49 protein-coding genes (1 of these 49 cut by a window edge) are annotated in these 57671 nt (G+C 40.8%); 25 read left to right on the plus strand and 24 right to left on the minus strand.

Annotation, left to right across the window (positions count from 1 at the left end; genetic code table 11):
- The first annotated feature begins 2 nt into the window (after positions 1-2).
- Genes PHAL_RS0100680 through PHAL_RS0100700 form a run of 5 tightly spaced genes read left to right on the plus strand, consistent with a single transcriptional unit; the run spans position 3 to position 5074 of the window.
- The gene (locus PHAL_RS0100680) at positions 3-1808 is read left to right on the plus strand and encodes a glycoside hydrolase family 3 protein (protein WP_029215958.1); all 1806 of its coding nucleotides are present in this window, start codon (positions 3-5) and stop codon (positions 1806-1808) included.
- A 16-nt stretch (positions 1809-1824) separates the two neighbouring features.
- Positions 1825-2622 (plus strand): putative hydro-lyase, encoded by a 798-nt coding sequence (locus tag PHAL_RS0100685; RefSeq protein WP_016706469.1) that lies wholly within the window; start codon positions 1825-1827, stop codon positions 2620-2622.
- 12 nt (positions 2623-2634) lie between these two features.
- Positions 2635-3366 (plus strand): 5-oxoprolinase subunit PxpA, encoded by a 732-nt coding sequence (locus tag PHAL_RS0100690; protein ID WP_016706470.1) that lies wholly within the window; start codon positions 2635-2637, stop codon positions 3364-3366.
- Positions 3351-4220: a glutamate cyclase domain-containing protein gene (locus PHAL_RS0100695; protein WP_016706471.1), complete on the plus strand. Its 870-nt coding sequence runs from the start codon at positions 3351-3353 to the stop codon at positions 4218-4220. The genes PHAL_RS0100690 and PHAL_RS0100695 overlap by 16 nt, the downstream gene beginning before the upstream one ends.
- On the plus strand, positions 4217-5074 hold the full coding sequence (locus PHAL_RS0100700; protein ID WP_016706472.1) for an aminotransferase class IV: 858 nt from the start codon (positions 4217-4219) through the stop codon (positions 5072-5074). Before PHAL_RS0100695 ends, PHAL_RS0100700 begins: the two co-directional genes overlap by 4 nt.
- Positions 5075-5293: 219 nt before the next feature.
- Here the strand turns inward: PHAL_RS0100700 and PHAL_RS0100705 are convergent, their stop codons facing one another.
- The 5 genes from PHAL_RS0100705 to PHAL_RS0100725 all read right to left on the minus strand — a co-directional run bounded on the left by PHAL_RS0100705 (position 5294) and on the right by PHAL_RS0100725 (position 8530).
- Entirely contained in the window at positions 5294-5866 is a 573-nt protein-coding gene (locus PHAL_RS0100705) for an NAD(P)H-dependent oxidoreductase (RefSeq protein ID WP_016706473.1), read from the minus strand.
- Positions 5867-5928: 62 nt separating this feature from the next.
- Complete coding sequence (locus PHAL_RS0100710) at positions 5929-6288, minus strand: MerR family transcriptional regulator (protein ID WP_016706474.1); 360 nt, start codon at positions 6286-6288, stop codon at positions 5929-5931.
- Between the two features lie 3 nt (positions 6289-6291).
- Positions 6292-7041 carry a polysaccharide deacetylase family protein gene (locus PHAL_RS0100715; protein ID WP_016706475.1) on the minus strand — a complete coding sequence of 250 codons (750 nt, stop codon included), beginning with the start codon at positions 7039-7041 and terminating at the stop codon, positions 6292-6294.
- Positions 7042-7067: 26 nt separating this feature from the next.
- Entirely contained in the window at positions 7068-7979 is a 912-nt protein-coding gene (locus PHAL_RS0100720) for a GGDEF domain-containing response regulator (RefSeq protein WP_016706476.1), read from the minus strand.
- 170 nt (positions 7980-8149) lie between these two features.
- Positions 8150-8530, minus strand: a complete 381-nt coding sequence (locus PHAL_RS0100725; RefSeq protein ID WP_016706477.1) for a VOC family protein — start codon at positions 8528-8530, stop codon at positions 8150-8152.
- A 180-nt stretch (positions 8531-8710) separates the two neighbouring features.
- On the opposite strand from PHAL_RS0100725, the gene PHAL_RS0100730 reads away from it, so the two are divergent.
- The 3 genes from PHAL_RS0100730 (at position 8711) to PHAL_RS0100745 (ending at position 12403) form a co-directional block, all read left to right on the plus strand.
- Positions 8711-9262, plus strand: a complete 552-nt coding sequence (locus PHAL_RS0100730) for a 4'-phosphopantetheinyl transferase family protein (RefSeq protein ID WP_016706478.1) — start codon at positions 8711-8713, stop codon at positions 9260-9262.
- A gap of 546 nt (positions 9263-9808) precedes the next feature.
- On the plus strand, positions 9809-11875 hold the full coding sequence (locus PHAL_RS0100740; protein WP_016706480.1) for a TonB-dependent receptor domain-containing protein: 2067 nt from the start codon (positions 9809-9811) through the stop codon (positions 11873-11875).
- 75 nt (positions 11876-11950) lie between these two features.
- Positions 11951-12403, plus strand: a complete 453-nt coding sequence (locus PHAL_RS0100745; protein ID WP_016706482.1) for a hypothetical protein — start codon at positions 11951-11953, stop codon at positions 12401-12403.
- A gap of 15 nt (positions 12404-12418) precedes the next feature.
- Here the strand turns inward: PHAL_RS0100745 and PHAL_RS0100750 are convergent, their stop codons facing one another.
- Positions 12419-13324 carry a heme/hemin ABC transporter substrate-binding protein gene (locus PHAL_RS0100750; protein WP_016706483.1) on the minus strand — a complete coding sequence of 302 codons (906 nt, stop codon included), beginning with the start codon at positions 13322-13324 and terminating at the stop codon, positions 12419-12421.
- Positions 13325-14074: 750 nt separating this feature from the next.
- Here PHAL_RS0100750 and PHAL_RS0100760 point away from each other — a divergent pair.
- On the plus strand, positions 14075-16099 hold the full coding sequence (locus PHAL_RS0100760; protein WP_016706484.1) for a S9 family peptidase: 2025 nt from the start codon (positions 14075-14077) through the stop codon (positions 16097-16099).
- A gap of 527 nt (positions 16100-16626) precedes the next feature.
- On the opposite strand, the gene PHAL_RS0100765 is transcribed toward PHAL_RS0100760, so the two are convergent.
- Positions 16627-18228 (minus strand): isocitrate lyase, encoded by a 1602-nt coding sequence (locus PHAL_RS0100765; RefSeq protein ID WP_016706485.1) that lies wholly within the window; start codon positions 18226-18228, stop codon positions 16627-16629.
- 254 nt (positions 18229-18482) lie between these two features.
- Here PHAL_RS0100765 and PHAL_RS0100770 point away from each other — a divergent pair, with 254 nt between their 5' ends.
- The gene (locus PHAL_RS0100770; RefSeq protein WP_016706486.1) at positions 18483-20660 is read left to right on the plus strand and encodes a malate synthase G; all 2178 of its coding nucleotides are present in this window, start codon (positions 18483-18485) and stop codon (positions 20658-20660) included.
- Between the two features lie 199 nt (positions 20661-20859).
- On the opposite strand, the gene PHAL_RS0100775 is transcribed toward PHAL_RS0100770, so the two are convergent.
- From PHAL_RS0100775 to PHAL_RS0100790, 4 genes are all read right to left on the minus strand, one after another.
- Positions 20860-21585: a YebC/PmpR family DNA-binding transcriptional regulator gene (locus tag PHAL_RS0100775; protein ID WP_016706487.1), complete on the minus strand. Its 726-nt coding sequence runs from the start codon at positions 21583-21585 to the stop codon at positions 20860-20862.
- Positions 21586-21751: 166 nt separating this feature from the next.
- The gene (locus PHAL_RS0100780) at positions 21752-22390 is read right to left on the minus strand and encodes an HAD family hydrolase (protein WP_016706488.1); all 639 of its coding nucleotides are present in this window, start codon (positions 22388-22390) and stop codon (positions 21752-21754) included.
- A 161-nt stretch (positions 22391-22551) separates the two neighbouring features.
- The gene (locus tag PHAL_RS0100785; RefSeq protein ID WP_016706489.1) at positions 22552-23061 is read right to left on the minus strand and encodes a DUF6702 family protein; all 510 of its coding nucleotides are present in this window, start codon (positions 23059-23061) and stop codon (positions 22552-22554) included.
- Positions 23061-25502 carry a M1 family metallopeptidase gene (locus tag PHAL_RS0100790; protein WP_016706490.1) on the minus strand — a complete coding sequence of 814 codons (2442 nt, stop codon included), beginning with the start codon at positions 25500-25502 and terminating at the stop codon, positions 23061-23063. Before PHAL_RS0100790 ends, PHAL_RS0100785 begins: the two co-directional genes overlap by 1 nt.
- A gap of 508 nt (positions 25503-26010) precedes the next feature.
- Between PHAL_RS0100790 and PHAL_RS0100795 the strand changes: the two genes are divergently transcribed.
- The 4 genes from PHAL_RS0100795 to PHAL_RS0100810 all read left to right on the plus strand — a co-directional run bounded on the left by PHAL_RS0100795 (position 26011) and on the right by PHAL_RS0100810 (position 31896).
- Positions 26011-26250 (plus strand): hypothetical protein, encoded by a 240-nt coding sequence (locus PHAL_RS0100795; protein WP_016706491.1) that lies wholly within the window; start codon positions 26011-26013, stop codon positions 26248-26250.
- Between the two features lie 76 nt (positions 26251-26326).
- Positions 26327-27568 (plus strand): exonuclease SbcCD subunit D, encoded by a 1242-nt coding sequence (locus PHAL_RS0100800; RefSeq protein ID WP_016706492.1) that lies wholly within the window; start codon positions 26327-26329, stop codon positions 27566-27568.
- Positions 27565-31218: an AAA family ATPase gene (locus PHAL_RS0100805; protein ID WP_016706493.1), complete on the plus strand. Its 3654-nt coding sequence runs from the start codon at positions 27565-27567 to the stop codon at positions 31216-31218. Before PHAL_RS0100800 ends, PHAL_RS0100805 begins: the two co-directional genes overlap by 4 nt.
- A 12-nt stretch (positions 31219-31230) precedes the next feature.
- Positions 31231-31896: a class I SAM-dependent methyltransferase gene (locus PHAL_RS0100810; protein WP_016706494.1), complete on the plus strand. Its 666-nt coding sequence runs from the start codon at positions 31231-31233 to the stop codon at positions 31894-31896.
- 72 nt (positions 31897-31968) lie between these two features.
- On the opposite strand, the gene PHAL_RS0100815 is transcribed toward PHAL_RS0100810, so the two are convergent.
- A complete protein-coding gene (locus PHAL_RS0100815; protein WP_016706495.1) occupies positions 31969-32655 on the minus strand; it encodes a DUF3313 family protein in 687 nt (228 codons plus the stop codon).
- A 207-nt stretch (positions 32656-32862) separates the two neighbouring features.
- Here PHAL_RS0100815 and PHAL_RS0100820 point away from each other — a divergent pair, with 207 nt between their 5' ends.
- Positions 32863-33441, plus strand: a complete 579-nt coding sequence (locus PHAL_RS0100820; RefSeq protein WP_016706496.1) for a hypothetical protein — start codon at positions 32863-32865, stop codon at positions 33439-33441.
- Positions 33442-33484: 43 nt separating this feature from the next.
- Here PHAL_RS0100820 and PHAL_RS0100825 read toward each other — a convergent pair whose 3' ends face one another.
- A complete protein-coding gene (locus PHAL_RS0100825) occupies positions 33485-34984 on the minus strand; it encodes a hypothetical protein (protein ID WP_138973910.1) in 1500 nt (499 codons plus the stop codon).
- 73 nt (positions 34985-35057) lie between these two features.
- Entirely contained in the window at positions 35058-36521 is a 1464-nt protein-coding gene (gene dgt / locus PHAL_RS0100830; RefSeq protein ID WP_016706498.1) for a dGTPase, read from the minus strand.
- A gap of 173 nt (positions 36522-36694) precedes the next feature.
- Between dgt and PHAL_RS0100835 the strand changes: the two genes are divergently transcribed.
- From PHAL_RS0100835 to PHAL_RS0100850, 4 genes are read left to right on the plus strand one after another with little or no spacing between them, the layout of a single operon-like run.
- The gene (locus tag PHAL_RS0100835; protein ID WP_016706499.1) at positions 36695-38107 is read left to right on the plus strand and encodes a glycerophosphodiester phosphodiesterase; all 1413 of its coding nucleotides are present in this window, start codon (positions 36695-36697) and stop codon (positions 38105-38107) included.
- A 12-nt stretch (positions 38108-38119) separates the two neighbouring features.
- Positions 38120-40438, plus strand: a complete 2319-nt coding sequence (locus tag PHAL_RS0100840) for a carboxypeptidase-like regulatory domain-containing protein (protein WP_016706500.1) — start codon at positions 38120-38122, stop codon at positions 40436-40438.
- 18 nt (positions 40439-40456) lie between these two features.
- Positions 40457-42196, plus strand: coding sequence for a hypothetical protein (locus PHAL_RS0100845; RefSeq protein WP_016706501.1), 1740 nt, complete (start codon positions 40457-40459; stop codon positions 42194-42196).
- A gap of 8 nt (positions 42197-42204) precedes the next feature.
- Positions 42205-43401 carry an alkaline phosphatase family protein gene (locus tag PHAL_RS0100850; RefSeq protein ID WP_016706502.1) on the plus strand — a complete coding sequence of 399 codons (1197 nt, stop codon included), beginning with the start codon at positions 42205-42207 and terminating at the stop codon, positions 43399-43401.
- Between the two features lie 5 nt (positions 43402-43406).
- Here PHAL_RS0100850 and PHAL_RS0100855 read toward each other — a convergent pair whose 3' ends face one another.
- The 4 genes from PHAL_RS0100855 to PHAL_RS0100870 all read right to left on the minus strand — a co-directional run bounded on the left by PHAL_RS0100855 (position 43407) and on the right by PHAL_RS0100870 (position 47389).
- Positions 43407-44738 (minus strand): sensor histidine kinase, encoded by a 1332-nt coding sequence (locus PHAL_RS0100855; RefSeq protein ID WP_016706503.1) that lies wholly within the window; start codon positions 44736-44738, stop codon positions 43407-43409.
- Positions 44728-45420 carry a response regulator transcription factor gene (locus PHAL_RS0100860; RefSeq protein ID WP_016706504.1) on the minus strand — a complete coding sequence of 231 codons (693 nt, stop codon included), beginning with the start codon at positions 45418-45420 and terminating at the stop codon, positions 44728-44730. The genes PHAL_RS0100855 and PHAL_RS0100860 overlap by 11 nt, the downstream gene beginning before the upstream one ends.
- 51 nt (positions 45421-45471) lie before the next feature.
- On the minus strand, positions 45472-46005 hold the full coding sequence (locus tag PHAL_RS0100865) for a PepSY domain-containing protein (RefSeq protein WP_016706505.1): 534 nt from the start codon (positions 46003-46005) through the stop codon (positions 45472-45474).
- 61 nt (positions 46006-46066) lie between these two features.
- A complete protein-coding gene (locus PHAL_RS0100870; protein ID WP_016706506.1) occupies positions 46067-47389 on the minus strand; it encodes a DUF5666 domain-containing protein in 1323 nt (440 codons plus the stop codon).
- Positions 47390-47603: 214 nt separating this feature from the next.
- Here PHAL_RS0100870 and PHAL_RS0100875 point away from each other — a divergent pair, with 214 nt between their 5' ends.
- A complete protein-coding gene (locus tag PHAL_RS0100875; protein WP_016706507.1) occupies positions 47604-48761 on the plus strand; it encodes a benzoate/H(+) symporter BenE family transporter in 1158 nt (385 codons plus the stop codon).
- A 126-nt stretch (positions 48762-48887) separates the two neighbouring features.
- Positions 48888-50378: a glycoside hydrolase family 19 protein gene (locus PHAL_RS0100880; protein WP_016706508.1), complete on the plus strand. Its 1491-nt coding sequence runs from the start codon at positions 48888-48890 to the stop codon at positions 50376-50378.
- A gap of 43 nt (positions 50379-50421) precedes the next feature.
- Here the strand turns inward: PHAL_RS0100880 and PHAL_RS0100885 are convergent, their stop codons facing one another.
- The 6 genes from PHAL_RS0100885 to PHAL_RS0100910 all read right to left on the minus strand — a co-directional run bounded on the left by PHAL_RS0100885 (position 50422) and on the right by PHAL_RS0100910 (position 55393).
- Positions 50422-51456, minus strand: coding sequence for a DUF2955 domain-containing protein (locus tag PHAL_RS0100885; RefSeq protein ID WP_016706509.1), 1035 nt, complete (start codon positions 51454-51456; stop codon positions 50422-50424).
- A gap of 10 nt (positions 51457-51466) precedes the next feature.
- Positions 51467-52528 (minus strand): HlyD family secretion protein, encoded by a 1062-nt coding sequence (locus tag PHAL_RS0100890; protein ID WP_016706510.1) that lies wholly within the window; start codon positions 52526-52528, stop codon positions 51467-51469.
- Between the two features lie 3 nt (positions 52529-52531).
- Positions 52532-53002 carry a MarR family transcriptional regulator gene (locus tag PHAL_RS0100895; protein WP_016706511.1) on the minus strand — a complete coding sequence of 157 codons (471 nt, stop codon included), beginning with the start codon at positions 53000-53002 and terminating at the stop codon, positions 52532-52534.
- Positions 53003-53165: 163 nt separating this feature from the next.
- Positions 53166-54002: a spermidine synthase gene (locus PHAL_RS0100900; protein ID WP_374954827.1), complete on the minus strand. Its 837-nt coding sequence runs from the start codon at positions 54000-54002 to the stop codon at positions 53166-53168.
- Positions 54003-54051: 49 nt separating this feature from the next.
- A complete protein-coding gene (locus tag PHAL_RS0100905; RefSeq protein WP_016706513.1) occupies positions 54052-54672 on the minus strand; it encodes a fused MFS/spermidine synthase in 621 nt (206 codons plus the stop codon).
- 220 nt (positions 54673-54892) lie between these two features.
- Positions 54893-55393 carry a lactoylglutathione lyase family protein gene (locus tag PHAL_RS0100910; RefSeq protein WP_016706514.1) on the minus strand — a complete coding sequence of 167 codons (501 nt, stop codon included), beginning with the start codon at positions 55391-55393 and terminating at the stop codon, positions 54893-54895.
- Between the two features lie 104 nt (positions 55394-55497).
- On the opposite strand from PHAL_RS0100910, the gene PHAL_RS0100915 reads away from it, so the two are divergent.
- The 4 genes from PHAL_RS0100915 to PHAL_RS0100930 form a co-directional block, all read left to right on the plus strand.
- On the plus strand, positions 55498-56373 hold the full coding sequence (locus PHAL_RS0100915; RefSeq protein WP_016706515.1) for a LysR family transcriptional regulator: 876 nt from the start codon (positions 55498-55500) through the stop codon (positions 56371-56373).
- A 72-nt stretch (positions 56374-56445) separates the two neighbouring features.
- Entirely contained in the window at positions 56446-56895 is a 450-nt protein-coding gene (locus tag PHAL_RS0100920; protein ID WP_016706516.1) for a GyrI-like domain-containing protein, read from the plus strand.
- A gap of 367 nt (positions 56896-57262) precedes the next feature.
- Positions 57263-57472: a cold-shock protein gene (locus PHAL_RS0100925; RefSeq protein WP_016706517.1), complete on the plus strand. Its 210-nt coding sequence runs from the start codon at positions 57263-57265 to the stop codon at positions 57470-57472.
- A 184-nt stretch (positions 57473-57656) separates the two neighbouring features.
- Positions 57657-57671 carry the 5' end (the start) of a cold-shock protein gene (locus PHAL_RS0100930; RefSeq protein ID WP_016706518.1) on the plus strand. Its footprint extends 195 nt past the window's final position, so only the first 15 of its 210 coding nucleotides appear in the window; its start codon is at positions 57657-57659; its stop codon lies off the right edge, out of view.

The following is a 57671-nucleotide window of genomic DNA, read 5'->3' on the forward strand; positions in this document are numbered from 1 at the left end:
CAATGAAATCGACCTTTGCAGCGACAAATTTAACTCTAGAGCAACAGCTTGGCCAAAAGCTGATGCTCGATTTTCGTTATTATTGTGAGCAAGATTCACAGCAGAAATGCCGTCAGGCTGTTACAGAGTTGCCAGCAGATTTAGCCAAAGTGATCACTAAACACAATATTGGTGGTGTTATCTTATTTGCAGAAAATATTGATAGTATTTCGCAAGTCGTAAAATTAAATAATGCTATGCAACAAGCTGCTGCAAAATCAAGCTTAGGTGCCCCACTGTTCATTTCAATTGACCAAGAAGGTGGACGTGTTGCCCGTATTCCTCGCGATGTTGCAACGTCATTCACAGGTAATATGTCTATTGGGGCAAGTTATAAAGTACACGGCACCAAGTTTGCTACTGAGTCGGCTCAAGTAATTGCTGATGAGCTAAAAGCGCTCGGCGTTAATGTAAATTACGCCCCCACAGTAGACGTTAATATGAACCCTGATAATCCAGTGATTAATGTCCGTTCATATGGCGAAGATCCAACACTCGTGAGCATTTTAGGCGGTGCTCAAGTCGCTGGGTTTGAAGGCAACGGCGTAATTACGTCACTCAAGCATTTTCCTGGACACGGCGACACAAACGTCGATAGTCATACCGGCTTGCCAAAAGTAATGCATGATAAAGAAACCATCTGGGCAAAAGATTTACCGCCATTTCAGCGCATTATTAAAGAACAAAACCCAGGTATGATCATGACTGCGCATATTCAATACCCAGCGCTTGATAGCAGCACCTTTGTGAGCAAAGATGGCAAGACCATGATAAAACCTGCCACTATGTCACATAAAATCATCACTGAGTTATTACGAGATGAAATGGGTTATCAAGGTGTCGTGATCACAGATGCACTCGACATGGCTGGTATTAGCCACTTTTTTGAGCCTATCGAAGCGGTTGTTAATACCTTTGCGGCGGGTGTCGATATTGCACTAATGCCAATTGAAATTCGCAGCCCAAAAGATTTAGTGGTACTTGATCAACTTATAGCTCGCTTAGTCAGCGAAGTCAAAAAAGGTAATTTAAACGCCGACGACGTCGCCACATCGGCGCAGCGCATCATTAATTTAAAAAGTAAGTTTAAATTAACAACTGAGCTTAACGAGTCACTTGCAATGCAAAAAGCGCAACTAATTCTCGGTGATGAAAGTCATCGAAAAATAGAAGCTGAGCTTGCCCTCGCAGCGATTACAGAGGTTAAAAATGACAAGCGGACTTTACCAATAAAGCTAAGTGCAAATAGTAAAGTGCATATCATTATGCCTGATACCCGCAAGTGTATCGCACTACAGCAAGCACTTTTAGCAAACTCGCAGCACCCAATTTCATTTAGCTGTACAAGCTTGCAAGGGTTTGAACCTATTGCAACCTTAAAAGCAATTAATGATGCTGATATTATTATCGCTGGCAATGCTTCACCAAATCAAAGTGCGGTTGAAGTAGGCGGTATGGATGATCTGTCAGACAACCCAAGCTTCGCGATTGCCAAAGCAGAGCAAGGCCCTGCACTTGAGAGGTTACTAAAGCAGGCACAACTGGCTGATAAGAAAACCATTTTCGTAAGCTTGCGGGCACCGTATGATATTGCCACATTTGGCCAATATGCAGATGCAATTTTAGCAACTTATGCGTATAACATAGATGTTGATAATAGTGTTAAAGTAGCAGGGCCAGCTTTTACAGCTCTTGCTAAAGTACTAGTTGGTGAGAAGCCAGCACAAGGTACTTTGCCTGTTACTGTTAATGGCATAAATAACAACTAAAGTTTACGAGGATACTATGCAACATAACGCATCACTTACTACGCCTTACGCTATTCGAAATATGATCCGGAACGAAGATTACACCGGTCATACATCTGGGTTTGTTCCCGGCTTTGTGCAGGCTAATTTAGTGATTCTGCCAAAGCAGTATGCTTTTGATTTTTTACAGTTTTGCCAAGCAAATAAAAAGTCATGCCCGATCGTAGCAAGCAGCCGGACGCCTGGGGCCACAAGTATTCCTAATGTTGCTCATGATTTAGACATTCGAACGGATTTACCGCGCTATCGTATTTTTAAAAATGGTCAACTAATTGAAGAAGTGACCAATATTAAAGAACAATGGCGTGATGATTTGGTCACCTTTTTAATTGGTTGTTCATTCTCATTCGAAGAACCATTAAAAGCGGCTGGCATAGAAATACGTAATATCACTGAACATAAAAATGTCCCTATGTACATGACGAACATTCCCTGTGAAAGTGCCGGTATTTTCCATTCAAACATGGTGGTCAGTATGCGCCCGATGAAACCTGCAGACGCTATTCGTGCAATTCAAATATGCAGCCGCTTTCCTGATGTACACGGTGCACCAGTCCACTTTGGTGATCCTGCCGCGATCGGCATTAAAGATATAAACCGTCCTAACTTTGGTGAATCTGTAACAATTAAAGACGGCGAAGTACCGGTTTTTTGGGCCTGCGGTGTCACCCCTCAAATAGCCATAGCAAATGCAGCCCCCGATTTTTGTATTACGCATAGTCCTGGGCACATGTTGATCACAGATATTCAAAATGCACATATATCAGCTTTTTAAACGGAAACAATAATGAAGCTTAATTGTGATTTAGGTGAAAGTTTTGGTGTATGGCAGATGGGCCTCGACACTGAAGTAATGCCCCACATTGATATGGCCAATATCGCCTGTGGCTTTCATGGTGGTGATAGCGATGTCATGGCCAGTACGTTGCGACTTGCCAAACAGCATAACGTAATGATTGGCGCTCACCCAAGCTACCCAGATAAACAAGGCTTTGGCCGCCGCTCTATGGCATTGTCAGCTCAAGAACTAACCAATTGTTTGCACTATCAAATAGCCGCACTTGAAGGTATGGCAAGAGTACAAGGGCTTAGTTTAGAATACGTAAAGCCACATGGCGCCCTGTACAACGATATGATGCTTGATGAAACACTATTAACCACTGTGATGCAAGCAATTGCCTGTTACCCAAGTACATTAAAATTGATGATACTTGCCACTGCAAACGCTAAGCAGCATCAACAGTTAGCAAAGCAATATCAACTGGATTTAATTTTAGAAGCATTTGCTGATCGCCAATACACTGATGATGGCCTGCTAGTTTCACGCAGTCTCGCGGGCAGTGTTCATGACAAGCCCGGGTTGATAGCACAGGTTAAACAATTACTTACCACAGGTTGCGTCACAACTCGTTCAGGTAAACAGTTACCATTGCATGCCGATAGTTTATGCGTACACGGCGATAATGCTGCAGGTATTGCCCTCATTCAAGAGATAAAAACACTATGCCACGCCCGCTAAGTGATGAACAATTAAGTAAAACAATTGAAACCATGATGGTTGAGCAAAATTTGCGCGGCATGCAAAATCTCTACGTACATCAGCAAACGGGTACTTATTTACGTGCGGCTAAATCCTTATTTGCAGCTAGTAATACCATACTCATAGGCACTGGATTTGCGGTAAAGCAAACCTTCGAAACTGATGGTCCGGTTGGCGCAATAGCTTTATACAATGCACTTAAAGCGCTTGGTAAACACCCCATATTAGTATGTGGCAACCCCCTTTACAGCGCGTTAAAAGCTGACTTTAACTGCTTTGAATTACCACTAAATAATATTGTCGATGCCATGAGCTTTAGCCAAAAAGCGCTGGCTGAATTAAAGCCAGACTGCGTACTTTCAATCGAACGGCCAGGGCTGTGCCACGATAATAAATATTACAACATGCGTGGTATTGATATTTCAAACGATTGCGGTTGCTTTGATTTTTTTATTACACAAGCCCAGTGCCCTACTATTGCAATTGGTGATGGCGGTAATGAAATTGGTATGGGCAACTTATCTCAGTATATGAGTGAGCTGAGCATCACTGCCAGCCTAACATGTTGTGATGAGTTATTATTGGCTGATGTATCAAACTGGGCGGCCTACGGCATTATTGCATTCTTAAGTCGCTGGCATAACCAAGATTTACTCGCTGAAGTTGATACTTTAGCGATCTTACAATATTTAAGTGAACGTGGCAGTGTCGACGGTGTCACTCATAAAAACGAATTAACCGAAGATGGTTTACATGCGATGCATGGCCAACAACTCATCGCTAGACTCCGTCAGCTTAGCGGTGTTGCCAATCAGAATGAGGATTTACAATGAGCACGGTGTATTTAAACGGCGATTATATGAGTGCTGAGCACGCAAAAATATCACCTATGGATAGAGGTTTTTTATTTGGTGATGGTATTTACGAGGTGATCCCTGCCTACAATGGCAAGATGCTCGGTTTTGCGGCGCATATAGAACGCATGAATAACGGTTTAAATGAAATTGAAATTAAGCTCGATTACAGCACTGATACCTGGCGTGAAATCTGCCAGCAACTGTGCGAAAAAAACCACGGTGATAACCTCGGTATTTATTTACATGTTAGCCGCGGTGCAGATAATAAACGTGCTCATGCTTATCCTAATGACATAACACCGACTGTATTTGCTTACGCATTTGAAATTCCTCCACAGCCTGTGAGCGACATAGACAATGCTAAAACCTATACGGTGTCTGTAGAGCAAGATAAGCGCTGGCAGCGTTGCCACATAAAATCAACCGCTTTGCTTGGCAATGTTATTCACTATCAACATGGGGCGGCAGCAGGTAACAATGAAACTATATTATATAACCGCTTAGATGAACTTACCGAAGCAAGCTCAAGCAATGTGTTTATCGTCAAAGACGGGATAATAAGCACCCCACCATTAGATAATCAGATTTTACCCGGTATTACGCGCTGGTTAATCATTAATATTCTAAACAGCCACAGTGATTTTAAAGTACAAGAGCGCATTATCAGTAAACAAGAGTTGTTTGCAGCTGATGAAGTATGGATCACCAGCGCCACAAAAGAAGTGGGTCCTGTTGTAAAACTTGATGGCCAACTCGTTGCTGATGGTAAGCCAGGGCAGATTTGGCAACAAGTGCAAAGCTTATTTACAAAACATAAATTTGATTATTAATAGCTAGCGATAAGCGATAAGCGATAAGCGATAAGCGATAAGCGATAAGCGATAAGCGATAAGCGATAAGCGATAAGCGATAACTATAAAAGCCGTGTTTGTTAAGTCAACACGGCTTTTAAAATATAATTAAATTTTCGCTTGCTTAAGCTGATACGAGCACACTTCTATTTACGGATAAACCCGTTAAACATCATTTTCTGATGAAACTCTATACTCTTATTGTCCCGCCATTTTTGCCATTTTCTTTAGCCAGTGAGCTCGCTGCTCTGGCGTCGAACTGATAATTGGGCCAATATAGGTTGTATTAAGCACTTTAATGCCAGAAAAACCTAAAATAGTGTGCTTTAACTGTTTGCTTACTGGGTTGCCTTGAAAATAGCGATAATACCAAGGAGGGGTGTCGAGAGTTAACACAACTTCAGCTGTGCGCCCTTTTAACAGCTTATCGGGAATGGTTTTATTCGGTTGATATTTGAATGCAAAACCAGGTAAAAAAGTACGGTCAATCAACCCTTTAAACTTAGCAGGCAAGCCACCCCACCACACGGGAATAACCAACACGATATGCTCAGCCCATTGTAATTGAGCTTGAAATTCGACTAAATCAGGTTCAAGCAATTGTTCACTATCGTAGCCATAGCTTAAATCGGCCTCAAACACCATCGCATTAAGAGAGAGGCTGTGCACTTCACTCTCACTCGCGCAACCTTGCTTATAAGCGTTTGCTAAAGCATCACAAAAACTCCCCTGCTTAGGGTTGGCATCAATCACTAAGATACGTTTTTTCATACTAACTACTCCTTTAAAAGCAGTAGCATACACCCTCCCCTAAAGGGTAGAGTCAAGTACCGTTAGCCTGATACTTGGTTATCCAAACACATTTTTATATCACGGTGATAAAAATCTAGTAGCTCTTTTTGTTGCTCAAGTGCAGTAATATCTATCAATATTTGCTGCTTCTTATTCTCAAGTAAAACCATTACCGCAGGCCAATCTAAGTCATGACGAGCAATTTTTAACTGTTTTAGCTGGGTTAAACTCAACCCTAAAAGCTGCGCTCGTTTTATTAGCATTACAAACTCTACATCAGCGTTATCATAAATACGGTAGCAGCCTTGGCGTTTTATATCCGTTAATAAACCGATCGCTTCATAATGACGAATTGTTTTTACAGATACTCCACAACGGGTTGCTATTTCGCCAATATACACAGTTCACTCCTTTTCCTGCTTTTTCATAATATTAATATAAGAATCAACATAATATTGATCTTTATTCGCAGCTAAGTAAGCTAGTAACTGTGCATGAGCAGTAACCGACACACTTAAATGATCACCACCGATCCCGTGAAAAAGAAGGTTAATGAGCCGTACATTTTCGGGAACGTTTTTCACATAATCAATGAGTTGTTGCCCGGTTACATTTACGGGCGCCCATAAAACAGTGTGCTCACTGTCATCTACTCCTTTTATTGCCACAAAATGCGCTCTAAGCGGCTCAATAAAGTCATTACCTGCTGCTTGAGTATCAAAGCAAGGTGGCGTGAAAGTGCGCTGCGTTTTGCCATCGATGGCCTGTAAAAACACATTAGCGGTAAGTACTTCTCGGATCACTCGTGCAGTACTGTAATGATCAAGGTTTTGCTCATCGCTCACCCACGCTCGTGATGGTTTTGATGCACTACATGGGTGGAATAAACTATGATTGCCTAATTCATGACCTTGCTGAGCGGCTTTACGCCATTCTGAGAGCCGAGAGGTAATTGTTTCAGAGTTTGGCACTAAATAAAATGAAGCTTTAAAATTATACTTATTTAATGCCGGTAGCGCATTATCAAGCTGACTTGCAAGTGCATCATCATAAGAAAGACTTACTGCAATTTTACTATTATCAGTTGCCGCATAAATAGAACATGCACTGGTTAAGCAACATAGCAATAATAGAGCCTTAGATAAACTGTTCATTCGTATCCTTGATGGTTTAAAAGCGACTAGAATGTTAGCTTATTTCGCCCTTGCTGTTTTGACACATACAACTTTTCGTCTGCCGATTTAATAATACTTTCATTTGCCGATAACCCCTTGAATGTCGCAAGCCCAGCACTCACAGTCAAGTACTGATAGATTGAATAATTGTGAGAAATCTTTAACTTAGCTATATTATTTAAAATATTCTCAGCAACCAATGCGCCACCTCGCAAATCTGTATCTGGCAAAATAACTGCAAACTCTTCGCCACCATAACGAGCCACAAAATCACACGGTCGCAGCAACGTGGTTTTTATAGTATGAGCAACTTGCTGTAAAACTTTATCTCCTTCGATATGGCCATAAATATCATTAAACTGCTTAAAAAAATCAATATCAATGATCACTAACGCGTAATCACCTTGCTCTCGTTTTGCCCTCAACTGTGTTTTTGTTAAATGGGAGTCAAAATAGCGACGGTTGTAAACATCCGTTAAACCATCTAAAAACACTAACTCTAGTAACTTATCGCGTTGAAATTTAAGTGTAAGTTGTGCAGTAACACGATTAAAGACCGTTTTTGGATTGATCGGCTTACTGATAAAATCAACACCACCTACCTGCCAGCATAAATCTTCATGCTGCCCAAATGAGGTAATAAAAATGATTGGAATATTTTTTGTCTCAGGGCGACTTTTTAATACACGGCACGTTTCGATCCCGTTGATACCCGCCATTTCGATATCAAGTAGAATAATGTCTGGCGCGCTCTCTTCGATCATTTTTAGGGCATCTTCACCGCTGTGCGCCACACTAGTTTGATAATGGCCTGCAAGAATTTTTTGCAATAAAGTGATATTCAGTAACTGGTCGTCAACAATTAAAACTTTTGCATTTGGTAACTGCTCTGCGATCCCATACTCAAAGTTGACCATTTATTTTACCTTACTGCTAAAAGTGAAACTATATTCTTAATTAACAATCCATATTTAGTAAGAAGTGCTGAAAAAATATAAAAACTAATATTTTATATACAGCACCTATTTAAAATTAAATGTCGCACAAAAGCAACGTGCAACCAACCTTGGCGGTAATATTAATATGCTTATGAAGACTGGATAAAACAGAATGCATTAAGTTTATTGCCATCTAAATCACGAAAATACCCAGCATAAAACCCTGGCATTTCTCGCGGGCCAGGTGCACCTTCATCAGTTGCACCAAGCTCAATCGCTTTCGCATAAAAGGCATCAACTTGGGCTGGCGTATCGACTACTATCGCGATCATTGTGCCATTACCTACTGTTGCAGCATTGCCATCATGAGGCTTAGTAATTGCAAAGCCCGGCTGCTGCGGATCAATACTCCAAGCGACAAAGTTATTGGTTTCTAGAAAGCGTTGCGCATTAAGTAAAGAGAATAATTCATCATAAAACGCCACGGCGTTAGGCAAATTATTAGTGCCAAGCATTGTATAGCCAATCATCGGTATTCCTTATCAATTATTAAACAATATTCAAGATACCCGTGTAGTGATATTTAGTCCATTATTTAGTCCATTTAAGCTGTCATTTTTAGTTCTTATCAGAATTAGCTTTTCTTTCTTTTTGAAAAATAAAGTACAATCAATATGTTCAAAGAAATTAATAGGGAAATTTTAGTTTTCATGAAAATACTGCAAACTACAAAACTCAGGCCACAACTGCAGTATCCATACTATTGCTGTGAATTTGAAATTTCGAATTTTGCTAATGCAGACTTTGCGGCGCATCAAATTCCTTTCCCTGCACAATTGAGTAAGGCTGTAGATAAAAGAAAAGCCGAATACTTGGCTGGTAGAGTGTGCGCTAAACACGTGCTCGCGGCACATAAAATATATAACTTTGAACTAATAAACGCAGCAGATCGTGCTCCCATTTGGCCTAATAAAATAGTGGGCAGTATTACCCATAGCCAGCAAACTGCAATGGCAATGGTATCTCACAGTAGCGATATTGCAGGAATAGGTATCGATATCGAGCAGTTAATGAGTGCCAAGCAAGAGCAAGAACTCCAACAACAAATTTTGCACCCTGATGAACTTTTTCAATTTCAACGATTAGCCAAACAAGTATCACACCCATTAACGATTATTTTTTCAGCTAAAGAAAGTATTTTTAAAGCTTATACCCAAACCACCTCAAGTTGTGAGTTTCAGTTGGATTTAAAAGCGATTTAGGCAAGGCATTGATTGCAAATAATAGTGGTTCTATTGTTAAAATCAATAACGCAGTATAAATCGCTTTTAAACCAACCCCTTGGGCGTTCCACAGGCACTTACTCTCATCGTTGTTACTTCTTAAAAGGGATTGGCCATTCTTGCAAAATAACGCCTTGATATTAAGCCCCTGTGAAACGCTGAATTCTGCATCTTGAAGTGGCTTGGGTATATTACCCAAGCGTTAAACAATTTTTTGGTTTTGATGCCGCCAAGCTTATTGCTTTTAATAAACAACAACTGCAATTTAAAATAACCCAAACACTTGCGTCACCGTGTTTTATCAATGTAACAACGAGCAAGTACTCACTGAATGCGAATTTAAAACGCCTTTTTAAGTTCAATCTCCATCATTTGATACGCTTTTACTGTATCTACCCAAACCATATTTCATAGCTTACTAAATGAAAATAGAAACTCATTAAATGTAATCGTATATTTGTTGCACACAAACAATAACAAAGGCACAATTGATAATAATTACTATTAGCAAACAAAGGAATTAAAGTGAAAATTAAGGAATTCTTACTCCCTGTTGCAGCATTAGTATCAACTACTGTATTAGCAAATACTGATGAAAGTAATACCGTAAATCAAATGACGTTTATAGAAGTTACTGGTGAGTTGTTATCAAGAAGCTTGCTACAAAGTGGTAATAGTGTTGTTGTTTTTGATACCAAAACACTTGAAAGCCGCCCTGAACTTAGAACCGTAAGAGATGTTCTAAGTGAGATCCCTAATATTACTATGGTTACAGGTACTGGCAAGGCTCCAACAGTTAGAGGGATTGATGGTACTGGCGCCGCAGAAAATGCCAATGCATTTTTTGCCGGCAGCAGGGCACGGCTAAACTGGCAAATTGACGGCCGTTCTGCTACTTATAACGAAATTGTATTTGGCGACTTAGGCATTTGGGATCTCAATCAGATTGAGGTACTTAGAGGTCCACAAAGTACACTCGCTGGGCGCAATGCTATCGCAGGTACAATCCGCGTTGAAACGCAAGATCCAACGTTCGAACAACAGTTTACAATTCGCGCCGAAGGTGGAAACTTAGACCAAAAACGCTTATCAGCCACTTATAATCAACCGCTTACAGAGCAGTTTTCTGTACGTTTTGCTGCCGACCAATTTGAACGTCGCTCCCCAGTTGCTTATGAACCTTACCCAGGTGTTGAAAATCCAGCTGATATGGAAGGCCGTGCAATTAGAGGGAAATTACTTTACGAGGGCGACGACCAATATGATACCCGCATCGTTGTCACCCTTACTGACAATAAATACACCGGGCCAAATGGTGAAATTATTGATTACCCGTTTAATGAAAGACGCTCTAATTTTCCACAGCAGCCTGTACATGTAACGCATACTAAAAGTGTAGGTGTTGAATATAACGCTGCAATAAATGAACAACTAGAGCTGGAAGTGACGGCATCAGCAACAGATTTTAATTTTGAGCGCAAATCCACACCAGACGGCTCTAAAGCTAATGTTGATACGAAAGAATATGTGATTGAACCTCGTTTACGTTATCAAGGTGATAACGGTACACAGTGGGTTATTGGTAGTCGCTACTATAGTTCTAAGCAAGATGATTGGATTCAGTTTATTGTAAAACAGAGCTTTACTGATGATTCCAATAATTTTGCAATCTACTCCGAGGGCGCATTTCCATTTAATGAAAAGTTTGAGCTAACCGCGGGTTTACGCTACGAGAAAGAAAACCGCAAACGTGAAGGTGGCGATCCAGATAGGGCAATAGCTAAAATTGAATCAGATAATGATTACAGCGCTCTCTTACCAAAGCTAGGTCTTAGTTATCAAGTTAATGAAGAGCATACCATTGGCTTGCAATTATCCCGTGGCTATAACGCAGGAGGGGGTGGTATTTCTTTTGGCGCACCGATTGTGAACTATGAATACGACGAAGAATACGTAAACTCATTGGAATTATATGGTCGTCAACAATGGGCTGATAATAGCATAAGCACATCTCAAAACCTGTTTTACTCGCAATATACAGACATGCAATTGCCCTTTGATTTAACACCTGAAAATACCCGTGATGAAGCCTATGTAGTAAGAAACGCAGACAAAGTTACCACTGTTGGTTTTGAATTTAGCGCAGATTGGCGTATTGATGAACAATTTAATTTGTACGGTAGCTTTGCACTATTAGACTCCGAAATCACTGATTATCCTGGCTCTGGATTAGAAGGAAATTCATTATTTATGGTTCCTTCTGCTTCTATGAAGTTAGGCGGAACATGGCAGTCAAATAATTGGGTTATTAATGTGAGTGGTCAGTACACTGATGGCTGGTATACCAATATTTCGAACGATGAAGGCAGTAAAACTGACGCATTTGCCACCTTTGATACTAGCTTAAGTTATTTAATATCAGAGCAGACTAAATTGTACCTTTCAGTGCGTAATATTTTTGATGAAGATGCGCCTGTTGCGCTATATCCGGGTACTGCACCTGCTGACAGTAATGAACCTGACAACCATTTTGATAAAGCCGTTTTAACTCAACCACGAACCATTAGCGCTGGTTTACAGTATACATTTTGATCTAACGAATAATTTACACGGCAAGCCTGCTTGCCGTAACCCCTTCATAAAAACAATAACTAGGATTCATACAATATGGCAATTCTAAAGCACGATAATAGCCTTTGGCCATTAGCCATCACCGTTGCACGCGGTGAATGCACACTCGAAATGCATTTAAACTCTTTGCAAGCATGGGATATTTGGTTTAAAAAAGCGGAGCCCTTTGTCGTTGTTCGTGTTTACAGCGATGAAGAGTCTTTACAGCACCCAAAAGGAGCTGGCCCAGCTACGCAAAAGTGGTTAAAAGAGGGAGCGGCAGAGCAAATGCAGCAGCATGTTCAAGCTATGTTGATTGTGGTTCCCGAACAGCAATTTGAACGAATGCAAAAAATGAGTGTACAAAAAGCCTTTGGTATACCCGGTGCTGTCGTTAAATCACTTGATGATGCCCATGCTTGGCTAATGACAACATCAAGCCACAATAAGACACTTGAGCAAACAAAGCTCATACAAATAGAGACGCTTGTTCACGCATTGGCTACTTAACCCATTAAATTAAAGCTATTTAGCACTATTAGCTGCTGATTTTAAAAACCTATATTGATACCCATCAGGTAATTGCGCTTGAGGATAAAAAGCATGTGCTAATTCAACAAGCGCTTGCGGCGTTCTAGGGCCCATACTTAGCAAATATGCAACATCAAAATTATGCACGCGTTTATTTTTAACTGCATTGGAAAACTTAAACGCGTTTAACAACTCAGAACTTGGTAGTTGATCATGCACACCAATACTCATGGTAATAATCACATCAGGGTTTAGTACGAGCGCCGCTTCACTCGATATTGCCTGCCAGTTAGCCACGCTTGACGCCATCACATTCTTACCACCAGCAATAGCTACTAACTCATTTGCCGTAGTACCAGAACCTGCAACCATGAGTTGATCACTGCGAATAACCAACACTTTAGGTTTAGTCGTTACTTGTTTTAAAATATGCGTTAAGGCATCACGATCTACTGTTAGCGCTTGCGCTAACTCCGCTCCTTTGCTCTGGACTTGCATCAGGCTGGCTATTTGCTCTATTTTATTTTCAATCCGCCAGAAGCTATCATTTTCGTGCAAAATAACCAAATTAGCAGCGGTACGTTTTAATTGCTCAACCACCTTCTTCGGGCCTATATCAGCCTCTGCAAGGATAAGATCAGGGTTTAATGACAATATCCCCTCAACGCTTATTTTACGCACATAGCCAATTTGAGGCTGCGTGGTGGCTGCAGCTGGAAAAATACTACTGCTATCAACGCCAACAATACGTTGCTGCTCACCAAGCGCATAAATAACCTCCGTTATTGAGCCCCCTGCAACCACAATTTTTTGTGGATTAAGAGGCTGCGAGCTTGCATGTACGTAACTATTAGTAAGTAAAGTAACGAACGAAATAAGGAATAGTACAAAGGGCTTCATTGTGATCAAATCCAATTTGAAAACAAAAATAATAACAGTTTCTATTTTTAACTTGTAGCTTTATCTATCACTGATAAGACTCTGGACTCAGGCGTTGAAAGTGTCGGTGTATATACTTTTGGCGCTTATGGTGAACCTCGCAGTTATAGTGCGCAAATAACTTACCAGTTTTGATTTACCTGAAACAGCTTTACGCGCTGCAAGTAAGGGCTATACATTTCTAGGAAAGATTTCTAGGAAAAAGAATTACTTCGGTGATCGCAGTGATGTAGCTAACATTAACATCACTGCGATCAGCCCATAAGGCAAGCCATTATCGATGCCAAAACACCAGTCTCAACAATAGGACCTACAACAATTCCCAGCCTTTGTGCTACTGAGATTGTTCCAGCAGCGGTTTCTGGCTAAATGGAGCATCAGTTTTTTGCACAGTTTCATGGTTGACTAAGTTACTCATTCTCTGTCCTTATGATTGAGGGTATTCCACATTTTTTATACTGCCCCCCGCCTTCAGGGCACATCGCTTTAAAGTGGTTATCGTCTACTGATCCGGTGAGATTTTCGGCATGGGACTTCGAGGATTTTTACCGACAAACAATCAACAATAATTTTTATTCACAGTTTTTTGAAAAAAACCTTTTCTGATTTGTTGTAAATAATTGACCTAGAAACCATTCATCGAAATATGTATATTTTTATTCTCTGTTACTTTATAACAGTATTAATGCTGTTTAATAACAAGGAATAAAAATGAAATTACACTCCCCTCTTGTACTGTTGGTTGCAGTGAGCTTTTGTGGCGTAGCAGCTCAAGCTGATAATACCTTACAATTAGAAAATGTATTCGACCTTGAATATGCCAACCAAATTGAAATGACCAATGATGGTAAAACGGTGTACTTTGTTCGTAATCGCATGGACATAAAATCTGACCGTAAGATCAGTAATATTTGGTCTGTCGATAGTAATTCAAAACAACTCCAGCCGCTTACTTCTGGTGTGCACATGGATTATTCACCGGTGCTATCACCTGATGAAACCCGCTTAGCATTTATTTCAACTCGCGATGGCAGTAGCCAAATTTATGTTAAGTGGCTAAAAACAGGTGCGGTTGCAAAAATTAGTAACCTGACCCAAAGTCCGTCTAGTTTGCAGTGGGCGCCTAATGGCCGGCAATTACTATTTAGTCAATTTGTTCCTAGTAAAACAGTCTCTCCGGTGAACTTACCTGGTAAACCAGATGGTGCGAACTGGGCTGAGCCAGCCAAATATATTGATGATGTGTATTATCGTGCTGACGGTGGCGGCTATACAAAACCCGGCTTTCGCCATCTATTTAGTATCGATGCCAATGGCGGTAATGCTCGCCAGTTAACCTCTGGGGATTTTGATCATAGCGGCCCGATTAGTTTTGCGAATGAGGGAGATACACTGTATTTTTCAGCAAATCGACATGCTGAGTTTAGGCTCAAACCAACTAACTCGGAAATTTATCAACTAAGCTTAAAAGACTTACAGATCACTGCAATTACTGATCGAGTGGGACCTGATAACCAACCGCAAGTTTCTCCCAATGGCCGCTACCTCGCCTACACAGGATACGATGATAAGCAGACCAATTATGAAAACTCTCAGTTATATATTCGCGATTTAGAATCAGGTGATACCAGTAGTCTAACCGCAGATTTTGACCGTAGTGTTGGCCAAATAAAGTGGGCGGATAACTCCAGTGGTATCTTCTTTAGCTATGCCAGTGAAGGGAAAACAATGCTTGCTTACCAACCACGCAGCGGCAAACGCAAAGTCATTACTGAACAAATAGGTAGTGTGTCATTTGGTCGCCCATATTCTGGTGGCGATTTTGATATCAGCGATGACGGCGATGTGGCTGTTACGCTTGCTGATACCCAACGCCCAGCTGATGTCGCCGTCATTAAAAATGGTAAAATGCAACGTTTAACCAAGCTAAACGACGATGCTCTAGGCAATAAACAACTGGCAAAAGTAGAAGAGATCTGGGTTAAATCGAGCCATGATGGCTTACCTGTTCAAGGTTGGGTAGCTTACCCACCGGGTTTTGATAGCAGTAAAAAATACCCGCTTATTTTAGAAATTCACGGCGGCCCCGTGGCTAACTATGGCCCGCACTTTAGTACTGAGGTGCAATTATTTGCGGCAAAGGGAAGTGTAGTTTTATATATGAACCCACGCGGTAGTGATTCATACGGTAAAGAATTTGCACAAACCATCCATCACAATTACCCAAGCAATGACTTTGATGACCTAATGACAGGGGTTGATGCACTTATTGCCAAAGGTTTTATTGATGAGTCTAAGTTATTTGTCACCGGAGGCTCAGGCGGCGGTGTATTAACGGCATGGATAGTTGGTCACACTGACCGCTTTGCAGCTGCTGTGGTTGCAAAACCGGTTATCAATTGGATCAGTTTTGTACTAACTGCGGACTTCTACCCGTTTTTTGCCGATTACTGGTTCCCGGGTAAACCATGGGATCATATTGAACATTATATGAAACGCTCTCCTATTAGCTATGTGGGTAATGTGAAAACACCGACCATGCTATTAACTGGTGAAGCTGATTACCGTACGCCAATTTCAGAGACTGAACAGTTTTACCAAGCACTGAAACTGCAAGGGGTTGATACCGCTATGGTTCGTATTCCAGATGCGTCTCATGGTATTACGCAGCGCCCATCAAACTTGATGGCTAAAGTAGCCTATATCCAATGGTGGTTTGATAAGCACAGTCAATAACGCTTAAGACTACGAGTTTCGAGCTGCGGGCACTTTGCAGGTACTCGAAGCTCGTAGCCAATATACTGTAAACCCCCTTTACACGCCAATAATGTGAGTAACTCCTTACATACTTAAAAAGTATCGGACTTTGCGCATAAAGTGAGTTAGTAAAATTTCGGTTTATGACATTTTTAGGTCTTTGAGTTGGTAAAAAATCGGTTTGAGTCACTGTTTATGGCGTTTGAGTTGGTAAAAAAGTGGTTTGTAGTTGCCGCGAGTTAGTAAAAAATCGGTTTATATTTTTGTTTCAATGCCTAAAAACGCCACTAAATATTAATTTTTGTGCCTGTAACATCAAAAAACAGCCCTATTTTACGTGTAAATAGGCTTTCAGCCTTTAGTTAATAAAACTCTGATCCATAATAATGATAAAAAGTAGCAGCTAGTTAAATACTGATCTGTACTTAGTTAAATACTGATCTGTACACATTAAAAAAGGGCCCTAAAGCCCTTTGTAACATTGTTGAGTTGGAATAACCTGAAACTTAAAACTGATTCATGGTGTTTGCTTCACCACCGGCTTTTAGGGCATTTTCACCTGAGAAGTACTCTTTATGTGTATCACCGATATTCGACCCAGCTAAGTCTTGATGCTTCACTGACGCCTGCTCACGACGGATTTCTTGACGCTGAACGTCACGTACATAGGCCAACATACCTAAGTCACCAAAATAACCTTCAGATAGAATATCAGTACTTAATGCAGCAGTATGATAAGTAGGTAAGGTAATCAAGTGATGGAAAATCCCCGCTTCTCTTGCGCCATCGCGTTGGAAGTTTTGTACCAATACATCAGCGGCTTTAGCAAGTTCAGTGTTATCCATTTCTGGCGCCATGAGTGCTTTGTTATCATCAAGACTTGGGTAAGCTGAAAGGTCTTTACCTTCATCAAGCCATTGTTGATAAACTTGCTCACGGAATTTCAGGGTCCAGTTAAATGATGGTGAATTGTTATAAACCAATTTAGCATCGGGTACTTGCTCCTTAACGCGATTAACGAGTTCAGCAATTTGTTTAACATGTGGCTTTTCTGTCTCAATCCATAATAAGTCAGCGCCTGATTGCAAGCTGGTTACGCAGTCAAGCACCACACGGTCTTTTTCTGTGCCTTCACGAAATTGATACAGGCCATTCTCAAGACGTGTTGGCTTACATAATTGGCCGTTCAGCTTCATTGCTGTATCGCCTTCGTTTAAGTCTTCTACCCCATTAATTGGCGTAGTTTCTAGGAATGCATTGTATTGGCTCGCTAAATCCCCTGGAGTTTTTGATACTGGTACCTTTTGTGTCAGGCTCGCACCAAGTGAATCTGTACGCGCTACAATAATCCCGTTATCGATACCCAGCTCTAAAAATGCGTAACGTACCGCATTAATTTTTGCTAAAAAGTCTTCGTGCGGTACGGTTACTTTACCAGCCTGATGGCCACATTGCTTGGCATCAGACACTTGGTTTTCAATTTGAATTGCACACGCCCCTGCTTCAATCATTTTTTTAACAAGTAGATAAGTGGCTTCTTCATTGCCAAAACCGGCATCAATATCGGCAATAATTGGCACCACATGGCTTTCAAAATTATTGATTTTATCAAGTACGGCTTGTACGTCACCACCGCTTGCTTTTGCGTTATCAAGATCTTTAAATAAGTGATCAAGTTCTCGAGCATCTGCTTGCTTTAAAAAAGTATAAATTTCTTCGATTAGCGCCGGCACTGACGTTTTTTCATGCATACTTTGATCTGGTAACGGGCCAAATTCAGAGCGAAGCGCCGCCACCATCCAACCACTTAAATATACGTAGCTGCGCTTTGTGGTTTTTTGATGACGTTTAATTGCCATCATCATTTGTTGTGCAGTGAATCCATGCCAGCAGCCAAGTGATTGCGTGTATTGGCTCGTATCGGCATCATAAGCGGCCATGTCTTCACGCATAATGTCTGCGGTAAATTGTGCTATTTCTAACCCTGTACGAAAGCGGTTTTGTAAACGCATACGACTGGCATATTCAGGGTTAATAGCTTGCCAGGTTTTACCTTGCGCTTGACAAAGTGTTGCTAAAGTATCTGTTTCACGTTGATAAGTAGTCATAATAAAAAATCCTTTGAACGGGTTAATCTAAATAATAAGTGTGTGAGAGAGGCTAAAGAGCTCATGCTCCGTAGCGCTTAAATCAACATTAGGCCGTTTTTTCAGATTTAGTAAATTTATAGTTATTATGCTGGCTATATATTTTATGAATGACTAAAAAGCATGCAAATCACTTTATTTGCGTTATGGTTGCAACATGTACAATTTAATTGCGTGATAATTTAAATATCATAACCGTTTAAAGGATACCGATCATGACTCTCACACACAGCCAATATGGATTAACGGTCAATAACCAATTAGCCGACTTTATTAACCAACAACTACTGCCGGGCACAGGAATAAACGAACAACATTTTTGGCAAGGGTTTGCCAGTATTATTGATGATTTAAGCCCTATTAACCGCCAGTTACTTGTTAAACGTGAAGACCTTCAACACCAGATTGACAGCTATCATAGTACTCACAAACACTGGGATGCAGAGCACTATCAACAGTTTTTAACTGATATCGGCTATTTGGTTGCTGAGCCTGCTGATTTTTGCATTGAAACTGATAATGTAGAGCCAGAAATAGCCATAATGGCTGGCCCACAGCTCGTTGTGCCGGTTAGTAATGCACGCTTTGCGCTAAACGCAGCAAACGCTCGCTGGGGCTCGTTATACGACGCTTTATACGGCACTGATGTACTAAGTGAAGACGATGGCGCTGAAAAAGGCAGCACTTATAACCCCGTTCGTGGTTTTAAAGTAATGGCCTATGCAAGACAATTCTTAGATAAAGCTATCCCCCTTGAAAATGGCTCACATATTGAAAGTACCAACTATTCGGTTGTCAATGGGCAGCTTTTCATCACCTTACGAGATAGTTCGCAAACAGGGCTAAAACAACCAGCCCAACTCGTTGGTTTTCAAGGTGAAGCTCAAAACCCAACCGCTATTTTGTTGATCAGCCACGGCCTGCACATTGAGCTACAAATAGATCATAACCACCCTATTGGTAACGCCGACAAAGCGGGGTTAAAGGATGTGGTGCTTGAAGCTGCATTAACAACCATTATGGACTGTGAAGACTCAGTTGCGGCTGTTGATGGTGAAGACAAAGTACAGGTTTACCAAAATTGGCTTGGTTTAATGAAAGGCACATTGGTTGAATCATTCACTAAAGAAGGTAAAACCATTAAGCGCTCACTGGCTCCAGATCGCCACTACAGTGGGATTGACGGCCAATCATTAACCTTAAAAGGCCGCAGTATGATGTTTGTGCGTAATGTAGGCCACTTAATGACAAATCCTGCAATACAAGATAGTCAAGGCCGCGATATTTTTGAAGGCATCATGGATGCAGTGATCACTGTCACTGCCGCTTTGCATGATTTACAAGGCAATAGTCCTGTAAAGAACTCCAGCGCAGCTAGCATTAATATTGTAAAGCCAAAAATGCATGGACCAGAAGAAGTGGCCTTTACCAATACCCTTTTTAGCCGTGTAGAGCAACTTCTACACCTACCTAGAAACACAATAAAAATGGGGATCATGGATGAAGAACGTCGCACATCAGTAAACTTAAAAGCATGCATTGCGGCCGCCAAAGAACGCGTTGTCTTTATAAATACTGGCTTTTTAGATCGTACCGGGGATGAGATCCACACCTCAATGTTTGCAGGTGTGGTGCTTCCTAAAGCAGCAATTAAACAACAACCATGGATAGCAGCGTATGAAGATCGCAATGTAGATATTGGCTTACAAACAGGTTTAAGTGGTCGCGCACAAATAGGTAAAGGAATGTGGCCAATGCCCGATAAAATGGCGCTAATGATGGAGCAAAAAATCGCTCACCCGCAATCTGGAGCAAATACGGCTTGGGTGCCCTCCCCTACTGCGGCTACCTTACATGCGATGCATTACCATGATGTAGATGTATCTGCTTGTCAAAAAGCCATTTCACAACGCCAGCAAGCAAGCTTAACGCAATTACTAACCCCCCCCTTGCTGGCAGATGTAAGCACATTAAGCAAAGAAGATATTCAAGCCGAGCTTGATAATAATGCGCAAGGTATTTTAGGTTACGTGGTGCGCTGGATTGACCAAGGCGTAGGGTGCTCTAAAGTGCCAGACATCAATCATATTGGTTTAATGGAAGATAGAGCCACCTTACGTATATCAAGCCAGCATATGGCTAACTGGTTGCATCATGGCGTGTGCACGCAAGCGCAAATAGAGAGCACCATGGCAAAAATGGCAAAAGTCGTAGATGGTCAAAATGAAGGTGATACAGGGTACGTAGCTATGGCTGGTTCTGAGCAAAGTTTAGCGAACAGCATTGCTTATCAAGCCGCGCTAGCCCTTGTATTAGAAGGGGTTAAACAACCTAGTGGTTATACTGAACCATTATTGCATGCGTTTCGTATAAAGTTTAAAGCGCAACAATAACTCCCCTTCGAGTTTGTTAGTGTCATATTGCCAGCCTTCGGGCTGGCTTTTTTTGCTTAAATTTCCTTTTAACCATCACTCACATGAATAGCCAACATTCAGTAACCAACAAAAAAGCGCATTAAAAATAATGCGCTTTCAGTGATATCTTCACCACCGCGAATAATCTTATTATCGCGAGGTAAACTCGCAGCTACCCTTAACTAATCACCGTGGCGTTGTGATAAACATTTTGTACGTCATCACAATCTTCAAGCATGGTAATAAACTTTTCGAAATTGGCGATGTCATCTGCATCGGTAATTTCTACATGGACTTGCGGTACAAAGGTGATTTCATCAACTTCAAAGTTAATGTCTGCAAATGCATCTTCTAACGCAGTTTTTGCTTTGTAATACTCTGTGTGCGGTGCAAATACCGACACTTTACCCTCTTCGACTTCAACGTCTGTCACATCCACATCGGCCATCATTAAGGCCTCGAGCACGACTTCGTCATCATCACCTGCAAAACCTAAAACAGCTAAATGATCAAACATATGAGCAACACAGCCTGGAGTGCCTATTTTCGAGTCTGTTTTAGTAAATGGTAAGCGCACATCTTTAATAGTACGATTTGGATTATCCGTTAAACAATCAACAATCACCATGCAATTTCCTGGGCCATAACCTTCGTAACGGGCAGGTGAATAATCTTCCCCCGCACCGCCGGCCGCTTTTTCTATTGCTTTCTCGATTACATGCGCAGGAACTTGATCTCGTTTGGCACGTTCAATTAAACGTTTTAGAGATTGGTTTACTTCTGGATCTGGTTCACCATTTTTTGCAGCGACGTAAATTTCTTTGCCGTATTTAGAATTAACTTTAGTTTTCGCATTGGCTGTTTTTGCCATGGCGTTTTTACGGACTTCAAATGCTCTGCCCATCTTATGCCTCTATTGGAAACTCGATATTGACGCTATTTTAACAATTCACGCTGTTTTCAGCTAGTGATTAAATGACTGCAAAATTACAATTTGATATTTAATTTTTAATGACTTGGGTTTAATAAAAGTAAAACAACACGCTATTTAACATAACCTGTTAAATTCATCAAACAATAGATTGTGAGGTCAATGATTGATGCTGCGTTTCACTTAACTGATGTATTAATTCTGGTAATTCAGAGAAGTGTTTTAAAATATAATCAGCTTGACTGGCGTATGTCGGAGTTTCAGTCGGCGCATATAAACAAGCTCGCATATTGGCATTATGTGCAGCTTGAATGTCATAAAGATAATCACCAACATAAAGTATATGCTGCTGATCGATTCCCCATAACGTTGCAATTGCATTCAGGGCACTAGGATCAGGTTTTGCCGGTGCATCACTGCGGGTTAGTACCGTTTGGATTGGCAATGGGTTATTCTTTAATTTAAGTGCAGCAGCACGGTTATAATTGCGCGTTACAATGGCCATCGGTATTGCTTGTTCTTTTAGCTGCCTAATAGCCTGTGCCACGCCAGGTAGTAAGGTTGCGTGTTGAGCATCTATAAGCTCATGCTGGTGAACAATATTCATTGCTTCTTCTCGCATATAGGGGGAAGGAAGCTGTGCAATAAAACTAAGTAAGTCGAGCTCTATAGGGCAGCCAAGCTGTGCCTTTATCAAAGTGAAGTCTAACTCCGATGACATCAATGTACCATCTAAATCAAAAATGACCCCAGCAATCAAGCTCTGATGCATATTCATATCGCTCCTTGTATATGATTTCATTCTCATCCAAATAACTTCTTATAAGATAGTTTAAGTAATTGGATATGAAAAGAAACATATTAGTGTTTAATAAAGAAAAGTAATAAAAAACGCGCACAAAACTACTGCGCGCGTCGGTTGGGAAATAACACGTTAAATTAATTACTCGTTTTAGCCACTGGTTCAAACCGGGCTTCAAGCCAGGTGTCATCTTGGCTGAAATGCAAAGTTTTTATTTTACCTTTACCTTCAACATTCACCATATTGACTTGTGCCGGCCATAGATCACGAAGTGCACCATGACTCATGCGAATTCCTTTAATATCTTTAGGAATGGGTGCCTCTTGGTAAACCCAAAAAAACTTTCCATCTATTTGAGACCCCACCTCCTGCAAGGCTAATGGCTGTCCATCAAGTGTCTGTAAAGCTACATGCGACTCTATATAGTTTGCAAAGCGTTGCTGATCCTCTTTATTATTTAGAATATCAGCACTACCAGGAAATAAGTGCTCCACAGCATGTTCAGTATCATGTAAATAAAAACGATGCATAAGCTCAATATTATTAGTTCGCTTATTAAATAATACCGTTGTTACAGATGCTTTTAATTGATGCGCCATTGTCGGCGCAGTAATTAAAAGAGCTAAAAAAATGAGCACAAAGCGCATTAATTTTGCTCCTTAGAGTCATCTTTGTCATCGTCTTGCTTAAGCTCAGTTTTAATATCTTGCATGATATCGCGGCTGACTTTTGCTTTACTCTTTTCGCGTTTATACACTTCTATACGCGAAGGAATAATACGACGAGGGTAGTGGTTATTTTCAACATCGACGTCAGCTGTTTCCCAGCGAGGATCCACAGATACCGAAACGACAGGCTTATTTTTATCCGTAATAATAAGCTTTTGAACATGCTTATGATTACGACGCCAGATTTCAGCTGGAATGTACTGTTCTTCTTTTGTGCCGTCTTCGTAAGTTAGTTCAAGCAAGATTGGCATTACTAAACCACCGAGGTTGGAAAACTCTAAAACATAATAGTTTTTATCTTCTTCTAGAGCACGATCCAACACTTTACGTTCCCACGGCTCTAATCCTTTTAAGAACTTATTGTACGAGTTACGCTCTTTGTTAGTGACTGTAAAGCGGTCATTGGCATCGTAAAAGTCTGTCACATCTGGGTTTTCTTCAACCCATAACTTTTTACCTTCAGCTTTATTGCGCTCAACAAACAATGGCATAGGCTTGGCCGCTTCAATGTCACGTAGGCGGTTAAAATCGATGTCTGGATTTTTTGTATCTAGCTGTAATTGGTAAACTTTGTCTAATGAGATATCGACATGATCTGTGGTATAAAACCAACCACGCCAGAACCAGTCTAAGTCAACGCCTGATGCTTCTTCCATTGTTCTAAAAAAGTCAGCAGGAGTAGGGCGCTTATACTTCCAGCGCTGCGCATACTCTTTAAATGCAAAATCAAACAATTCACGACCTAAAATAACTTCACGCAAAATATTAAGCGCAGCGGCAGGCTTAGTATAAGCATTAGGACCTAAGCGTAATACACTGTCTGATTGTGTCATTACTGGAACTTGGTTTTCAGATTTCATATACGCCACAATATCCCGAGGCTCAACACCCCAAGGGATTGTGTGGTCCCATTCACGCCCGGCAACACCATCTAAAAAGCTATTAAGACCTTCGTCCATCCAGGTCCATTGACGTTCATCTGAATTAACAATCATAGGGAAATAGATGTGACCTATTTCATGGATAACTACGCCAATCAAAAAGCGTTTTTCAGCTTGAGAATAAGTACGTGTACCATCATCTTGTAATTCAGTGCGTGGACCATTAAACGTGATCATAGGGTATTCCATACCACCAACTGGACCATTCACTGACTGCGCTACTGGGTATGGGTAATCAAACGAAAAGCGTGAATACACTTCCATGGTATGCACCACAGATTCAGTTGAGTATTTCTTCCATAAATCGCCACCTTCTTTAGGGAAGAAGGACATAGCCATTACCAGTGGCTGCTCATCGCCACCTTGGTGATAGCCTTTAGCATCCCACATAAATTTACGTGATGAAGCCCATGCAAAGTCACGTACATTCTCAGCTTTAAAATGCCATGTTTTAGTTTTGTCTGTGCCTGCTTTTTCGTTCTCGAGTGCTTCTTCTTCTGTCACAATGAAAACGGGGCGCTTAGCGTCTTCAGCTTCTTTTAAACGATTACGTTGAGTACGAGTAAGTACTGAGCTGGCGTTATCTAATTTACCAGTAGCAGAAACGATATGGTCCGCAGGCACAGTGATCTCAACATCATAATCACCAAATTCAAGGGTAAATTCACCGCTACCTAAAAACGCTTTGTTAGTCCACGCTTCATAGTCGGTGTAGGCAGCTAAACGGGGGAACCACTGCGCAAGTAAAAAGATGTCATTACCATCTTTTTCAAAATGCTCATAACCTGAACGAGCACCAACGGCATCTTCTTCAACAATATTAAAGGCAAAGTCCATGCTAAACTCAACATCTTTACCTGGTTTAAGTGGCTCGTTTAGATCAATGCGCATTAACGTATCGACAACCGTTACTTTAAGCTCTTTACCGCTATCATCTTTGACATTGGCGACCGTAAAACCTAACTCATTATCGCTCATAAATTGCTGGCGGCGAAGTTGACCTAAGCTTAGCTTTGCCGGCTGCGCGTCGGGGCGACCTTGTAATTTATCAGCGTTAAAGGTTGCGGTACGTTCAGCGATTGAATCATTTTTAAAGATATTTTGATCCAACTGTAACCATAAATACTTAAGCGTATGTGGCGAGTTATTTTTATATTCGATTGTTTGACTTGCAGTTAAACGACGCTTTTGTTCATCTAAAGTAACATCAATATCGTAATTAACTTTTTGCTGCCAGTATTTTTCGCCTGGCTCACCAGCTGCACTACGATATACATTTGGCGTAGGTAACGCTTCATCTAGCTGACGAAACTTATCAACATAATTGCCTTTTGTTTGTTCAACTGAAGAAGCTAAAACAGAACTTGAGAGCGCTAATGGTAAAAACAAAGCCCCTAAAGTTATTACTGCTTTTTTCATAATGAATCCTGTTAAATTTGCGTAAGCTTACTGTGTCAAACTGCGCTATTTTATTCAATAAAATAGCGATAAACCACCGCATTTACAGGGTAGAAAAAGGGATTATACCCAAGCCACCTCAAGATGCAGAATTCAGCGTTTCACAGGGGCTTAATATCTAGGCATTACTTTGCAACAATGGCAATCTCTGGCAGTCCCTTTTAAGAAGTTACAACGATGAGAGTAAGTCCCTGTGAGTAAGCATGTTGTAAAGGGGGTTTACAGAAGCTTAAACCCAAAGTAAAAAGGCTAAAAACTGGCGTGTTTTATGCAGGACTTTGCTGATTATAAGCGTAACTTTGAGCCTAATTTCGGCTATTTCGAGTTTAATTGCTAAATAGTGAATTCTTTAGTTGACCTTTACCGTCATTTGTATTTAAAATCGCCCACTTTTTTGATTTGAGGGGTTAAAAAGCATGGCTTTTCCTTTCAAATATGTTTCAACATACAAGTAAAATGCGGTGAACATATGGATTTTTATATCCTAAAAAAACAACAAGAATTGATTGCAATTCCAGCAGATGAACAAAGTTGTAAACAGTATCTGGATTCTGGCTACTTTTATATTGATAAAGTAGCAGCCTGTAACGAATCTAATGCATTAAAAGTGCTACAAGCCAAACAAACTAAAGCGTTAAAAGTCCCCTTAGTACTTGCCTTGCTGGCATTACCAATTGTGATTTTTGCTTGGTATAATCTCAGTGCTTAAAGATTAATACTCTCCCCCTTGCATCTTAATTCAGCTTGGGTATATTGACGCTCTTAACTGATTTTAAGAGCGTGACATGAAAGTCTTACACACCTCCGATTGGCACCTTGGCCAGCAATTTTATGAACATCATCGTGCAAATGAACACCAACAGTTCTTTAACTGGCTAATTGACACGCTCTTCAGTGAAAAGATCGATTTACTATTAGTTGCAGGCGACATTTACCACACAGCCACACCACCTGCCAGCAGTGAAAATCAGCTTTATCAGTTTATCAAAGATGCTAAAAAGCGATGCCCTGCACTACAGATAGTGATTATCGCCGGTAACCATGATTCGGCAAATCGCATCATGGCCGCTAAACCGTTACTGGCACAATTTGATACCCATGTAGTAGGGCGCTTTGATGTAAGTGCCCCTGATGATGTGGTGATCCGCATAAATACTGACTCCGTAAACGCTCATATCGTCGCTATGCCATTTTTACGCGCCAGTGACGTAACTAGCTTAAGCAATACTGATAACGGCCATGATTACGCTCAGGGCATTGCTAAGGCATATCAACTTAGTAGCGAGTGCGCACTTAAAGATAAACCAATGACTACGCCACTAATTATCATGGGTCACTTACATGCAAAAGGAGGGGATATTTCCAGTGATTCTGAGCGCAATTTAATTATTGGCGGCGAAGAATCAGTGACCGCACAAATCTTCAGCAGCCAAGCAAGTTACGTGGCGCTTGGGCATTTACATAAAGCACAAAAAGTCGCTAAGTCTGATACGATCCGCTATAGCGGTACGCCCATGCCGATGTCATTCTCTGAACGTAATTACAAACATCAAGTATGTGTTGTTGAATTTACAACCAATAGTAGCAAGCACGTTGAGGTGACTGTAAACCCCCTTTACATTCCACGAGCAACAGAGGTTATCCTGCTGCCAGAAGGGGAGTGCGTTCCTGTTGAACAATTATGTGAACAAATATCAAACTTAGACCTCAGTAATTACAACCAAGCCCCGTATTTAAGAGTTAAGCTCAGTGCGGGGGATACCGATACCACCTTTAGAGAACAAATAGAAAAAGCGTTAGAAAATAAAACGGTGCAATTTTGCGGGATAGAGCGAGTTCGGCAAATCAATAAAAAACAAAATAACCCTGTATTTGAAGATTTAAGCCAAGTAGAAATGCTCAACCCGCAAACCTTGTTAGAACAAGCATTCGCAACCAATAAAGATATGGCAGGGCAGAGTGTTCCTATTGAGCTAAAAACTCTACTCAACGACCTGCTAAGTGAACTTGCGGAGCAACAACAATGAAAATAACCGCAGTACGCATTCATAATTTAGCCTCAATAGTTGATGCAGAGATAGACTTTACTAAAGCCCCGTTGAAAGATGCCGGTTTGTTTGCAATAACCGGCGACACTGGTGCTGGTAAAAGCACGATACTCGATGCCATCTGCCTCGCTCTTTATGCAAAAACGGCGAGACTCGGCAATGATAGAGGCAATGTTATAGACTTTAATGGCGACACCATTAAACTTAATGATCCGCGTAACTTATTAAGACGAGGCACCGGACAAGGCTACGCCGAAGTTGACTTTGTGGGCCAAGATAAACAGCTGTATCGCGCACGCTACAGTATAGCTAGAGCGCGAAGCAAAGCGGATGGCAACTTAAAAATAGCCGAGCATAAACTTTCTAGCCTTCCAGATGAGTCATTACTTGTTAGCAATAAGAGTGCTACCAGTAAAGAGGTCGAACGTATAATTGGCCTTAATTTTGAACAGTTTTCTCGTGCTGTATTACTTGCACAACACGAGTTTGCCGCATTTTTAAAAGCCACTGGCGATGAGCGAGCACAGCTATTAGAGTGCCTAACAGGCACAGACAAATTCAGTTTAATTGGTAAGCGTATTTATGAGCGCTACCAAGAACAAAAAGATGCGTTAACATTGCTTAAGGCCAGTTTAGCCAGCTACACCTTACTTAGTGAAGAAGAAGTTGCGGCAAAAACCAACCAGCTTGCTGATTTAAAACAGCAAATTGAGCAAGCAAAAAAACAATACGCTGACACCGAACGAGGTGTTAATTGGTATCAGCAAGCCAACAGCTTAGAGCAAGCTCTGCTGCATGCACAACAAAGTCAACACCAAGCCAGTACAGCAGTTGCTGCGATAGCAACACAAAGTGAGCAGGCAAAACAAGCAAAGAGTGCGCTAGAAATTAAAGATAATCGCAGTCGATTTAGTAGCTTAACAACACAAAATAATGAACTAAATAGTAGCCTAAGGGATTTAAAAAAGATTGACCACACTTTACAGATTGCAGATCTGGCTAACTCTCTTGAAAAGCATAATGAAGCCTTGCAAATAGCTAAGCAGCAGCAAAAAAGTGCCGAACCTGTCATTGCCAAAGCGCGAGATCTCGATAGCCAATTAGCTATGTATACACAAAGCATAGCAAGCATTGGTCAGCAAACGGCAAAAGAACAAACGCAATTAACCAGTTTGCAATTGCAATTTAAGCAAAACCAATCGGCTCACGATGCTGCCGTAAAACAGTATGCAGAGCAACAGCAGTGGTTAAATCAACACAGTCAACTTAAACCTTTAGCCAGTGATTGGACGTATTTTCAACACAATTTTAAGCAATATATCAACGCGCGTGAGCAATTAAATACAACCGCGGCACAGAGTAAACAATTAACCACAGAGCTGTCTAAACACGATGAGCAACTCGCGGCGCAAAGTAGCCTAGTCGCAGCCAGCGAACAGGCCGTTGCAAATGAGCAAACCACTCTAAACCAGCTTAATCTACAGCAAAGCCAATTTAATATAGAGCAATGTGACGCACAGCTTAAGAATATAGATTACTTAAAAGAGCAACGGGAACGCTATAAGCAATTTAGCCAAGAGCTAAAACAAAGCGTGCAACGCCAGCACACGCTAGTTGGCGAACTGGAGCAAAGCGAACAGCAGCAAGTAGCATTGCAACAAAATTTAGCAACATACGAACAAACTCTTAAACACAGTGAATATGCGCTTAATCAAGCACGATTGCGTGCCAGTGAACGCGTTGAGCACTTGCGCGCCCAACTTGTAGCAAACGAGCCATGTGTTGTCTGTGGTGCTACTGAACACCCATTCGTAATTGAGCAGAATCAACCATTGAATAACTTAATCGCTGACTTTGAAAGTGATTATACGCATGCCAAGCAGCACTATGATAATGCGCAAACCCAGCTGCACCAGCAGCAGACCCTACATGCCGTGTTAGTCGCAGAACATACTCAGCTAAAGCAGACCATAGAAAATGTGCAAGCGAGGCAACTGGACATTAAAAACACTATGCAAAGTGCACGCTGTGAGCTAAATGATTTAACCGCAGCACAGTTAGATTCACATTACACTCAGCTAAACGAACAAAAGACACAGTATTTTGCAGTACAAAAACGTCAACAAGATTTGCAAGAAAAAGTAAATCAGTTACAAAGTAAGCTCAAAGCAGAGCAACACGCTCAACAGCAATTAAATAGCCAACATCTTGATTTAACCCATAAGCACAGCCAACTTAGTAACAAACACAACGAGCTAAGCTTACACATTAATGAACTAACCCACGCCCTTGACGCACAGTTTTCGAAAAGTGACTTTTGGCTGCAACTACAGAGCAACACACTTGATCTTAGTAAACTAGCCCAACAAGTGGAGCATTACCAACACACCCAAAACTTGCTCGAAGTCTCTCAAAAGCAACTGGATAGTAGTGAGCAAAAAGCTCAGCAATTAAAGCCACTCATTAATGAGAGCGAACACACCTTAAAAGCGTTATCAGACGATTTAGCAAAAGTACAACAGCAATATAGCAGCACAGAAAGTGAGCGCTTAGCGCTGTTTAATAATGAACAGATCAGTGCAGACGACTACCAAGCAAAACTGGCAACGCAGCGAGAACAGTGTCAAACACAGCTAATACAAAGCCAACAAGCCCATGATCAAGCAATAAAACTACGTGATGAGCAGGCGATTACAATGACTAATTATCAGCAACGCTTGCAGGAAAACAGCCAAGAACAAGCCGAATTGACGGCACGCTACGAACAATGGTTTAGTGAATTTAAAAACCAATATGCAGATGCCAGTCACGAACAGATCACTATTTTACTAACTTTAGATAGTGAGGATATCAAAGCGCAATTACAACAACATGAGCAGTTAACACAAGCCCTGGTCGATGCAAATGCCGCGTTAAAACAACAGCAAAACGCCCATACTCAACACCAAAGCAGCGATAAACCACAGCAAACAGCAGATGAGCTTTCAGCGCAGTTAAATACACTAACCGAACAGCAAAATACATTGCAAAAGTCGCAACTTGAGATCAACACCGCGCTTGAACAGCATAACCAAAACAGTCACACCCTACAAACTAAACAACAAGAACTGAGCAGCCTACAACAGCACGTAGAGCACTGGCATCTACTCAATAAAGTGCTGGGCGATGCAACCGGTAAAACGATGCGTAATTTAGCACAAACGCAAACCTTAAAAATATTACTGCATTATGCCAATAGTCATTTGCGAACCTTGAATAAACGCTATGAGTTAACAGCTATAGAACAAAGCTTAGATATCGCCATCATTGATAAAGACATGGCCGACGAACAACGCTCAGTCAATACCCTTTCTGGTGGTGAATCGTTTTTAGTATCACTGGCGTTGGCACTCGGCCTTGCGTCACTGTCTTCAAACAAAGTAAGTATTAATTCTTTGTTTATTGATGAAGGCTTTGGTACGTTAGACACTGAAACGCTCAGTATAGCCATGGATGCACTTGACTCTTTACAAGCACAAGGGCGTAAAGTGGGGGTCATTTCCCATGTATCACAAATGACCGAACGGGTTGCAACGCAGGTTCATGTTGCCAAAAAGCCCGGTGGTTATTCAACTATCTCAATAATTTAAAGGATTGATTTGATGCCAACATTTACAGATGAAGAAGCCAAAGAGTACGATTCTCGCATTACTCGTTTAGTCCCAGGTTATGAGTTATTACATACCACTACAGCTGCGCAGCTCAAAGCAACATTACCCGATAATGCCCATATTTTAGTCGTTGGCTCTGGCACCGGCAAAGATATTGCCGAACTGGCCGCACTCAACCCAACTTGGCAATTCACCGCTCAAGATATTTCAACCGATATGCTCAATATTGGTCAAAAACGCTTTGCGGATTTAGGGATTAGTGACCGTGTTACGATTCATGTCGGCGACATAACGCAATTAACAACCACGTTTGATGCTGCACTATGTTTATTGGTACTGCACTTTTTAGCTGATAATGGTGATAAAAAATCACTACTCAGAGCCGTGGCTAAACAATTAAAGTCATCTGCGCATTTGTATTTAGCCGATTTAATGCGTCCGGAAACTAGTTTTGAGCGCGATGCGCAGTTTACTCTTTGCCAGCAACTAGGCTTAACTGATATTGGGGTAGAACGTATGAAACATAATTTTGAACATGAATTCTACCCACTCGACCGATTACGCCTATCGGAGCTACTCGACAATGCAGGTTACAGCACGCCTAAATTGTATTTTAAAGCCCTGAGCTTTAGTGGCTATGTAATTCAAAAACGTTAAAGATTTAAATAACCTACGTTGCGATTAAATAAGCTCAAGCTAAGCAATAACTGATTGGGCTTATTGATAAATTTAATTTGCTGATGCGCGGGTTTGCATTAGCGCATTTTTAAAATCATTAGCCCAATTACGGTACACCGTTTTTACATCACCCATATTGAACACTTGCGTATTTTGTTGCCATTGATCCATAGTTTGGCCGCGGTCGGCAGCTTTTGCTATTACTGTATTATCTTTACCGTCTTTCACTTGCGCTAGTAACACCATAGAGCCACTGTTTTGTGTATAGGTAGCCCCGCCACTTTGGAAACTACGACGACTCGATTCAATCGGCGCAGCTAATCGTATATCTGTTACATAAGCTTCAACTATCAAGGTATTCGCATCAGGGGTTGCTACTAATTGGTAAGGCTGCTCATCATTAAACACTGAGCTTATAGTTTGATTAAACGCATCGGCCAGCTTACTCAGTGCGTTTGCATCTAAATCATAGGTAGCATCAAAACCTTCAGTACGGCGGTCAATACGCGGGGCTTTATAACCTTCTGGGTGTTCGTTAGTTACGATAACGGGTGCAAAATAAACTTTCGTGAAACGGCTCCAATCAGTGCCTGCTTTAACGTAGGCCATATTCATTTTCGCATTTGCAACTTTTGATAAACCATCCTTCGTTTGCTCAGTAGTATCTACACTCAGTGGTGAGGAAGAACACGCGCTAAGTAACATAGTTAAACTTACTACCAACAATGACTTTTTCATTCTAATTATCCTGTTAAATGCTGTGTATTTTGCTAAAACCCTAGTGGGATATGGTTAAAATATGCCAATTTAATACCGTTAAAAGTTAGCACAGCCAGGTGATTATGCAATCAGAACTGTCATTATTGACTTAGCTGTACCTATAAATTTGGCTTCCGTTAAAAATACTGGTAGGCTGTACACTCATCTTTTACAGGACGTAAACTAATGAAAAAATGGATTTTTCTCACTGTGGTGCTGAGTTTATCGGTTTTAGCCGTAGCGCCCAGCATAGCAAGTACTACACAGCAATCATTCAAATCTACAGACACCTCGCTAACAGAGGCACCACTATTAGCTGAGTTAGTAAATTCTCCCCTAACAGGTTTAACACTTGAGTCATATTTTTCTCGCCGCTATCAAAAACAGACTGCATGGTATGAAGTATATCAACCACAACAACGTTGCAATGTTCAGCTACACGGTGAAGATTTAACTGTTTGGTGCGCCAAAGATATAGCTGCACAGCAGCTTCTAAGCGAGCTGCCAAGCAACAATCCAACACGTACAGAAGCACACCCTAATGATCAAGCATTTGAAATAACCTTACCCAAACACCAGTCACAGTCTCTTGATTTTTTAGGGAAGCAGCTCAACCAACAAACACAAATAAGTTTACTAGAGCAAGTGTCACCGTTAATAGTAATTGCATTGAGCTGTTTATTAATGGTTATTATCGTTGTGCTTTTCCATTGGCGAGACACGAAAAAATCACTTCTAAGCCCGACCCAAAAACGATCAAGATAAACTTATTCACCACATGAAACGCGAGCAAATACATGCGGGGCAGTTATTCATCGTCCGTTTTTAATTGCTTTGCTCGCTCTTCGGCAGCGATTAACTTTGCTGATTTAGGCACCGTTTTTTTCGGCGCTATGGTCGGCTTTTCTGTCGAATTAGGGTCCCAGCTCGGATCCAGCGATAAGTTAGCAAATGGATTCGCTTTTCTCTCACTACTGGGTGACACATGTTTATCATCAATACTTGCATGGTTATCGCCTTGTTGCTCAGCAGCAAGTTCTTCATTGAGTGCCGCTAAGGCTTTAGCAACATTATCATCGTTATCTAGGTCGGTATTATCAGGAATTTGCTCAATTGAATCCTCTGTCAGCTGAGCTTCCTGTTTATTGTTAAGTAGGTGTGCTACATCATTATCATTTTCAAGCTGAGTTATTTCCTCTTGTTCCGCAGTGACAATTTCTTGTTCAGAATTATCAGCCGTGAACATATTTATATCTGTAGTAGTTTCATCATCTTTATCAGGCTCTGAAATAGGCGCCAATGTTGCAGTATCTACTGTAAGTTCTGTGTCATTTGTAATGACTTTATCGCTGGTTTGCTTGTTACTCTCTTGCCGAGCTTTTTGCCCTGGTAATGGAGCATCTGGATCAAACGTCCGTACTTCAGGCTCTTTAAAGTCATGCACACTGCTTAACAGGCGTTGCGTCAATTGCTCTTGGTTAACAGAATCTTCCACAGCCTTTTGTGGCTCAGGCTCATTCGCAATATCGGCTACAGGCTGTGGTGTTATAGACTGTGGCGTTGTAATTGGTTTACTCTCATCCTTCACTATTGGTGCGATTGGCTTACTGGGTTTTTTCTCTGTAGTGCTCGATACTGCAGCCATGCTCTCTTGATTGCCTTTGATACTCTCAGGTGCTGGATTCTTTTTGGCACGTAAACGCAGCAGCAATAACCCAGCTAATAACAATACAGCTAATAACAGCAAGCTCGGTATTAATAATGATCCCGTTTGCGCATCGTTATTGGTAAGGTCGGTATTTATTGGTGTCACTGGAGGTAAAACGCTTACAGGCGCTGCATCTTGCTCAGTAACTGGTTCATCACTTAGTTCTGCCACAGTGGTTGTAACTTCACGTTGTTCTATCACAGGTGTTGATGTACCAGCAACTGTGCTCGGTGTTTCGTCTTCGTTTTGCTCTACTTGAACAGCACTTTGTTCGGTATTGCTGTCAAGGGGGTTTACAGCCACATTCGCTTGTTCAGACTTTATTGACTTACTGTCTTCAGCTTGCTCAGTAACAGGCTCTGACAGTGAATTTTTTGGTTGTGTTACAGGTGCTTGCGTTTTTTCTACTGGCGGTGGGTTACTGCAGTTTTTTTCAAAATCTCTAGCAGCATTACGATAACTACGACTACTGGTGTTATCACTGTATTGCTGCATTTGTTGTTTATACAAAATACACATAGCTTCGCTATATTTTGCAAAACTATTAAAACTGCAAGTAAGTAAAATAAAAAGGCTAAGCCGTGATAAGTAAGTCATCATAGGTCTATTAAACAAAGTCACATAATAAACTCAGTTTAATAGGACTGTGCAAATTAATCTAGCCGATAATTTTCTAATCAATAACCATTAAAGTCCGGTATTCATCATAGGCAAATTGATCAGTCATACCACTTATGTAATCTTGAATTAGGCGACAGCGATAATAAAATTCATACGCAATCACATGATCAGGCTCAGCTTGCATTGCATCTATCGCATGCAAATAGGTATTTAAATGCTTTTTAGATAACTTTTGCAGTAACCGTGTTTCAATTAAAAAACGGTTATCGCCTTTGATCACTCGTTTAAAATCATCGTGACTTAATTGTAGCAACGGTTTATAGCAAGCTAATAAACCAGTAATAATACGATAACCTTGTAGCTCTAATTTACCCACTTCTTTGTGTGAGAACACATACTCAAACGCCACTTGTTTTAGCGTACTGGTAATAGCATGTAAATGACTTCTGTCTTCTAACAATGCTTGATTAAAATCACCATGATAAACCGCTTCAATATTATCTATAAAACGTTTAGCGGCGTAATTAACTAAGGGATGCAGCAAGCTTACGCGTAAGTAAATAAAAAACTCACTGTTAAAGTTGTACGGCTGTAACTTAGCCTTTTCCAATGCATAATTAACCGCTTTTTCAACCACCTGCTGGGGCTCTTCTTCATCAATGGTAAAGTTTATAAGGGCTTTTTTATAATGCAGTTTGAGTTTGTCGCATAGTAGTTCAACACTAATAATGCCTTTTTCCACCGCATCTTCAATGTCTGCTAAACAATATGAAATATCGTCAGCGGCTTCCATAATGTAACTGGCCGGATGGCGACATTGTGGATCTATTTCGAGCTCTTTTTGTAATTGCTCGACAAAGTTTTTTTCACTGTAATAAAAGCCGACTTTTTTCATTAAATAGTTTTTATCACGCGGTATTTCTTCTTTCGCCATACTCGCTGGGCGGGTGTATTTTAAAATCCCAGCGGTTTGACTGTAAGTTAAATTAAGGGATAGTAATGAATGTACAATGCGAACCCCTTGCGCGTTGCCTTCAAAGTGACTGATGTCTTGTGCTAAATGCTTAAAGATCACCCCAATTCCGGTGTGCGGATCAGCGCAGCGCGCAGGTGTCAAAGACGATAAGTTTTCTTGAAACCACTGGTTAATTGCCGCTTCACCAAAATGACCAAAGGGAGGGTTGCCTATATCGTGCATTAAGCACGCCATTTCAACAAGGCTCTCTAAAGGGCGCTCTAAGCCAAATAAACCATACTCACGCTGCTGTTGCTCGGTTAAATAATGATAAATACGCTGTACAATAAAACGGCCAACTTGCTGTACTTCAAGGGAATGAGTTAAGCGAGAGCGCACTGCTGCGTTACGTTCGAGCGGAAAAACCTGCGTTTTTTGCTGTAAGCGACGAATAGCTGCACTATTAATGATACGACCACGATCGCTTTCTAGCGCCGTTTGCAAATTAGGCGTAGTACGCACCTGACGGGCAGGGGTTATTTTTTTTCGAAAGTCGATCATGTCAGCTCCTTTTTTTAACATAGAATTAATCTAACAGCTTGTATCATAAATGAAAACGTTTGTGTTTATTTGAGTTATTACTTTAAAACTACCCACCCATTAATATATTATTCATTTTTCTTCATGTTGTTTTTCTTAATATAAGGACGGCCTTTCGGCTTATTTAATGCCCGATGCACATATTCTCTTATAAAAACTCACTCTTTTTTAGCTTCATTATTAGCTGCCTATTTTTAACTGCGTGCCAAAGTACCACGTCTGACCCCGCTCAAAAACTGACTATCACCGAAATTACGGCTACAAAAGCGCGTGCTGATGCGATTGCAGCAAGGGGGTTTTACGAAACTGAAATTGGCAATATCAACTATATAGCACAGCGTCAATGTAGTGACTTTCAATTACAAAGCCATCGCGGCTCAATAAGATACCCTGAAAATTCAATTAATGCTGTTATAGATGCTATTGATAATAACTTTGATGTGGTAGAAATTGATGTTCGAATAACCCGTGACGATGTCTGGGTTGTCCATCACGACGCACGCACAGGACGCGAAACCGGCACTATTGATAACAAACAACGCAAAATAGAATCCATTCGCTATGAAAAAGAATGGGGCTATTTACGTGAGCGAGATCAAGACTCAGGCATGCTAACCAGCAGTGTACCCCCGTCATTTAAACAATTAGCAAGTGCCTTTTCAAGCGCGAGCAAACCCGGCCAAAAATTAAACATTGAAATAAAATCGCGTGCAGGGGTAGACGACCTAAAAATGCTTGATTACTTGGCGTTTAAATATTTAGGCTCTGGTAATTACTTTTTTAGTAGCTTAGAAATGCGTAACTTGATTCGCATGAGAAATATTAACCCTGATATTTACTTAGCGTATATTCAATCACCAGCAAAAGCCTCACTGCAAAAGCTAGCAGCCGATTTAAAAAAAGGCGCAGGAAGCGACCCTATTTATGAACGTAATAAAGAACAGCTTGAAAGTATACAAGCTTATGGTAGCCGTCGACATCGAGTGACTCGCTATGACAGTCCAGTCAGACTCGACAAACTTAAAAAGCAGTTAAAACGCAATTTTGGTTATGTACTTGATATTCGACATTATAGACAGTCAGCTAACACACTAAAATACGCAGCAAAACGAAGCGGCATTCCTATAGCGACATACTCTATCAATGGCCATGACTACCACGAAAAAACCTTACTAGCACAAAGTAAACAACATCGCCCTGACTCAGTCATTATTGATGATACCGTGTATGGTTTTTGCTCTGTATTTGAATTACCCACTGTAAAGCCCCTTTACACCACAGATAGCAACGCTAAATTGATTGCCAGTATGCCCGCAGATCTCGACCTTGAACGTTTAGACGATTTAGCCAATTACGCGCAAAACAAACTTTACCCCGCTGTTGGCAACACGCTTAAATCAACCGCCACTGAATCTTATATTCCTAAAGAAACAGCCACTAAATCCACTACGCCAGTACCAAACCTTGAAATTGGCAGCCGAGAAGCAGATGAAGCGTTTAATTTAGAAACCGACCCTGTTATTGAACTTGAATTACGTAAGAAATAATAAGCATATACAATGAAAACAAACATTAAACCTTTTTGGTGGCGCGCTTTATTACTCATTCTCGCCACTTTGTATTTAATTCCAGAAGCGATTTTTAACGCCCAATTGGTGTCCTTAGTGGGCCTTGGTACACCCGATGCTAAAGACTTAGAACATTTAGAAATTTATGGTAGGGCAGTCTCAGGAGTCGGTGTTGCGCTATTATTAGCCGACTTTTTACCAAAACCTATGGTGGCTAAATTTGGCCGCGGAATTATCTCATTTGTGGCTTTAGTGTGTTTAGTTTGGCCCGTGGTATTTTATGGTCAAAAATACCTAATTGAAAAAACGTTAATTGAGCCGTCAACAGCTGAACAACGACAATTTGCGACTTACAGTGCGGCGCTAAGAGATGCGCTAGCAATGAATACAATTAAGGTGAATGGCCTTGATTACGACTCTGCGAATTTACAAAGCTCAGAAAACCTCACCTTTTTAGCGCTTTTTGGTGGGTTACTCTACAGCGATGCTGCGCTGTCAGACAATATTGAACAAGACAAGCGTAGAATTATCGCTGCATTTGTACAGAAAAAAGCATATCAAGACTTTGATAAACATTACCAGGATTATAGCCAGCTGTATGATGAGCTCGTGCAAAAGTACAAGGCGTATGCAAAAGGGAGTAAGCAATATAACCATACCTTAGCCACCATCAATGAACGCGAGCAAGGTTACTGGCAGCAAGTTGAGCAAGAAATTAACGATGGTTGGGGGCAATATCAAAAGGCGCAAAAAGCGCACATTGCGAAAGCCTCTGCACGGGCACAAAAATATGGCCCTAAAATTTATGACTACCACAAGCGGATAAATAAATGCCGCGATCGCTATGATAAAAGTAGCGAAAGAGATCGTAAAAACCGTTGTTATGAACGTGCAAATGCAGATTATAGAAGCGATATTTTAAAAGCTGGATTAGGCTACATCGAGCCTGACTATTGGCTGATTGTTGAAGACATTTCAATGACCGAAAATACCGCAAACAGCATTTTAATGGGTGTATTAACAGGGGGAGTTTATACCGCTTTGCAAGCAGCAAGCCTTGCAGTAGGCGGCGACGGCGGAATAAAAGATAAGCGCTATAAGTACACCGACGATCCTGACCATTATCAAGTGCGCTTTTTACAACACCCTAATTTTCATCGCATGTTTGAAAAAGAAACAGGGTATCCATTTACTATAGATAATTTGATGGTTTTTCGAAGCCATGAAACCACAGCTAAAAAACTGCGTGCTCACTTTAATAGCAAAGACTTAAACTTGCCTGATAATTGGACCATTGCACAACGCGCAACGTTTGCAGCCGCTGTACATACCAAGGTTTCCACCCAAGCTAACGCCAAATGGCGCCAAGAAATGGCCCAACGGGGTTTATCTCTCGAGCCCAATTTAAGCTGGGTGCAATTTCAATTACACCCACAAATCCAGGCACGTATTGCAGATAGAATGGGGGATCTTTATGTTAAGAATATTCGCGCAGACTGGAACAAAAAAAGCTTTAAAGAGCATGTGCTTGACCCAAACATAGCGAAACGTACAGACAAATATATGGCGATGTTAAACAGCTCAGAAGGAAAATTTGCTGACGGTGGTGAGTTTGCTCAATACGGTAAACAAGCACTACGCTCTGTGATTATTCCGCCCATTTCAATGTCACTCTCATTATTTTTGATCTGCTTAACATTCAGTAAGTTGCCATTAAAACTTTGGCAGCTCATTAAACCTCAAGAACAAAAACCGCGCTTTTCTGCGCTTACTCTTTTGCAAAAGTTGCTAATGCCAGCGCTTATTTTAATTATACCTGTGATGTTTGTAGCCAATAGCTTTACTAAAGATACCCAAAGCCCTGTTAATTACTTTTTAGAAAAAGTAGAAGAGTCAAGCAACCCGGTATTTAGTTTTGCCATTCGTTGGACCCTACACGCTCAGCCTTTACTGCATCCGCTAGGATTAAAGTTTGAAGAATACTTTAATATTTACCAACGCTTTAGCCCCCTTAGTCATACGCTAGCAAGTATTGATATTTTACGACATGACACTGCCAACTTAAGCGCTGAGCAACAACAAAAACGAAACGATGTGATGAGCCAAAAAACAAAGTTAACGGTACAAAGTAATGCCGCCGACTTTACAGTGCGTATTATGAATATTGGCCCTAAATATCAGCCTGGGATCAGTTTAAAAACAGGTAGCTATGATATTCAAGTTTCAGCACCGGGCTATAAAACTTATCGCCGCTGGCATCAGCTTGATGCAGGTGAGCAACAGTTAACAATCAACCTTACTCGTCAGTAAATTCACTAAGAGATTAATATGCAACATTGCCAGCAAGCTATTTATGTCACCGATAATCATTGTGCTGATTGTGGAGAAAAACTTAATGAAAAACCTCAACTGTTATCAGTTGAAGACATTCACCCTGGGGTTTTAGATAAACTGAAAAAGATTTCACCGGATGCTCAAATGCTTACCGGTATTATCAAGTCGATGTTTTACTATAAACGCCAATATAAAAACGCTAACGATAATATGCTGTACGGGTTTTGGTGGTTAGAAGTTGAAGACAAAAATGGTGTTATGCATCAATTTAATATCGATGCCGAAAAAGAAATTCTAGCTGACTTGAAAAAAGGCGACACGATTACCGTATTCCAACCAACTCAGCTTGTTTTAACTCATAAGATAGCGACAAAAGAAGCAAAGCGTAAAGTCCTAAATAATGACTTTTATCCAATCGTCACTGCGCATTTTGCAAGTAGCCAACGCCGAAGTTGGGATAGTGCAGTGAATGATAAGTATCAGGGCAGCACGGGTTTGTGGTTTATAATTAGCCTTGTCATGATGATCGGTTTACTGTGTTTTACTGAGTTTGAATTTCTCCACGCCACGTTATTAACTCTACCAGTGCTCATTGGTATACTGTTCATGGAAATAAGGCGTAATAAAAAAGAAAAACTAAAAAAATATACATTCTATAATTACGCGAAAGAAGTTGCTGAGCAAATTTTATCTACTAGTAAACATCAACTGGGCTACGATAGGCTATCTCGTGCCCACACTAATGCAGATATAATGTGTAGTGGTTGCCAAAAACGTATAAGTAGTGAGGCTCAGCACTGTTATGAATGCGGTGAAAAACAACCACACAACACGAGTGACTCGCCTGAAAAAACAGCTCACTTGTCCAGCAATAATGAACACGTAGCTCACGTTACTAAACCTTCGTCTATTGCAGAGCTTGAAACAGAGCTAATGCGTGAATTTAGCAGCGAGTATAATAATACCTATACGCATAAAAATATATTGGGGCGCAACGAGTCAGGTAAAATATTCCATCAAACGATGCTCGGTAAAGTAATCGATAAATCTCAAGACGCTAAAAGTTCACAATCAGAACGTACAGTAACGAGAACTTACACCACTGAGACATACCGTGGTGGTGTGCATGTAGACACGAATGAAACCGTACACACGGACACATACAGAAATAGGCACACCTCTTTGAGCGGAGAGTTAACCCTATCAACAGCAAGCGGAAAAATTTATACATTAAATGCGAGTGAAGATATTATTGGCTCGGTTGATTTAGGTGATTGGATTTTTTATGCCTACAGCAACTTGGAAACAACGCATTACAACGAGCGTTACCGGGAGTATTGTCATAACATAACTAAGCAACTTAATTATCAATCAAGCTCTGTGACTGAATTTAGCATGAGTAAAGGTGTGGGTTTAACTATACTACTGGGTATTATCGCAGCCGCTTGCACAGCATATTTTGAACCACGAGATTACTTTCGCGCAATGAGAGAATTTTTACCCGCCAATATTCTTTGGCAACTCGAGCAATATCCATTTATTTTAGATAACATTCACTTTTTCCCTATTGCGTTATTTTGTTTATTTATCCTGCTCGTAGCACCGATTGCGACAATATACGCCATGATTAATTCGTCGAGATTGGGCCGAAGTGTTAGTAAGTTGAAAAAAATGATTAGTAAGTTTCAGCGAGAATACGAGAGCGTTGCTCAGCGGATCAACAAACTTAACTAGGAAAGCTCATGCACATATTACGTTTAATTTTTGTTTTTATAGCCCTCACCAGCCTAAATTTAAAAGCGAGTGAGGAACAGTCCGTGGTGCTCATTTCCCTTGATGGCTTTCGCTGGGATTACATCGAAAAGCACGGTGCAAAAAACCTGAATAGAATTGCTAAGCAGGGCGTGCGTGGCAGCAAAATGCGCCCCGTTTATCCAACCAAAACCTTTCCTAATCACCTTTCTATCATCACTGGCTTATTACCAATAAATCATGGCGTTGTTGATAACCGCTTTTGCGACACCAAGCGCGGTGAATGCTACAGCATGGGTAAGGGCAAAGACGACAGCACTTGGTTTAACGGCATTCCGCTGTGGAATTTAGCGTCAATGCAAGGCTTAAAATCAGCCACTTATTTTTGGCCAGAATCAGATGCCCGCTTTAATGGCATGACGCCTGATTACTATTACCACTACTCAAAACACAGTGACTATCAACATAGAATTGACCAAATAATACAATGGTTAGCACTGCCAAAGGCACAGCGACCTCGTTTAGTGATCAGTTATTTTTCATTAGTTGATAGTATGGGGCATGAGTTTGGCCCAGATGCCCTGCAAACAAAACAAGCTGTGCACGAAGTAGATGCGTTAATGGGGCAGTTACAGCAACGCCTTGCTGAACTTGAGCAAAATATTAATTTAGTGATTGTCTCTGATCATGGTATGAGCTCTGTTGAACCAAATCAAAGTATCGCCATCAGCAGCTTACCTAAAGATGACAAGTTTATGATAAAAAATACGGGCCCTCGGGTGTTAATTTACGCCAAGGAGAGCACCACAGCAGATGATATAACTGCATATAAAGAGCGTTTAAGTAAAGCTGCAAAAGGGCGCTATAATGTGCTTAGTGATGTACAGCGAGCTACGTACCACTATGAAAATAATGGCCGCACTGGTGATATCATTTTACAAACCACAGCACCTAAAACGTTTTCAGATACAGGCAAGGTTAATTATTTAGGCACCCATGGCTATGCGTACAATGATGATATGGCCGCTATATTTATAGCCCAAGGCCCAGCCTTTAAACAAAACGCTATTCTTGATGAGGTCAACAACTTAGATGTTTATCCGTTAATTGCGCAAGTACTGGGACTGCAATTGCTCAATGATATTGACGGTGATGGTAAAACGCTGCAACCATCACTTAAAAAATAACTTAATCATTCTTTCGCTATCGTGGCGATAAACCCATCGTCACGACTATTTAAATTCAACACCAAATCATGCCTTTCACAAATAGCTTTTACTGTCGCAAGTCCCAAACCAACACCTTCATATTGACGAGCAGGTGACCCTCTGTAAAAGCGTTTAGTAAGTTGGCTAATCTGGCTACTCGCTACGCCTTGGCCGTTATCTTGAATAATGATTGCATGGATATCTAATGTGATATGTATTTGTGCGCCTCTACCTGCATATTTAATCGCGTTATCTAGCAGATTAAATAAGGCTTGGAACAATAAATTTTTATCACCTTCAATTGAAAAATTCGCGATATGAGTAAACGCAATTGTTTGCTGTTGCGCTTGTGCACTGGGCTGTAACATCTCGATTAAATCATCAATTAATAATTTGCTATCAATAGGTTGAACGTCGAGTGGAAATTTTCCATGTTCTAATCGAGTAAGCTTTAGCATGGCATCAAAGGTGTTAATAATGGTATCTAGTTGCTCTATCTCAAGCCCGATATTGGGGTGCAATGTAGCCTGTTGCTCTAAGTTTAGCCGTAAGCGAGTGAGAGGCGTTTTTAGGTCATGAGCAATATTATCTGTGATCCCTTGCACTAACGCAAAGTTCTCCTCAACAGCGTCCAGCATAGTATTGATATGCGCCCCTAAACGGTCAAACTCATCGCCTTGTTGATGATGCTTTATACGCGCCGATAAATCGCCGTTTTGTACTTGCTCTGCGGTATTATTAAAATAATGCACACGCCGTAAGTGGCGTCTGGCAAATATATAACCAAATAACCCCGTTAGTAATAAACTAATTAAACAGGCCCACACAGCAATAGTTTTAAATTCCACAATCAGCCGTTGTAAGTGCTCTGTGGCGGTCGCTAATACGATATCACCATGTTGAGTATGCACTACGCCGGTGGTTAATAAACGAATTTGTCCTCGCTGTGTATCTAGCACTGGAAATACCACGGTGCGAGGTAGGGTAGGGATGTTTTCTGGTAAAAAGCTTAACTGCTGACTTTGCTCCCCCTCACTTTGCCAAAAAATAAGCAAATCACCTTCACTACGAAAAACCTCTAATTGAGCAAAGAAGCTCGCTGACGAAAACTCACTAGCAAGGCCTTCAATCCTGACTTGCTCTGCGCTTAAGCGTCGTTCAACTTGACGACTCTGCTCACCTAATAACAGCTGATAAATAAGCACAACGGTTAGGGCTAACATCACCGCCATGATCACTGCAAAGCCTAAAGTTAAACGCCAAACAGAGCTATTTCTTGGGTCAAATTGACGCCATAACGAGTCGTTAATTGGCACAATTTTGCTCTTTTGCTAAACGATAGCCCACGCCACGAATAGTCTCGATATGAATGCCCGCATCGAGTTGCTGTAATTTTTTTCGTAGCCTAGCTATATGCACATCAATCACATTAGTACCTGGATCAAAGTTATATTCCCACACAGATTCAAACAATAAGGTACGTGTGACGAGCTTATCCTGATGCTCTAATAAAAAACGTAATAATTTAAACTCTTTAGGCTGTAAACTAAGCGTATGCCCTGCAACATCTGCTTTGTGATTCGCGTAATCTAGCTGTAAATTGGCTAACTTCAGAACAGTGCTAATGGGCGCTTGAGTGACTTGGCGTTTAATTAAATTTTCAACACGAATAATCAGCTCTGAAAATGCAAACGGCTTTACTAAGTAATCATCACCGCCGGCTTTTAAACCTGTTACACGGTCATCGATTTTATCTAACGCTGATAAAATTAATACCGGCGTGGTTTTTCCTGTAGCGCGCAGTGCTGCCAATACTTGGATACCGTCAAGCTTGGGTAACATACGATCCAGAATAATAATGTCGTATTCTTCACACGTACCCAGTAGTAGCCCTTGCTGGCCGTCATCTGCGGTATCTACCGTGTAGCCTTGTTCACTAAACGCTTTATATAAAAACTCGCGGTTTTGCTTATCGTCTTCAATCAGCAGTAATTTCATTATGTACTTCAACCTAGAATCTGTTGACCTTAAAGTCGCAGGCAACACACCTTAGTTTCCCCAGCGCAGTAAGGGCAAGTCTTTACCTGTAGCCAAATCAATCGCTTTTTTATGGCGTCCTTGTTCAGTTACAAAGGTTGCCACCATATAAGTGATCCCCATGTCTTGCTCAAGCTGTGCTTCTAGCAAGTATTGGTGAGCGGGTGAGTCAAGTTGTGCCACTAACCCTTGCATGGTTAGTCCTTTTTGGCTCATTAAAGTGGCAGCCGCAATTTCTTCTTGTTCATCAATTTCTGGCGCATCGTACTCTAACTCAATAAGCTTACCTTGTTGATCCACCAAAAGTTCGATAAAACGGTGTTTCTCAGCCTGATATAAGGTTACTTCATAAGTAGTTTTCCCATGCTCAAACTCAAGTTCAAACTCTACAATCACTGCTTTTTGTGCGTATTCATTTTCTATTTTTTGCAAAATAGATTGTGGGCTTGGAGCATTTGCCTGATGCAATTTATCAAAAACAGCAGTACTTGCAGCAATACTTATTGAGGTGATAAATAAAAAGCTTAATAACAGTAATTTTTTCATGGTGCTTTACCTCCACCGCAATCAGTGTAACAGCCACATTTGCTGTGGCTGTTTTATTTAATTAATCGTCTATTTGGCATGCTCTAACTTGATTAGCGCTAACAAAATTGCACTCAAGGTCAACATACTGATCTAAATATTGCGCTAATGAACCATCTTCACTTATGTATCCCCAAAGCGTAGGTTGTTGGTTTTCATCTGCAATAACATAACCTTTAAGCTCGAGTAATTCATTAGCATCGGCGAGCTCAATTTCATTCACTACATTTTTATCATCAACAATAATGCCTTCTAACTCAAGCCACTGACCATTAAGGTTGTTAGTATTTAAGCCATCATCAAATATAGTTTGATTGTTAATTGTAAATGTAATGCCATTAATAGCCACAACTCCTTGTGCATAACTTGCTAAACCTGTAACTGAAAAAGTCGTGTTAGGTACAAATGAACCGTTATTTTCTGATGATTCAAAGTCAACTTCTTGGGCAATAAACAGGTTATCTGCCTGTTGCCATAAAGCGTCTATTTCTACAAATCGCCCGATAGCAAGGTCTGATACTGTACCATCTTCAAATTGAGTCTGCGCAGTTACGCTAACTTGCCATTGCCCATTAATCGTCATTAATGTTGCATCACTATTAAGCCAAGTAATTTGCCCCGTTAGCTGGGTATCAGTATTATCATTAAACCTATTATCTTGTTCGGCATCGACTTCTGTAGCCATTAATTGTTGGCCGCTCATAAAGCCTTCAACGTCTACATACTGGCCTTCGCTTAATAAACCATCTACTTCGGCTTGTTGGTAATTTACAGCAATATTCCCCAAAGAAAATGTACGTTGCTGGGTATTTAACTGACTTATAATACCTTCAACTTCTAATTCACCTTGGTTATTAGCAATAGGCTGTTGATAGGTTACCGTTAGCGTATTGTATGCGCTAGTATAGCCACTTATCTCAACCAAATCGCCGCTTGCTAACTCGCTACTATCAAAATTATTAAGTGCCACTCCAGCAATACTGACGCTATCATTTTGTATATAAATTGGCCCTTTAAAGTCAGGATCGTATTCTATTTCGGTAGCACTAACGCCATTGGTTTCAACCTCAACCATCATACCCACTTTCACTTGGTTAAGGCTTGCATTTACACCATCAATTTCTACTTCAACATTACTGGCTGGTATCTCAAGCTGGTTAACAGTAATGGTGCTGGCTGTCGTTGCTTGAACTTCACCAATAACAACACTTGGAAATACCACGTTGTTAACAGGTGGCACCACAGACTCGCCGTCTGAATTACTGCTGCCACACGCACTTAATGTTAAAACCACCGCGCTAATTGCAGAGAGTTTGAAAAGTTTAGCTGAATTTAAATTACCCATAATGTTACTCCATTTCATTTATTTATTGGCTTGTTGAGCTTATGTCAGCCACTATACTCAACCACAGATATCGTAAAGGTGGAGAGAACATTAAATTTTGTTAATGTTTACAAAGTAATTTTAGACCTTAGTCATAATGAATGATTTATACCTAGCCGCGCAGCAAAATGTATGTATAAATAGGTACTTAATCAACTTAATTGTAAGGCGCTGCATGCAAATACCGGATCAACTATTAAGCCGAGCGACTGCTGGATTAGTGGCTGTGATCATCGGCTTTACCAGCTCAATCGCATTAATCTATCAAGTTGTTATTGTGCTTGGTGGCACTGCTGACTTGGTCGCAAGCTGGGTATTAATGCTTGGTCTTGCAATGGGGGTTACATCCATTGGCCTTTCGTATTATTACAAAATACCGATATTGATTGCTTGGTCGACCACAGGGGCTGCGCTATTAATAACCAGCGCTCAAGGCTATAGTTTAAACCAAGCTGTAGGCGCTTTTATGTTTAGTGCATTGCTGGTGTTTATCTCTGGTATTACTGGTTGGTTTGAAAAAATAATGCAGCGCATTCCTAGTCAGTTAGCCTGTGCAATGCTTGCTGGAGTACTGGTCACCTTTGGTATCGATGTATTTAATTTTATGGCCGAAAAACCGTTATTAATCGGTGTTATGGTGCTGGTTTATCTACTGAGTAAACGCTTAATGCCACGCTTTACTATGCTAATAGTATTAATTGCAGGGTTTGTTATGGCAGGTACCACAGGGCAAATAGATACCAGCAGCTGGCAATGGAAAATGAGTGAATTTGCTTTTATTAGTCCTGAATTTAATTTGCAAGCGATGATCAGCATCGGCATTCCGCTTTATATTGTCACAATGACCTCGCAAAACCTGCCAGGCATTGCTGTACTCAAGGCACATAACTACCCGGCACCAGTGTCAGCGTCTTTAAACGTAACGGGTTTAACCAATATTATAATCGCCCCGTTTGGTGGCTACGCCATTAACTTAGCTGCAATTACCGCAGCAATTTGTATGAGTGACGACGCAGATAGAGATCCAGCCAAACGCTATTGGGCGAGCATTGCCGGAGGTGTTTTTTATATCCTGATGGCAATTGGTGCAGCGACATTAGTAGGGTTAGTAGCAAGCTTACCGCAAGCCTTAATTTTAGCATTGGCGGGTATTGCGCTGTTCACTACGATTGCTTCAAGCCTCCAGCAGGCATTATCAGACAGTTATTATACTGAATCAGCTATGATCACTTTTTTAGTTACAGCGTCTGATCTTACAATGTTTTCTGTTGGCTCAGCATTTTGGGGAATATTAGCTGGCGCACTAACGCTGTGGCTAATTCCACGTAAATAAATGCCAAGCATTACCAAGCAACTTTTAAATTATTTGTTTATTATGTTAATTGATCGTTAAGTTTATTTGTGCCTATAATGGAAATTCATTGATAAAGTATCGTATAACCCTATTTTAGGATCACTGATGAATTTTAATAAATCGATTATCTGCGTCGCGATGACAGCGCTGTCCATAGTATCTTGGCAAAGTCATGCTGCTGAAATTTGGCAAACAAGTAAATCATATGCTGGCGGGAGTGAAGTTTGCTACGCAAGTACACTATATAAAGCAAAATGGTGGGCAAATCCAGGTGAGGAACCCGGTGCTACGCAATGGGGAGCCTGGGCTGTGCAACTAGATTCAACTCCTTGTACTACGAGTATTGAGCCGCCGATTGACCCTCCCACAGAGCCTCCTGTTGAACCACCTACTGAGCCCCCAGTTGAACCCCCCGTCACTCCGCCATCTGGCGACCCATATGAAACAGGCGTCACGATTAATCCAAACGGGGGTTACTTTATTGATGCTGCGATAGTCGCTGATACTGAGCAGCAAAAAACCTCATCGCCCTTATTCAGCAAGGTCAAAAACACCATACGAAAGCTTGATAACACGAGTGTTGAAGCGGTCACCCCACTTCGTGCAGCAAACCCTGCCAATGTAAAACGTTTGGAGCAAATTCTTGATCAAGCAAGTTTTGAGTTTTTGTTCCCAGATCGTGCGCCAGAATATACATATCGCAAATTTTTACAAGCAGTGGCTAAATTCCCCGCCTTTTGTGATGACTATGAAACAGAGCAAAAAGCAGAAGCTGTGTGTCGAAAAGCATTAGCGACTATGTTCGCGCATTTCACTCAAGAAACAGGAGGCCACGACCCACATTCAGCCATCCCGCAATGGCGTCAAGGTTTGTACTTTATTCGCGAAGCTGGGTGTAGCGAAACAAGTGCTGGTTGTGGTTACAATAATTCATGCACACCTTCAACATGGCAAGGACAAACCTGGCCCTGTGGCACCGATGAGCAAGGCTTATACTTAAAATACTTTGGCCGAGGAGCCAAGCAGCTGTCATATAACTACAACTATGGGCCGTTCTCAGATGCTATGTTCTCCGATGTTAGTGTATTACTTAACAACCCTGAACTCGTTGCTGATACTTGGCTAAATTTAGCCTCAGCGGTATTCTTTTTTGTTTACCCGCAACCACCAAAGCCTGACATGATGTCGGTTATTGATGGTTCATGGGTGCCTAATGAAGCAGATACAGCTCGCGGCATTAGCCCAGGCTTTGGCGCAACAATTAATATCATTAATGGCGGTATAGAATGCGGCCATGGCTATGACAAACCTCAAGCACTTAATCGTATTGCCTATTACGAGCAGTTTGCTGCGTATTTAAATGTGCCTATCGAAACAAACGAAGTACTTAATTGTAGCAATCAAGATAGCTTTACGAACGATGGCTCCGGAGCCCTAAATATCCATTGGGACGAAGATTGGACATGGCAGCAGTATCGCCCAGATGGTAAGAGCTTTGAATGTAAACTCGTGCCGTATCAAACGCCTTACTTTGCCCTTAGCGAAGGCGCTTACAGCCGGTGTGTTGAAGATAAATTTGACGCAACAGTAAAATAAACTCTCGATTATTAAGCGTAGCTTTTTTGCTAACGCTACGCTTTTAATCAAAGGTATGGTGGCGTGTAACGCTAAACCGATTCAAAACATGGTGCATAATATACACCGCGCACAAGCTTATCAAAATAGCCACGGATACTGACGAAAAACGATACAAAGCACTATAAACTAGGTCTTGCCCAGGGCCGAGTGATTGACCAAACAAAATGCCAAATGTGGTGATCACACCAAAACCAACACCGGGAATTCCACCGGCAATGATATGATAGCGGCTAAAAATAAAAGTCAAAATCCATAAGATTAGCGCAGGGAATAACAAAATATCAGTATGATTATATAAAAACAATTGCGAAACTAAGGCCAAATTACAACCAATAAGCGTACCGATAGCACGTTGCCAACCAGCCATACCTGCAGCTTTCCAACATAGTGGAAACAAAATTAAAATAGAGGCGGCTTGCGCTGAAATTGAATCTTGTAAATCAAACACCTGAAAAAGCACAAATGATAAAGTGGCCACCGTGGCACATAACAACACTTCATGGCGTACGCTTTCGACTGCTTTTGTTGGCATTACCCGAGCCGGTCGCGGTGCAACATCTGGAAACACAAAATGCATTAATACCGCAGCCAATACCGTAACGACTACCGCAACACCGTTGCTTATGATCAGCGGATAAATACTCGTGCCACTACTAACATAACTCGAAAAGTGCAATTGAATAGACAAACTCACCACACTCAAAGCCCCAAACAAAAAATTTGCCCCACGGCTCATCTGATAGAACAAAAAGGCAAACGCTAAAAAGCAAAGTAAGGTCATCACCACAGGCAAATGTGAAAATAAGCCTTGTAAAACGAGTACAAAAACGGCACTAAAAGCGGCACTGGCAAAAAACTGGCGAATGATATGGGCATTTAATATGGGCACTAAGCCAAGTAATAGCATTGGGTATACAGTAAAAAAGATGCCATTAGGCCAGTTCATCAGCTTACATAAGCTAAAACCTAGTGCGCTACCGCCAGCGATTCGAAGTGCTTGGCGTAAACCATTTTTATCAAGCGAAGGAACCGACATTCTGCCTCCCTTAGTAAATGAAGTGCAGCAAGCTTATAAAGCGAATTTGCGCACTCGCACACCACTGTCCAATGCTTGACTCAGGCAGTAACTGCACTGTTGCTCGTGCGCCACTGGGCAACTTGCTTAGTAATTGCGGTTCATCTAACTTAATGTGGATACGCTGACGCTGCGCATCTCTTACCCAACGGTTGCTGTTTTCAGTACTGCTTAATAGACCATTCGCACTTATTTGCCCATCACTTACACCGGCTTCAAACGAGCTAATCACACCATCGAACACTTGACCAGGTAAAGCATCAAAGGTCACTTTTGCAGCACTCTTTAGACCAAAGTTGGTTAATGACTTTTCTCGAAAATCAGCCACCAAGTCGGCTTTGTTTGCGACAATCGCTAACATAGGCTGGCCTTTATTAGCATATGTGCCGCTATTAACTTGTAAGTTAGCCACTTTGCCATCTATATCGGCGCTGACTTTACTATAAGACAGATTCAACTTTGCTTGCGCTAATAAGTTTTTAGCATGGCGAAGTGCAAGATTGTCATCTCCGCGTTGGCCCCGTGCTAACTTAGCTTCTGTTAATTGCGCTTCAATGGCAGCAACATTGGCTTTACTTGACTGATAATTAGCACTGATAGTTTCATATTCCTGCTCGGATATTGAACGCTTTTTAAGTAATGATTCGCTTCGATCAAATAGCAATTCTTGCTCATGTAACTTCGCATTAGCCGCTGCTAGCTGCGCCTCAATCGCTTTAACACTGCTATCAAAGCGCTGATTTTGTAATTGCGCATCGGCATAGGTTAATTGCGCTTGTTCAACCGCTAATTCAAAAGGAGCGGGTTCAATTAAAAACAGTGCCTCACCACTTTTCACAGCTTGGTTATTATTAACCAAGACTTTGTTTACACGGCCACTTACTTGCGGCGTCACTTGTATTACCGGGTGATAAACACGCGCTTGAGGAGTTACCGGTAAATACATATCTGCAATCACAAAATACGCAAAAAGTAAGATAAACCCAACAAGTGATATTTTCACATAACGGGCAAATTTTTGGTCTGGCGTCATTATTTATTTCTCTTCATTTAAACGTGTTAAACAACGACGCGCATTTTCTTCCATTTGCACAAGCCCATAAGCCATCATATCTAATTGCTCATTGCTTAGTCCTGCGTATAACTGTTGCTTAACGTCAGTGATCAATACTTTAAGTGTGCTTAGCAATTGCTCACCTTGTTCAGTAAAATAAATTTTCCGACTACGTTTATCGTCCTCATCTACGCGTCGAATAATTAACTGTTGTTGCTCAAGTTGCTTAACCGTACGGGTGAGTGAAGGCATCTCAATACCTAAACTGTGGGCTAGCTGCTGTTGTGTAGCGCCATCAGGTAAGTGGTTTATATGGATCATCGCGGTCCAACGAGACTGTGTTAATCCCAAATGCTCCACAGCTGCTGTTACAGCTTCCCGGCACAAACGATGCACACGGCCCATGTTACCGCACAAAGATAAATCTAAAGTTTCATGAAATGGTAAAGACATAACCACCCTTTATAGTTAGCATGCTAACTAGTTTAACATTACTTAGCTTGCTAAGTAAATATTGCGTTAGTCATCATTGTTTATAAATAGGGTAGTGCAGTTACCATAAAGCACATAAATATTTGACTATAATGGCCAACTAAATGGCCATTACATATAGATACTAAAAGTTGAGTAAGTTAGCAGGGGAGTACTGATCAGTAAGTACTTTGGTATCAGCAGGCCAATCTTGATTGTTCTTAGTCGATTTCATTCCTTGGCTAATAGCTTTAATATCAATGTTATATGGTGATAATAACGGGGTTAGTTTTTCAATGCGTTGTGCAATTTCTTGCGTTGTTGGAGGTGCTTTAAAACCCGCTAAAATGATTCTGTTGCTGTTTTTTTCCGTTGTCACATTGATGAAATCACCAAACACGGCATGATAGGTCGCTGATTCATGTTGGTAGAGCTTGCTTGAAGAAAATGTGTTTGCAGCAATGATACCGTTAGGAGCCAATACACTTTTTATTTCGTCAAAAAACTCTTTGGTTAGAAGGTGCTCGGGTATGTAATCACCATTAAACGCATCAAGAATGATCCAATCATATTGCTCCTTTTTAATCGCTGCCCGCTTTATAAAAATACGCCCATCTTGTACTTTTGCAGTGACTTTCTCGGTTTCGATAAAATCAAAATAATCTCGTGCAACTTTAATTACTGCAGGGTCTATTTCAACGTTTTCTATACTTGCTTGGGGATAAAGTTGGTGTATTACATTAGAAAGCGTGCCGCCGCCAAGACCAATGATCAGTACATTTTGTGGGTTGTCTATCATTAATAAACTAGCAAATGTGAGTTTAGTGTAATTGAAAACCAATTCTTTTGGTTTACTAACATACATGCAACTTTGACTGCTTGTACGCGTTTTTTCGTCAAACTTTAAACAGCGTAAATCACCATTTTCTTCCACTAAAATATTACGATAGAGTGAACGTTCCTTATGAATAATATCAGCCATTGTCGGCGCACTTGCGAATAAAGCTAAAACCGCAATTAGGTGAAAGTAATTACGCATAAACAGCTTCCTTCTTAGTGACTGAATCAACCACAATGGCTAATAAACCTAAACACCCTATAAAGCTCGCAAACCCGATAATTATGGTGTTTACATCGAACGCCAGCACCATGTAAAACGAAGTAATGATAGTACCTAGAGCGCTTCCCAATGTGCTTACAAAGTATAATCCGCCAGCTACTTGGCCGCTACGTTCGCTGTCGGTTACTAATAAACGCACCGAGTAGGGTGAGATCATGCCTAAAATAATGGTTGGAATAAAAAATAGCGCGGTAGAAGCAAGTAGTGAGCCGTAGCGGCTATCCTCAACGTGGGTAAAAATGAACTCCATAATAGGCTCTGCAAACAGCGCTATCGGCAGCACCATAATGCTTGCCACTAAAAAAATAAGACCGTATTTGGTTAACGAAGGTTGTTTAATCGACAGTTTACCGCCAAGTAAATAACCAAACGATAAGCTAAGCATAAAGACGGTAATAATACTGCCCCAGATGTGTACACTACTACCAAAGTAAGGCGCTAAAATACGCCCACCGAGTAGCTCGATCCCCATAATGCTAAAGCCACTGCTAAAAGCTAATAAATAAATTAATGCGTTGGTTTTATTTAACATTCATTCTAGTTCTTGTTGTTTAATATATACCTCATCTTATCGTGATGAATAAAAGCTGGCTAGCTTTTATACTGTAAAGGGCGTTTACAGATAGTGCTAACCACTGCCAATTCAAACTACATGAATCAATAACAACAAAAAGCATTTTAAAATAATAAGGGTTAAATTTACGTATCAAAAAAACAATAATGCAGCCCAATGGAGTGCATTATAAATTACTTTAATAAGCACCGTCGCTATAAGTTAATTCATAGCTGTGGCTATAAATTTCAAGGATATTACCAAATGGGTCTTCCATATAAATCATGCGATATGGTTTTTCACCTGGGTAATAGTAACGCGGCTCAGCCATGCGCTTTTTACCGCCAGCTTCAACAATGCGCTCTGCTAACTCTTCTACATTAGGATCTTGAACACAAAAGTGGAAGATGCCTGTTTTCCAGTATTCGAAATTATCGTCTGGGTTTTGCTGATTTTTAAACTCAAAAATTTCAACCCCTATACGGTCGCCAGTTGATAAATGCGCGATTCGAAACTTATCCCAACCTGCACCAAATACATCCGTACACATTTCGCCTATTGGGCTCTTATCTTCTGCTATCTCGGTTGGTTTCATTATCAAATACCAACCTAAAACTTGCGTGTAAAACTCAACTGCCTTATCTAGATCAGGGACTGAAATACCAATATGTGAAAAATTACGTGGGTAAACGTTACTCATAACCTGTGCTCCTGTTGCATCATGATTTGTTTGAGTGCTTACTTTACGAACTATAAATCATTAAGTAAAATTATCATTACTCATAATTATAAGTACGTTTTGTAATGATAAATCCAGCTTGGTTAAATACGTTTTGTACACTTGTTGAAGTTAACCACTTTACTCGCACCAGCGAACGCTTGTTTATGACGCAATCAGGTGTGAGCCAACATATAAAAAAACTAGAACAGCAACTAGACTGCCTACTCCTTGAGCGTCACGGAAAGCAATTTACCCTAACAGCTCAAGGGCAAAGCCTATATCAAAGGGGCAGTCGGCTACTCAAAGACTGGCAATTTCTAGAACAAGAGTTACATAACGACTCGCCATATAGCGGTGATGTGAAAGTGCAATCACCAGGCAGTTGCGGGTTAAAGTTTTATGATCAGCTATTAAACTTACAAGCGACTCATCATAACCTCAATATAGATTATCGTTTTGCACCAAATGAAAGTGTAGAACACGCTGTTGCTAATCACAGTGCTGATATTGGCTTTTTAACTCAGGCCCCAACATTAACTGAGATAACCAGTCACAAGATTGGCAAAGAAGCGCTATTATTAATTACACCAGCTAATTGTGAACTCCCTACTTGGCAAACGTTATGTCAACTTGGCTTCATATCTCACCCGGATGCCAAACACCATGCGCAACTACTCCTTAGTGAGAACTATTCTGAGTTTGAGCATATTAATCAAATAAAACGTACTGGGTTTTCTAATCAGATTAGTTTGATTCTCGAACCTGTAAGCCTAGGACTCGGCTTCACTGTTTTACCCGCTCATGCAGTGGGGGCATTTAATAAACCTGAGCAAATAAAAATCCATCACTTAGCAAACCCAATTAGTGAGTCTATTTATGTATGCCATCATCGTAATCGGCCGTTAGCAAAACGTATGCATACAGTGATAGATACCATAAAATCAATAAACAGTATTTAAGTCGATAAATTAAACCTTTAAAGCAATTTCTGTTAAGTTAACCTGTGAACTCACATATAAAGGAAAGTCGGTATGCAGTTAAAACAGCTTGAAAGTAAGACCTTAACAGGCCTAAGAATCAGAACATGTAATGCCAATGAAATGAACACCGACACAGCTAAAATAGCCGGTTTATGGCAAAAATTTACAGAGCAATACGGCGCTAAACTAACAGCGAAAACCCATGTTTATGGTGTGTACACTAATTACGAAACAGATATGACTGGTGACTTTGATGTGATTGCTTGCTGCAATGACTCAAGCATTAAAGTTACAAACTCAATTGAAGTTACCACAGCACCGGGGGCATATTTAGTGTTTTACGCTACAGGTGAAATGCCCGATACCGTAATCGATTTGTGGGGAGAGATCTGGCAATACTTTAGTTCTGATGATTGTAAATATACTCGAACTTACAACTGCGACTATGAATACTATAAAAGCGCCAATGAGGTTGAAATAGCCATAGCAATTGCTGAATAAATATTGAATTTAGAATACTGTAACGTTAACTGCTTTGGAGTGGATGAAAATTTAGACATTCATCCCTCCTGATCCCACCTTCTATGAAAAAACGAACAGAAAGAGCAATCGAGTAAATAGCCGCATAGCTTGAAAACGACGCAAAAAGCCCCCTTAAAATAAAAAAGAAAAATAAATAAAGCTTGTTATGTAGTTTCAGTTACTGTTATCCTGCTTCGCATCGGGTTGATAGAAAGCCCTGTTTATTTGTACGTACCACGTTGTTATTAGTAATAATCCTTCGCGTTATCCTCAGTTAAATACTTGTTTTCTTCCTGCTAAATTGCCCAATTTTAGGCACATTTTTATTAATTCTTAGGATATTATTATGTCGACTACTACAACTGGTACAGTTAAGTTTTTCAACGAAGCAAAAGGTTTTGGCTTTATCGAGCAAGAATCTGGGCCTGACGTTTTCGCTCACTTTAGCGCAATCAGCGGTGACGGCTTCAAAACGCTAGCTGAAGGCCAACATGTACAGTTTACTGTTGCTCAAGGTCAAAAAGGCCCGCAAGCTGAAAATATCGTTTGCATCTAATTTTTAGTTAATGGGTTAGTAATAACCCGTTAATGCTCATAAGTTTGAAAGAAATTCTGTTTATTTGTACGTACCACGTTGTTATTAGTAATAATTCATCGCGTTATCCTCAGTTAAATACTTGTTTTTTCAGCTAAACCGCCTGATTTTAGGCACACTTTTATTAATCTCTAGGATATTTATTATGTCGACTACTACA

The organism is Pseudoalteromonas haloplanktis ATCC 14393 (assembly GCF_000238355.1).
In the GTDB taxonomy this organism is placed as follows: Bacteria; Pseudomonadota; Gammaproteobacteria; order Enterobacterales; family Alteromonadaceae; genus Pseudoalteromonas; species Pseudoalteromonas haloplanktis.

What these genes read in the sequence shown, in the direction of transcription:
- PHAL_RS0100715 (WP_016706475.1), bottom strand. Translation starts at nt 7,041, where the DNA reads ATGAACAGTTTATCTAAGGCTCTATTATTGCTATGTTGCTTAACCAGT.
- PHAL_RS0100910 (WP_016706514.1), bottom strand. Translation starts at nt 55,393, where the DNA reads ATGAGTAACGTTTACCCACGTAATTTTTCACATATTGGTATTTCAGTC.
- PHAL_RS0100870 (WP_016706506.1), bottom strand. Translation starts at nt 47,389, where the DNA reads ATGGGTAATTTAAATTCAGCTAAACTTTTCAAACTCTCTGCAATTAGC.
- PHAL_RS0100890 (WP_016706510.1), bottom strand. Translation starts at nt 52,528, where the DNA reads ATGACGCCAGACCAAAAATTTGCCCGTTATGTGAAAATATCACTTGTT.
- PHAL_RS0100865 (WP_016706505.1), bottom strand. Translation starts at nt 46,005, where the DNA reads ATGAAAAAATTACTGTTATTAAGCTTTTTATTTATCACCTCAATAAGT.
- PHAL_RS0100920 (WP_016706516.1), top strand. Translation starts at nt 56,446, where the DNA reads ATGCAGTTAAAACAGCTTGAAAGTAAGACCTTAACAGGCCTAAGAATC.
- PHAL_RS0100880 (WP_016706508.1), top strand. Translation starts at nt 48,888, where the DNA reads ATGAATTTTAATAAATCGATTATCTGCGTCGCGATGACAGCGCTGTCC.
- PHAL_RS0100795 (WP_016706491.1), top strand. Translation starts at nt 26,011, where the DNA reads ATGGATTTTTATATCCTAAAAAAACAACAAGAATTGATTGCAATTCCA.
- PHAL_RS0100770 (WP_016706486.1), top strand. Translation starts at nt 18,483, where the DNA reads ATGACTCTCACACACAGCCAATATGGATTAACGGTCAATAACCAATTA.
- PHAL_RS0100825 (WP_138973910.1), bottom strand. Translation starts at nt 34,984, where the DNA reads ATGATGACTTACTTATCACGGCTTAGCCTTTTTATTTTACTTACTTGC.
- PHAL_RS0100810 (WP_016706494.1), top strand. Translation starts at nt 31,231, where the DNA reads ATGCCAACATTTACAGATGAAGAAGCCAAAGAGTACGATTCTCGCATT.
- PHAL_RS0100850 (WP_016706502.1), top strand. Translation starts at nt 42,205, where the DNA reads ATGCACATATTACGTTTAATTTTTGTTTTTATAGCCCTCACCAGCCTA.
- PHAL_RS0100720 (WP_016706476.1), bottom strand. Translation starts at nt 7,979, where the DNA reads ATGGTCAACTTTGAGTATGGGATCGCAGAGCAGTTACCAAATGCAAAA.
- PHAL_RS0100875 (WP_016706507.1), top strand. Translation starts at nt 47,604, where the DNA reads ATGCAAATACCGGATCAACTATTAAGCCGAGCGACTGCTGGATTAGTG.
- PHAL_RS0100680 (WP_029215958.1), top strand. Translation starts at nt 3, where the DNA reads ATGAAATCGACCTTTGCAGCGACAAATTTAACTCTAGAGCAACAGCTT.
- PHAL_RS0100760 (WP_016706484.1), top strand. Translation starts at nt 14,075, where the DNA reads ATGAAATTACACTCCCCTCTTGTACTGTTGGTTGCAGTGAGCTTTTGT.
- PHAL_RS0100705 (WP_016706473.1), bottom strand. Translation starts at nt 5,866, where the DNA reads ATGAAAAAACGTATCTTAGTGATTGATGCCAACCCTAAGCAGGGGAGT.
- PHAL_RS0100845 (WP_016706501.1), top strand. Translation starts at nt 40,457, where the DNA reads ATGCAACATTGCCAGCAAGCTATTTATGTCACCGATAATCATTGTGCT.
- PHAL_RS0100790 (WP_016706490.1), bottom strand. Translation starts at nt 25,502, where the DNA reads ATGAAAAAAGCAGTAATAACTTTAGGGGCTTTGTTTTTACCATTAGCG.
- PHAL_RS0100835 (WP_016706499.1), top strand. Translation starts at nt 36,695, where the DNA reads ATGCACATATTCTCTTATAAAAACTCACTCTTTTTTAGCTTCATTATT.
- PHAL_RS0100725 (WP_016706477.1), bottom strand. Translation starts at nt 8,530, where the DNA reads ATGATTGGCTATACAATGCTTGGCACTAATAATTTGCCTAACGCCGTG.
- PHAL_RS0100915 (WP_016706515.1), top strand. Translation starts at nt 55,498, where the DNA reads ATGATAAATCCAGCTTGGTTAAATACGTTTTGTACACTTGTTGAAGTT.
- PHAL_RS0100685 (WP_016706469.1), top strand. Translation starts at nt 1,825, where the DNA reads ATGCAACATAACGCATCACTTACTACGCCTTACGCTATTCGAAATATG.
- PHAL_RS0100765 (WP_016706485.1), bottom strand. Translation starts at nt 18,228, where the DNA reads ATGACTACTTATCAACGTGAAACAGATACTTTAGCAACACTTTGTCAA.
- PHAL_RS0100925 (WP_016706517.1), top strand. Translation starts at nt 57,263, where the DNA reads ATGTCGACTACTACAACTGGTACAGTTAAGTTTTTCAACGAAGCAAAA.
- PHAL_RS0100840 (WP_016706500.1), top strand. Translation starts at nt 38,120, where the DNA reads ATGAAAACAAACATTAAACCTTTTTGGTGGCGCGCTTTATTACTCATT.
- PHAL_RS0100895 (WP_016706511.1), bottom strand. Translation starts at nt 53,002, where the DNA reads ATGTCTTTACCATTTCATGAAACTTTAGATTTATCTTTGTGCGGTAAC.
- PHAL_RS0100785 (WP_016706489.1), bottom strand. Translation starts at nt 23,061, where the DNA reads ATGCGCTTTGTGCTCATTTTTTTAGCTCTTTTAATTACTGCGCCGACA.
- PHAL_RS0100780 (WP_016706488.1), bottom strand. Translation starts at nt 22,390, where the DNA reads ATGAATATGCATCAGAGCTTGATTGCTGGGGTCATTTTTGATTTAGAT.
- PHAL_RS0100900 (WP_374954827.1), bottom strand. Translation starts at nt 54,002, where the DNA reads ATGGCTGATATTATTCATAAGGAACGTTCACTCTATCGTAATATTTTA.
- PHAL_RS0100745 (WP_016706482.1), top strand. Translation starts at nt 11,951, where the DNA reads ATGGCAATTCTAAAGCACGATAATAGCCTTTGGCCATTAGCCATCACC.
- PHAL_RS0100885 (WP_016706509.1), bottom strand. Translation starts at nt 51,456, where the DNA reads ATGTCGGTTCCTTCGCTTGATAAAAATGGTTTACGCCAAGCACTTCGA.
- PHAL_RS0100815 (WP_016706495.1), bottom strand. Translation starts at nt 32,655, where the DNA reads ATGAAAAAGTCATTGTTGGTAGTAAGTTTAACTATGTTACTTAGCGCG.
- PHAL_RS0100730 (WP_016706478.1), top strand. Translation starts at nt 8,711, where the DNA reads ATGAAAATACTGCAAACTACAAAACTCAGGCCACAACTGCAGTATCCA.
- PHAL_RS0100860 (WP_016706504.1), bottom strand. Translation starts at nt 45,420, where the DNA reads ATGAAATTACTGCTGATTGAAGACGATAAGCAAAACCGCGAGTTTTTA.
- PHAL_RS0100750 (WP_016706483.1), bottom strand. Translation starts at nt 13,324, where the DNA reads ATGAAGCCCTTTGTACTATTCCTTATTTCGTTCGTTACTTTACTTACT.
- PHAL_RS0100775 (WP_016706487.1), bottom strand. Translation starts at nt 21,585, where the DNA reads ATGGGCAGAGCATTTGAAGTCCGTAAAAACGCCATGGCAAAAACAGCC.
- dgt (WP_016706498.1), bottom strand. Translation starts at nt 36,521, where the DNA reads ATGATCGACTTTCGAAAAAAAATAACCCCTGCCCGTCAGGTGCGTACT.
- PHAL_RS0100905 (WP_016706513.1), bottom strand. Translation starts at nt 54,672, where the DNA reads ATGTTAAATAAAACCAACGCATTAATTTATTTATTAGCTTTTAGCAGT.
- PHAL_RS0100805 (WP_016706493.1), top strand. Translation starts at nt 27,565, where the DNA reads ATGAAAATAACCGCAGTACGCATTCATAATTTAGCCTCAATAGTTGAT.
- PHAL_RS0100700 (WP_016706472.1), top strand. Translation starts at nt 4,217, where the DNA reads ATGAGCACGGTGTATTTAAACGGCGATTATATGAGTGCTGAGCACGCA.
- PHAL_RS0100695 (WP_016706471.1), top strand. Translation starts at nt 3,351, where the DNA reads ATGCCACGCCCGCTAAGTGATGAACAATTAAGTAAAACAATTGAAACC.
- PHAL_RS0100820 (WP_016706496.1), top strand. Translation starts at nt 32,863, where the DNA reads ATGAAAAAATGGATTTTTCTCACTGTGGTGCTGAGTTTATCGGTTTTA.
- PHAL_RS0100690 (WP_016706470.1), top strand. Translation starts at nt 2,635, where the DNA reads ATGAAGCTTAATTGTGATTTAGGTGAAAGTTTTGGTGTATGGCAGATG.
- PHAL_RS0100800 (WP_016706492.1), top strand. Translation starts at nt 26,327, where the DNA reads ATGAAAGTCTTACACACCTCCGATTGGCACCTTGGCCAGCAATTTTAT.